Source organism: Castellaniella sp. (assembly GCF_041677825.1).
Classification (GTDB): Bacteria; Pseudomonadota; Gammaproteobacteria; order Burkholderiales; family Burkholderiaceae_B; genus Castellaniella.
Genome location: NZ_JBAYPG010000001.1, coordinates 1 through 57,671 on the forward strand (window position 1 = coordinate 1; position 57,671 = coordinate 57,671).

The following is a 57,671-nucleotide window of genomic DNA, read 5'->3' on the forward strand; positions in this document are numbered from 1 at the left end:
GGGTATCCGGAATTTCTGGTTGATAAAATGCCAAAGATGTAAAGAAGAAAATCTTTCTCAGCGGATTATCTGATTGATCCTCTTCAGCCTACTCTACTGCCAATTTTCTGTTTCCACCTTCGCCTGAGTCTTCATAGCGATGCTGACTAGGGAGGACAGCGAGAGCTGGGCAAGCGTCAAAGCGGTTCTGGTTCATGCGCAATCCGGACACCTGCACAACATTCCTCTTGTAAGAAACCGATCAAATTCTCTAGGTGCCCATACTCGGGTATACAGACAATCGTGCGGCTATGTTTCTCCTGCCGGATCAGCCCTACCTTGGCCATGCGCGCAAGGTGATGTGATAGCGTCGAAGCAGGAATACCCAGCCCCTTCTGGATATCTCCGACCGAAGCCCCATCATGGCCAGCTTTGACCAGAAAGCGGAACACGGACAGTCGGTGACTATTCCCTAGCTCAGCTAAGCTGGCTGCAACCTTTTCGTGATCCATAGCACGCCCCAATAATTCGATGTTTCTAGAATTATAGTTGACAGGTCGGATAAACGCAAGTAGACTGCGTACATCATTTCGATAAAACTAGAAATATAGGAGTAATATTGAATGTCACCTCAACTCCAAGACGCTCTAGGCATGTTCGCCTTTCTCGCTATCGAGCTATCGGTTTTATTCATTGGCATTAGCTTGCTGGTCGGAGTTCTTCAACGTCACATCCCACCATCCAAGGTGGAAGCGTTACTGACTTCCAGTGGGAAGCGAGGCTATTTTCTTGCTGCTGGTTTAGGAGCTATAACGCCCTTCTGTAGTTGCTCGACTGTCCCCATGTTGAAAGGGTTGATTCGGGCACGGGCCGGTTTTGGGCCGACGATGGTGTTTCTTTTCTCATCTCCGTTGCTGAATCCTATCGTCGTCAGCCTGCTGGTTGCCACGTTTGGATGGACACTTACTGCTATCTATGTGCTCGCCGCTTTGGTGGTCGCGGTAGGTGCCGGATGGCTGCTTCACACGCTTGGCTTCGAGCGTTATGTGCGCCGGACGGCGACACAAGAGAGCAGTGGATGTAGTTCATCAGCAAGCCCGTGCAGTGCTACATCGACCGCATCGAGTTGCGGCACCAACAGCTGCGACACCACTCCGAAGACGGCTTCTTGCGGGGCTGATAGGAAGACAACAGTCTCTACGTCTAGCGAATGCTGTGACAGTCAACCCACTGTCACGGTTAAGAAAGAAGGGAAGTACAGTGGTGTGTGGCGGGAAGCTTGGTCGGACTTTATCGATGTGTTGCCTTACCTGCTCATCGGTATTGCGATTGGCAGCGTGATCTATGGTTTCATGCCCACTGACTTATTGGCGCAGTATGCAGGCCCAGATAATCCCTTTGCCATTCCAGTTGCCGCTGTCATCGGCGTGCCGTTGTATATTCGCGCTGAAGCCGTCATACCTCTGGCAGCGGCTCTGATGGCCAAAGGCGTGGGTGCCGGGACGGTGCTAGCGTTGATCATCGGCAGTGCCGGAGCCAGCCTGACTGAGCTCATTCTGTTGCGCTCTTTGTTCACGCTGAAGCTTTTAGCGGCGTTTTTAGCAGTCATTTTTGCTATGGCGATGATTGCCGGTTACGCCACCTACCTGTTTTTCTGATCAAGGCGGGAGATGATTAATTCGTTAAGCCTTCCTGGGTACCAGTTGGTGGATTCTGATGAGCAGAATGAAGACATACATTTTCGGCTTGAAGCTCCTACACCAGTAGCCTGCGAGGGGTGCGGCGTGCAGGGTGAGTTCGTGCGGTTCGGCAAGCGTGATGTTCCCTATCGTGACCTGCCCATCCACGGCAAGCGGGTCACCCTCTGGGTAGTTCGTCGCCGGTACACCTGCCGGGCCTGCAAGACCACCTTCAGGCCCCAGCTACCGGAGATGGTGGACGGCTTCCGCATGACGCTGCGGTTGCATGAGTACGTGGAGAAGGAAGCCTTCAATCACCCCTACGCCTACGTGGCTGATACCACGGGCCTGGACGAGAAGACGGTACGCGACATTTTCAACGCCCGCGCCGAATTCCTGGGGCGCTGGCACCGCTTCGAGACGCCCCGCATTCTCGGCATTGACGAGTTGTACCTGAACAAGCGCTACCGCTGCATCCTGACCAACATCGAGGAGAGGACCCTGCTCGACCTGCTGGCCACCCGCCGTCAGGACGTGGTGACCAACTACCTGATGAAGATGAAAGACCGGCAGAAGGTCAAGATCGTCAGCATGGACATGTGGAATCCCTACCGAGCAGCGGTCAAGGCGGTGCTGCCACAGGCCCGCATCGTGGTCGATAAGTTCCATGTGGTGCGCATGGCCAACGATGCCCTGGAGAAGGTGCGCAAGGGCCTCAGGAAGGAGCTGATGCCCTCCCAGAGCCGAACCCTCAAGGGTGACCGGAAAATCCTGCTGAAACGCGCTCACGAAGTCTCAAACCGGGAACGCCTCATCATGGAGACCTGGACCGGCGCATTCCCACAACTGCTGGCCGCCTACGAGCACAAGGAACGTTTCTACGGCATCTGGGACGCTACCACACGGCCCCAGGCAGAAGCCGCCCTGGACGAGTGGATAGCCACCATCCCGAAGGGCCAGAAGGAAGTCTGGAGCGATCTGGTCAGGGCTGTAGGCAACTGGCGCGAAGAGATCATGACCTACTTCGAGACGGACATGCCCGTCACCAACGCTTACACGGAGTCCATCAACCGACTGGCCAAGGACAAGAACCGTGAAGGACGTGGTTACTCCTTCGAGGTGATGCGGGCACGAATGCTCTACACCACGAAGCACAAGAAGAAGGCCCCGACCGCGAAGGTCTCTCCGTTCTACAAGAAAACCATCGGTTACGGACTGCCGGACTTCGCAGAGGAACTCAACTACGGGGTCGATCTATCAACCATCTGATAATGGTATCAGGTTGGTGGGGTAAAGGTGCCCCATCAACCATTAAATCCGTATACCCCAAATTTTGTCGGCATGGGCCCGGGTCCTCTTGACATCCGCCCGTTCCTGGCACAGGCTATCCATCAGATACGCGACGCGCGCGCAAGGGGGTTGAACAAGGATCGGTTCCTTGCCCAGATGGACATGTTCGGACGCGAGCCGCTGGTGGATCGGTTCATTGATCTGCTGTGGACAAATATCCGGTCATTCAGGAAACTGGGCGAATCCCTGCGCGAGATGGCCGATTTCGTTCAGGTCGAGCAATCAAGAGCCAGTACGGCCGATATGTTCGGTGGCCCCAAAGCCACAATCGAAGATGTCATCGCGCGCGGTGAAAATTTGTTGAGGAATCGATATGGCGGAGAATCAACCCAAGAGGGCCTCTTCGGTGTGGAGCGACCCGAAGGCGGCGGACATGTTGCTGAAGGTCGGGCTGGCGGCGGGCAATCGGTTGCAGAACGACGAACCACCTCTGACGATGGCCAAGTACAAGAACCTGCTTCCGGATCAGAATCCGAAAGTGACCGAGTAGAGGAATCCAGTGGCACGCAAGACCTCTTCAATCAAGGGTTCGAGCTCGAACCTGGCGTATCTCACGCTGCCGGAAGGTCTGAACGTGCGCGCGCCCGGGGGGTTCTACCTGAATCCGGATCCGGTGCAGTACGGCTCCCAAGTCTTCGTTCCCGGGCAGCCGCCATCCTCGTCGAGCCAGAAGGTAGTGCCTTTGCGGTCCGCGTCGAAGCCAAGAAAATCCTGAATCTTCGAGTTCAGGACGGCGCGCTCACATCAGCCGCGGATGTGGCGAGTGCCATGGCAAGCATCCGCAAGCAGCCCCAGGAAAACCTGTTGGTGCTGCTCACCGACGAGAGCGACAAGCCGCTCAACATCCTGCGCCACAGCATCGGCAAGAAGGACGAAACGATCGTTGATCCAAGCATTGTGATCGGCCACGCGGCACGAGTACCGAAGGCCCGCAACATGTGGCTGGTACACAATCATCCGTCTGGCCTGTCCACGCTCTCCGGTGCCGACGTCAACATGTCGAAGACGATGGCCCGCCTGCTCGATGGGTCGGGCATCAGGTATCAAGGGCTCATGGCCGTTGGGCGCGACAGGTTCTCGCATGTGGATGCGCGTGGACACATCGTACAGGAGCGGGTTCGTCCCGTGCTGCGTTCCAGGCAGATCCCGGTGGTGGAGCGCGCCTTTGTGCGACGCGGCACCCTGGGCGCCGTCATCACGCCGCAGAATGTCGTCGATATCGCCGCCAAGGTGTCCGGCGGGAAGGATGGCGTGATGCTGCTCGATACGCAGTTGCAACCGACCGCGTTTCTGCCCATGACGGCAAATGAGATGGGCAAGCTGCGCGGCACGGGCGGCCTGGAGAAACTGCTGAGCGGTGTTGAAAAGTCCAATGCGAGCATGGCAATTACCGTGGTCCATGAGACCGAGAGTGCTGCGCAGGCGCGCAACCTGAATTCAGCGCTTGAGGCATCAGGCATCCGCGTACTGGATATTGTGGCCTCCGGCAAGCCGCTTACCCAGGTTGGACAAGCGCTTCGACGAACTGGCAACACGCCCTTCGAGTCCCGACAGCCCCGGCCCAGCGCCGGGGTTTCTGCTTCTGCCGCTGGCAAAGCAGCTGCGCAGTTCATGTCCAAGTTGCCTGGCGCAGCGCGCCTGAAAGTCATCGTCGTGCGGTCGCTAAAGGACATCCCTGAAGAATCGAAACCGTCAGACATGGCCGAGGGCGTCTACTACCCGGCCGGCGACGAAGGGCGAATTTATCTGGTGGCCGACAATCTGACAACGATGTTGCGCCTGCGCCAGGTGCTTGCCCATGAAGTGGTCGGACACTTTGGTGTGGAGGCCCTGCTGGGCCATCAGTTCGATGGCGTGCTTGCCGATGTGCGGCGCCTGGCGAGGGTCCCGCGTGGGCAACATGCCACCGGCGACGAGGAGCTGGGCGATGCAAACTATGCCACCATGGAAGCGGTGGGCATGCGTTACTCGGATTACGATGCCAAGGCCCGGGCCCGTGAAGTATTGGCCCGAATGGCTGAAGAGGGGCGGTTTCGCACGTTCCTTGCCACGGTCTACGCCAAGATCAGAAAGGCCTTGCGCGCGCTTGGGTTCGATCTGAAACTCACCACTGCCGATCTGCGCCAGATGGTGATTGACGCCGGCAAGTTCTTGCGCACAGCGCCTGCTGGGCAGGCATTTGCCAGGACACGCGCAGCTGCCGCATCAATGGCAGCGAGTGAAGGGGGTACCGAACCACGTACCGTCACGCAGCAGGCGCAGCGCGAAGAGAGGCAGACGGAACGGGCCTACGGTGGACGCCCCACCTATGACCGCGCCAGGGCCGCCGGGCGCACGAAGCTGAACTACCAGCAGTGGGTGCAAGTGAGGACGCCTGCCTTCAAGCAGTGGTTCGGCGACTGGGAGGCTGTGCGAGCGCAACAGCGGCTGGATGCAATGAAGCCCGTGACGGTGCGGGTACCGGATGAATGGCGCGGGCTGTCTCACAGCGAACTACGTCAGAGAATGGCCGAAAGCCTTGATCGGATGGTGCGAGATCGAACTGAAATTGAACATCCAGAGATCGGTCTCATTCGGGTTGGGCGCGCAGGAGCAAAGAAATCTACAGGCTCTGCCCGCGATCCAGCCAAGTCCCTTGTAGTCGCCGATATCGGGGCACTTATTCCAAAAACAATCTACGCACGTTCCGAGCATTCGTCTGGCGGAGACGGGCCCGATATTGCTGGCTATTCGACGCTGCTTGCGCGCGTCAGTGTTGATGAAGTACCGATGGTGGCTGCGTTCACCGTGCGGCATCAATCGGACGGGAAGTGGTACTACAACGCTGCGACGTTGCATGATGCCGACAAAAAAGCCCGGGATTCCTATGGGCGGCCTGACCACAGAAGCGGTTCAAGTTTCGCCCCTATCTCCGGGCTTGAGGACTTTATACGCCGCCCACTCGTCCGTGTCAACCCGACCGATGTGTCCGAAGCGGTGGATCCCGGTACCGGCGAGCCGCTGGTGGTGTATCACGGCACCTACGAAGATTTCACCACGTTCGAAACTGGCCACCCCGGAAGCGTTGGCGACTCGCCAAGCAATGCGTTCTACTTCACGCCGGATCCAACCGTAGCAAAGATGTACGTGCCCGGCGGCGATGTGATGCAGGTCTATCTGTCGGCAGAAAATCCGCTCGATTTGCGCACGCCAGAAGGGCTTGCTGCCTTGAATTCAGCCATAGAGGACGGCGAAGTGTCTGGCCCTCTGTACGGCCTAAAACCGAGTAAGGGATTCAAGAAAGGAAACCTGTGGGATCAGATCATGGAAATGGAGCCCAAGGAACCCAATGATCTGCTGAATGGCATTGCTGATTGGGCGCGCGACAACGGGTACGGTGGGCTTGTGTTCCGTGACGTGATCGAAGGAAACGAAGCTGATTCCTACGCGGTGTTCAGCCCAGAGCAGATCAAGAGCGCCACTGGAAACAGGGGCACGTTCAGTTCCGACAGCGCGAACATCACCGAGTCCCGCCGGGATGATGCGCCGGTGGACCTGCCTGATGCGATCGTCGGCCGCGCGCTGGGAGACGCCAGCAAGCATCCCGACTATGCGGCAGCAAAGGCTGGAGACACCGAGGCAGCGGCACGTCTGGTAAACGACCTGGTGACGCCGGAAATGATCACCAAGGTGCGAGATGCGCTGGGGGATAAGAAGCCGATTGTCGTTCCGGTTTTGGCTATTGAATCGACTGGTCAAAACAAAATTCCATTAGCGGTAGCTCACCGTGTGGCTGCGGCTTTTGGTCTTGATGTTGATTACGGCATTTTTCAATCTGTGAAAGCCGGGCGCACATCGCTCACCGGCCTGGATCGGATCTTCCAGCAGCCCGAGTTCGACGGCACAGTGCGGGCCGGCCAGCAATATTTGCTGGTGGATGACACACTGACGCAGGGCGGCACGATGGCGGCGCTCGCTTCTCACATTCGCCAGCATGGCGGCGATGTGGCAGGCGTTTTCGCGTTGACCGGGAAGCAATACAGTGCTACCTTGCGACTGTCACACGATACTTTGAAAACGTTGCGAGAACGCTATGGCGACATTGAAAACGAATTCCGCGCAGCAACCGGGCGAGGGTTCGACTCGCTCACAGAATCGGAAGGTCGATATCTTGCCACCCATGGAGCGCCTGACGTCATCCGAGCGAGAATCCTTGCTGAAGGACATGCGCGAAGCGGGGGCGTATTACAAAAAACTCTGGGGCCAGAAGATGATCGCCTGATCGCCCAGCAAAGTGACACCAAAGCCCCGCCAAGTGCGGGGCTTTCCAGTGATGGGCCACGAGAATCACGTGCGCGTGGCAACTCGACCGCACGCACCCAAAAGATGATGCGAGACAGGGCGCTGCATGAGTCTGGCATCTTTGCTGAAAAAGAGACGATCAAAGCGCGATTCAATCGCCTGACAGAGAATGCAAGGGCCAAGGCCATCCAGGGGCTATTCGATCACTTCTACTCGCTCAAATCGCTCGATGAGACCGCGTATATGCAAGCGCGCCTGTCGCGCGGCCATGAAGGTGCAGCCGAGTATCTGGTGCGCTTTGGGCCCGTAATCCTTCGTCAAGGGGCCATTGATGGTGTCAGGGGCAAGGGTCTTGCAGAGATCCTGGCTGATCTGGACGGGGAGCATGATCATTTCATGGCGTGGATCGCTGGCAATCGAGCTGAGCGGTTGATGTCAGAGGGGCGTGAAAACCTGTTCGATGTAGAAACCATTGCACGATTCAAAACGTTCAATACCGGCAAGATGTCCGATGGCCGCGACAGAGGACCCGTGTACGCACAAGCACTGAAGGAGCTGAATGTCCTGCAGAAATCCGTTCTTGATGTCGCAGAGAAGGCCGGACTCATCAATCGCGAATCCAGGATGCTCTGGGAGCACGAGTTCTACGTGCCGTTCTATCGGGCCATGGAGAGCGACAGCACCGGAATGATGGGCCCCGGACAGATAGGCGGCCTGGTGGGCCAGTACGCTTTCAAGCGGCTGAAGGGCGGAAAAGAGAAACTGAACGACCTGGTGGGCAATACGATTGCCAATTGGTCTCACCTGATATCGGCCAGTATGAAAAATCTGGCAGCGCAAAAGGCCATTGAGGCAGCCAGATCAATGGGGATAGCCACCCATGTGAATCATCCGACGAAAAATGGCGTGCGCATCATGTTCGATGGTCTGGATAGATACTTTGTTGTCGATGACCCGATGGTGCTCGAATCTCTGACGGCGTTGCATTGGAATGGCTTTGGCGGGCCTGCTTGGGAGGCCATGAAGAAAGCGCGTCACGCACTGACCATGGGCGTCACGCTTTCGCCAACATTCAGGATCAGGAATCTTCTGCGAGATACGCTGCAGGCCCTGGCCATTGAAAGCAACATCAGCGTAAATCCTGTGATGAATCTCGCAGTGGGCTGGGAAGCAACGAAATCCGGATCCGATACCATGCAACGGCTTTTGGCTGGAGGGGGAGCGATCAGATTTGGGTCCTTCAATGACGGCAATGCACGCAATGTCAAGCGCCTGGTGGACGAGCTTCAGATTGACAGGAATCAGGTGGTGACATCGCCACGGCAACTGATCAGGCTGCTCAAAGCATCATTCGATTGGTATCAGGAACTGGGTGATCGTGGAGAGACTGTAAACCGGGCGGCCATTTATGAGGCGGCAAGAAAAAATGGCAAGTCTCATCTTGAGGCCAGCTACCTGGCCCGAGATCTGATGGATTTCTCCAGCGTTGGGTCCTGGGCCAGTATCCGGATGCTTGCGCAGACCGTGTCGTTCATGAATGCCAGAATGCAGGGGATGTATCGCCTTGGTCGCAGTGCACATGAAAACTTCCCCAGATTCGCAGCGGTCACTGGGGTCATGGCGCTTGCTACCATCGGGCTGTACTTGGTCATGAGGGACGATAAGGACTACAAGGAATTGCCGGATTGGGCCAGGAACACATACTGGGCGTTCAAGATCCCGGGGATTGATCGGATGTTCTTTATACCAAAACCGTTCGAGGTTGGTGCGCTGGCCACCGTGCTCGAGCGTGGCGCTGAGCTTGCATTCTCCGGTGAAGACTACAGGCTTGGTGACTTCGCCCAGTCAACGCGGGGGGTCATAGAGGATCAATTGTCCATGAACCCGATACCATAATTGTTCAAGCCGGCGCTGGAGGCGTCGTTCAACTATGACCTGTTCAGGGAACGAGCCATAGATTCCCCGGCACAGCAACAGCTGCCGGCAGGTGAGCGACATACAGCCTCCACCAGCGCAGGAGCAATAGCTCTTGGGCGGGCAATCGATATATCGCCACAGCGCATCGAGTTTCTGATGTCTGGATACTTCGGATGGGTAGGCATCCAGGCCCTCAACGTAGCTGATTACCTTGCCCGTCCCATGCTCGATCTGCCCCAGAATCCACGCAAGGATCTGGGGCGCATGGACAACTGGTTCATCATGGGCGATTTCGTGAAAGATCCGAACGCGAGAACCAGCAAGTACATCCAGCGCTACTATGACATGCAGCGAGAGATCAATGAGGTCTATGCGGCCTACAATAACGCACGGAAGATGGGCGACTATGACCGGGCCCGCGAATTCGCGTCATCGGATCTGGCAAAGTATCATGGCATGGCCAAGGACGCCAACCGCACGATGGCCAAGATCACGGTCGAAATTCGCAGGCTGGAGAATGACCGCTCACTGAACATGGACGAAAAACGAGTGCGCCTGGATCGGCTGTATCTGGATAGGAACCGTTTGGCGGCGACGTTCGAAGAGAGCGTCAGTAGACAAGTGGGCCTGCAGGACACAAAAAGCCTGCACGAGGTGGGCCTGAAAACTACTGGATATAAGACAGTATCTAATATTTCGTCTAATACCGCAAAAAGCAAAGGGCTTCGGAATACTCCGAAACCCTTGTGTTTCCTGGCTCCCCGAACAGGGCTCGAACCTGTGACCTGCGGATTAACAGTCCGTCGCTCTACCGACTGAGCTATCGGGGATCGGTAAAGAAGCGAAACTATACCATGGAATTTTTGTGCTGTGCAATACAGCGACCGCGGCAGCTGCGTTCGAAGCGCCCGTATCCTACGAACCTGCCTGGCGGTGGATGTCGTGCGTGACAAAGCCTTCCGCGTTCTCCGGCATGTCGAGATAATGTGGTCGGGACAGCGTGCTGCGGATGTCCTGCAGGCCACTGTTCCAGTGTTCGCGCATGATGTTCGGCCCGAACTGGAAGTCGCGGAAATGCTGTTCGTAGGGCTTGTCGCGATAGATCAGGTGGATGATGTTGCTACGCTTGCTGCAGGCCAGTTTGGTGGCTTCCCGGCACAGCGGGTTGTTGTCGCGCTCTTCTTCGGGCAGTTGATCGAGCAATCGGCGCAGGACGCGCTGCACCTTGCGGTGGCGATGTACTTCGTCGGTCACCCAGCGTGTGCGGCTGGAATAGCGGATATCCTGGATGCGGTCGTTGACTTCGCCCAGATTGCGCGGCACCTGCCCCTGGGCAGACCAGAGGTCGACCTGAAAGACCAGCGTGTCCGCCTTCTGGTTCCGTTCAAGGATCCATGACAGGGGGGTATTGGATACCAGGCCGCCGTCCCAGTAGTATTCGCCTTCGATTTCGATGGCGGGAAACCCGGGGGGCAGGGCGCCCGAGGCCATGAAGTGCTCGGGCCGCAGCCGGGTGCTGCGGTTGTCGAAACAGACGAAGTTTCCGCTGCGCACGTTCACGGCGCCCACCGAGACGTGCAGACCGCTGTCGTTGATGCGGTCGAAATCACACAGGGATTCCAGCGTGGCCTTCAGCGGGCGGGTATCGTAATAGCCCACACTGGCCGGATCCTCGGCTTCGAATGGCAGTGGTACGGGCAGCCGGGGTTGAAAAAAGCCTTGCTGGCCAACCAGCAGGGCACTGCCGGCGTGCAGGGTACCCAGGAACTGCCGGGCGATGTCGTTGGTTTGGTACAGGCTGGCCAGCAGCACGGGGTTGCCCAGCGGGCCGATGTTGGGCTGGCAGATCGTATTCCAGAACTCGAGCAGGCGCTCGACCTGCCGCTCGGGCGGGTTGCCGGCAATCAGGGCGACATTGAGCGCGCCAATCGAAATGCCAGCCAGCGCAGTGAGCGTGATACCGGCTTCGGCCAGGCCCTGGTAGACCCCGGCCTGATAGGCGCCCAGGGCGCCCCCGCCCTGCAGCACCAGGGCACGCGTTTCGTAGGCCTCATGGCCGCGCGCAGCCTCTTTGGACAGGGTCGTGGCACGGGATTGTGCTGTTGTGTCCATCACCGAACTCGCCAGATCACCAGACGAACCAGGAGGCCGGGCTCTTCGTGAGTGCCACGCCCACGATGTAGGCGAAGACCGCGACCGCGACAAGGGCGGCGATCAGGCGGCTGCGTGGCGTGCGCCCGCGTTTGATGGCGATGGTACCCACCCCGATGTATACGATGAGCAGAACGATTTTCGTCAGGATCCAGGGTTGTTCGGGCCCGACCATGGCCGCCAGGATCACCCCGCAGACCAGCAGTATCGTGTCGATCACGTGGGGCAGGATGCGCACCACCCGGTTCTTCAGGTGCTCGGAGCCCACCACGGCCCAGTAGGCGCGCAGCGCGAACAGGAGGATGCTGAGCACCACGGCGGTGACGTGCAGGTGCTTGATCGGAAAATAATAGGCGGACATCGTATCAGTGCGGAACCATGCAGGCTCCAGTGTACTGCATGGTGCCCACCCGGCATGGCGCAGTGTCCACCTGGCAAGGCATCAGATCGCCTGCAATTGCCAGCCGCCCTGCTGGCCCGAAAGCACCAGTTCGAGGCCGTGGTGGCTGCGCAGCGTGCTGCGATGGCCCACGCTGATGACCCGGGTATCGGGCAGTTGCTGGCGCATCAGGCGGTACATCGCATGTTCCAGCCCTTCGTCCATGGCCGAGGTGGCCTCGTCCAGGAAGGCGGCCTGGGGCTGGGCGATGAGCAGGCGACCAAAGGCCAGGCGCTGTTGCTCGCCCAGAGAGAGAATGCGGCTCCAGTCGTCGACCACATCGAGCTTGGCACACAGGTGGCCCAGTTGCACCTGCTCGAGGATGGCTTCGTCCTGGCCGGCCGGGATGTCGTCGGCCGGCTGCGGGTAGTGCAGGGCCTGGCGCAGGGAGCCCAGAGGCAGGTAGGGCTTCTGGGCCAGGAACAGGCTGGCCCGGTCAGGCCGGATGATTTCGCCAGTGCTGTGTGGCCAGATCCCGGCGATGGTGCGCAGCAACGTGGTCTTGCCCGAGCCCGAGGGGCCGCGCACCAGCAAGGCTTCGCCCGATCCCACTTCGAGGTCCAGGTCCTTGATGAGCACGTGCCCGTCCGGACGGCACACGTTCACCTGCCTGAGCGCCAGGCGAGTGCCCTCTTCGCGCGTGTCGGGCAGGGGCAGCTGGCGCACCTGGTCGATCACGTCGTCAAAACCCGTCAGACGGTCCAGCGTGGCGCGATAGGTGGCAAAGCTGTCGTACACATTGCGAAAGAACGACAGGTTGTCCTGCAGGCGCCCGAATGCCTGGGCGGTCTGGATCAGGTCGCCCAGGCTGATCTGCTTGGAAAAGAAGCGTGCGGCCTGAATGATGAAAGGAAACACGACCGCGGTCTGGGTGACTACGAAATTGAAGCCCAGAAACTTCAAGGAACGGTAGATGATGTCCCACGCATTGCCGATGACTTCGGCAAACCAGTGCCGCAGGGTACGGCCTTCGACCTGCTCGCCGCGGTAGAAGGCGATGCTTTCGGCATATTCGCGGATGCGCACCAGGGCGTAGCGGTAGTCGGCGTTCAGTTTTTCATTGAGGAAATTCAGGCGGATCAGGGGCTTGCCGATCCAGATGGCCAGCAGGGTGGCCACGAACACGTAGATGAAGACCAGGAACACCATGGCCCGGGGGATTTCGTGGCCCAGCACGGTCATGGGCCCGGACAGGTTCCAGAGAATGACCGTGAAGGCAATGGTGGAGACCAGGGCGTTGATCAATCCGACGGCCAGGCTCATCGAGGTCTGCGCAAAACTGGTGATGTCCTGCTGGATGCGCTGATCCGGGTTGTCGGCCAGGTGGCTGAGCGCCTGCGAGCGATAGTAAGCCTGCTGCGCCATCCAGCGGGTGAGCAGGTGCTCGTTGAGCCATTCACGCCAGTGCACCACGAAGGCCTGCTGCACGTAGAAGTCGAACAGCGAACGGATCACGTGTATGGCGGCCAGGATCGCAAACAGCAGCATGGCTGCCCAGAAGCCGGCCGAATCCAGGTTCTGCAGGGCGCTGTACATGGTGTTGTACCAGTTCGAGAACAGCACATCGACGCGCACTGCGAACAAGGTCAGGAACAGGATCAGCGCAATCCCGGCCAATGGCTTCCAGCTGCGCCGCCAGGTGAAATAGGCCGCGCTGAGCTGCCAGAACTGCCGCCCCCAGCGAGTGTATCGCGTCAGGCCCACGCAGGCTGCGGCGCCCACCACGAGCGTCAAGGCGTAGGCCTTGGCGAGCCACAGGCTGCTTTCAATCAGGAGGTCTTGCCATTGCATGGGTCGAAGGGTCTGTTTGAGCTTGGATGTGGCCGCCATGGATGGCGTCCGGCGCAGGCATTTCAGGTTGGACGGGGGGACGCTGAAAAGGTTTCATCGTCGGGGCCGCGCGGCATCGCTGCAGCGCTGTGTGGCCGGATTGTGACTGTTTTTTGGAATCTTTGTCGGCGAGTTTGACGTATATCAGTGTTTACCCTAGTGAAACGCTCAACTTTTGCAGAAGCTTCGTGGATAATCCCGCCTGGCAAGTGGCATCGAGGCGATGCCGCGTCGGCAACCTCTGACGGCAATGGAAGGAGCGCTGTATGGGTGAGTATAGAAAACTATGGTGGACGCTGATTGGCGTTCTGGTGGTGGCTTTTGGCGTATTGGGCTGGATGGGCAAGGAAGTCTATCACCAGGCCCCACCCATCCCGGCACAGGTGGTCACGACGGACGGTCGCCTGCTGATGACGCACGACCGGATCCTGGACGGCCAGAGTGCCTGGCAGAGCGCTGGCGGCATGACGGTGGGTTCGATCTGGGGGCATGGTGCCTATCAGGCACCCGACTGGACGGCAGACTGGCTGCACCGTGAACTGACCGCGTGGCTGGACCTTGCTGCGCAAGAGCTGCATGGCGTCGATTTCGCACAGCTGGATGCGGATCAACAGGCCATGCTCGAGCGCAGGCTGAAGGACGAATATCGTCACAATACGCATGATACGGACACCGGGGTCGTGACGGTGTCCGGGCGCAGGGCGCAGGCCATGGCGCAGACCGCGGCTTATTACGACAAACTGTTTGGCGATGATGCGTCACTGCACGAAAGCCGCAAGAACTTTGCCATGAAAGAGGCGACCCTGCCGTCGCCCGAGGCGCGGGCGCGGCTGGCCGATTTCTTCTTCTGGACGGCCTGGGCGGCCGCCACCGAGCGTCCGGGCAGCGCGGCCACCTACACCAACAACTGGCCGCACGAGCCTTTGATCGACAACGTGCCCACGGCCGAGAACATGATCTGGTCCGTGGTCAGCATCATCTTGCTGATTGCCGGCGTGGGTCTGCTGGTGTGGGCCTGGGCCTTCATGCGCAAGGATCACGAGGACGATCCGGCACCGGCGCGCGATCCGATCCTGCAGTTGCCTCTGACCGCTTCGCAGCGGGCGCTGGGCAAGTACCTGTTCGTGGTGGTGGCGCTGTTCGTCACACAGATTTTCATCGGCGGCTTCACGGCGCACTATACGGTCGAAGGGCAGACGTTCTATGGGATCAATGTCTCCGAGTGGCTGCCGTATTCGCTCGTGCGCAGCTGGCACATCCAGGCGGCACTGTTCTGGATCGCCACCGGATTCCTGGCCGCGGGGCTGTTCCTGGTGCCCATCCTGAACGGGGGCAAGGATCCGAAGCACCAGAAGCTCGGCGTGGACGTGCTCTTCTGGGCCCTGATCGTGGTCGTGGTGGGGGCGTTCAGCGGCAATTTCGTCGCGCTGGCGCACCTGATTCCCGCCGAGTGGAATTTCTGGCTCGGGCATCAGGGCTATGAGTATGTCGAACTGGGGCGCCTGTGGCAGATCGGCAAGTTCCTGGGCATCGTGTTCTGGCTGTTCCTGATGCTGCGCGGCATAGTCCCGGCGCTGCGCCAGAAGGGCGACAAGAATCTGCTCGCGCTCTTCAGCGCCTCGGTCATCTGCATCGGGCTGTTCTACGGCGCCGGCCTGGCCTATGGTGAAAAGACGCACATCACCATCATGGAATACTGGCGCTGGTGGGTGGTGCACCTGTGGGTGGAGGGGTTCTTCGAAGTCTTTGCAACCACGGCGCTGGCCTTCATTTTTTCCACCATGGGCCTGGTCTCGAAAAAGGCGGCCACGACGGCCAGCCTGGCCGCCGCCGTGCTGTTCATGCTGGGGGGCACGCCGGGGACCATGCATCACCTGTATTTCTCCGGTACGACCACGCCCATCATGGCCATCGGTGCGGCCTTCAGTGCGCTGGAAGTGGTGCCACTGGTGGTGCTGGGCTATGAAGCCTGGGAAAACTGGCGCCTCAAGGCGCGCGCGCCCTGGATGGAAAACCTCCACTGGCCGCTCAAGTTCTTCATCGCGGTGGCCTTCTGGAACATGCTGGGTGCCGGGGTGTTCGGCTTCATGGTCAACCCGCCCATCGCGCTCTACTACATCCAGGGCCTGAATACCACGGCGGTGCATGCACATGCGGCACTTTTCGGGGTGTATGGTTTCCTGGCGCTGGGCTTTACCCTGTTCGTGCTGCGCTACATCCGTCCGAACATGCAGTTCAACAACGGCCTGATGAATACCGCATTCTGGTCCATGAACATCGGCCTGGTGATGATGATCGTGTTCAGCCTGCTGCCGATCGGGTTGATGCAGTTTCACGCGAGCTTCAGCGTGGGGACATGGTGGGCACGGGGTGAAACCTTCATGCAACAGGACATTCTGAAGACCCTGCGCTGGGCACGGACCTTCGGCGACGTGGTCTTCATCGTGGGCGGGCTGGGCGTGATGTGGCAGGTGGTCACGGCCTTGCTGGGTCGCCAGCCGGCTTCCGCCGATGCGCGTCTGGCCACGCAGCGCAGCTGAATCGAGGGTTTATAATCCGAGCCATTCCTGGGGCCTGTTCAAGGCCCCATTCTGATGGACGAAAACCCACATGTTTGCCATTCATGAGGCCTGGAAAGCAGGTTTGCTGGCGCCCCGCAACTGGGCCCGTAATATCGTTGCGGGGGTGATCGTAGGCGTGGTGGCGCTGCCGCTGGCCATGGCATTTGCCATCGCATCGGGGGTCAAGCCCGAACAGGGGCTGTACACGGCCATCGTGGCCGGTATCGTGGTGTCGCTCTTTGGCGGCAGCCGGGTGCAGATCGCCGGCCCTACGGGCGCCTTCATCGTCATCCTTTCGGGTGTGGTGGCGGATCACGGTGTAGCCGGGCTGCAACTGGCCACACTGATGGCCGGCGTGATGCTGCTGGCCTTCGGTCTGGTGCGCATGGGCGGTGTGATTCGCTACATCCCCCTGCCTGTCATTCTGGGTTTCACGGCGGGTATCGGGGTCATCATCTGGGTGGGGCAGTGGCAGGCGTTCTTCGGCTTGCCGCCGGTCGAAGGGCGGCATTTCCATGAAAAACTGATCTTCCTGATCGAAGCGTTCCCGCAGATCGACTGGGTCACCACCGCGATCGGGCTGGGTTCGCTGGCCCTGGTGCTGCTGCCCAAATGGGTGGCTGTGCTGCGCAATGTGCCCGGGCCGTTGCTGGCGCTGGTCGCTGCCACCGTGTTGCAGTCATTGGCACAGTTCAGCCATGTGGCCACCATCGGCTCCACATTCGGCGAACTGCCCACGGGCCTGCCCATGCCGCATGTGCCCGACTGGTCCTTCGATCAGGTCGTGGTCCTGATCGGCCCGGCCTTCACGATTGCCTTGCTGGGGGCCATCGAGTCCCTGCTCTCGGCGGTGGTGGCCGATGCCATGGCCGATACGCGGCATGACTCGAATACCGAGCTGGTGGGGCAGGGCCTGGCCAATATCCTGTGCCCGCTGATGGGCGGCATTGCGGCCACTGGCGCCATTGCCCGTACGGCCACCAATATCCGCAGTGGCGGCAATTCGCCACTGGCCGGAGTGGTGCATTCGCTGCTGCTGATCCTGGTGGTGCTGGTGCTCGCCCCGCTGGCGAGCAATATCCCCTTGGCAACGCTGGCATCCATCCTGTTTCTGGTGGCCTGGAACATGAGCGAACTGCACCGGATACGTGAAATCCTGCGCAAGGCGCCGCGTGCCGACATCGCCATCCTGGCCATCACTTTTTTCCTGACGGTGTTCGCCGATCTGGTGGTGGCGGTCAATATCGGCATCGTGCTGGCCATCCTGCAATTCCTGCGCCGCATGGCCGGCAGCTTCAGGATCGAGGTGCTGCACCCGCACCGGCATGGGGCCGGAGCGGACGCCCACCCCGAGCAACCCAATCCGCTGGTGTTCCGCATTCACGGGCCGCTGTTCTTTGCCGCAGTGGATCCTTTGCGGGCCGCCCTCAAGCCTGTGGGCACGCGCCCCTGGATCCTGTGCCTCGAACAGGTGCCTTTTGCCGATGTCACGGCGATGCAGGCGCTGGATGATGCCGTGGCCGAGGCGCGCAGCCACGGAGTGCGCGTGCTGATTGCGGGCGCCAATGACCGCATTCAGCGCAAATTGCAGCGCATGGGCACACTCGGCAGGCTCGAGTCAGGCGCGTTTCAGCCCAGCCTGGAACACGCGCTGCAGCGCCTTCAGCATCATGGTGCCGGGTCGGCCCAGGGCACCGGGCCGGGGGCGCTGGCGCCATCATAGCTGTGTACTGGCAAACGTATCCTCGTCCATGAAGACATAGCGCACGGCGTCGATCAGCCCGAGCAGGGCGCTCAGTGGCATGAAGATCCAGGCCAGAAACATGTACAGCAGGCCCCAGCCCACCTGGCCGAGGTAAAAGCGGTGGATGCCCAACCAGCCCAGCAAGACGGCCAGTACGATGGCAATGCGCCGCTGGGTGGCGGGCTGGCCCAGCGACTGGCCATGCGAACGCAGGATCCACAGGCTGATGGGGATGGTCAGTACCAGGGCCAGCAGCACTTTGCCGCCGTTGGTCTGCAGGTAGGCCAACAGCGCCCTGCGCAGTTCATCGACGTTGCGGATCAGCAGGCCGGTCAGGTCGGACAGCCAGGCGAGCAGCTGGGCAAAGACGGTCTCACCCAGGGTCAGGGCGATCAGGATGACGAAGAAGATCGCTGTGACGAGGATGATTTTCCTGGGCATTTCAGTCTGTGCAGGCCTGGCGTATGGCGTGGTCCCAGGCGGCCAGGCGTTCGGCCGCCTGGTCGCGTGGCATGAGAGGGTCGAACTGGCGTTCGATGCGCCAGAGGGATTCCAGCTCGTCGAGACCGCCGTAGATGCCCGATTGTAGCCCCGCCAGAAAGGCCGCGCCCAGTGCCGTGGTTTCAATCATGGTGGGCCTGAGCACGGGGATGCCGAGCAGATCGGCCTGGAACTGCATCAGCAGGTCGTTCACGCTGGCCCCGCCATCGACCCGCAGGGCCTGCATGGGTGCCGCATGGGCCGCCCGGGCATCGCGCTCCATGGCCTGCAGCAGCGCAGCGCTCTGGTAGGCGATGCTCTCGAGCGCCGCGCGCGCGATATGGGCCATGGTGCTGCCGCGGGTCAGGCCGGTGATGGTGCCCCGGGCGTCGGGGTTCCACCACGGCGCGCCCAGACCGGTGAAGGCGGGTACGAGCATTACCCCGCCGGCATCGGGGACGCTGCGTGCCAGCGCCTCGATGTCGCTGCTGTGCACAAAGGCGCGCAGGCCGTCACGCAGCCACTGCACGACCGCGCCGCCAACGAACACGCTGCCTTCGAGCGCAAAGGCCGGCGCGGTGTCGGGCTGGGCAGCGCGCGTGGTGACCAGGCCGTTGTCCGACAGGCGGAAGTGCTCACCGATGTTCATCAGCATGAAGCAGCCGGTGCCATAGGTGTTCTTGGCCGTGCCCGCCCGGAAGCAGGCCTGGCCGAAGAGGGCGCTTTGCTGGTCGCCAGCGACCCCGCAGATCGGGACGGCGCGTCCGAGCCACTGTGGATCGGCCTGGCCGAAATCGGCGGTGGATGGCAGGATCTCGGGCATCATGGCGGCCGGAATGTCGAGACAGGCGAGCAGGTCAGCGTCCCAGTGGCCGGTGTGGACGTTCATGAGCAGGGTACGGGCCGCGTTGCTGATGTCGGTCAGGTGGCAGCGGCCGGCCGTCAGTTGCCAGATCAGCCAGCTGTCCACGGTGCCGAACAGCAGTTCACCGGCCTGGGCCCGGGCGCGGGCGCCGGGCACATGATCGAGGATCCATTTCAGCTTGGTGGCCGAGAAATAGGCGTCGATGCGCAAGCCCGTCTTGTGCAGGATGTCGGCCTCCAGGCCCTGGGCCCGCAGCGCTGCGCAGGTGGGTTCGGCACGCCTGTCCTGCCAGACGATGGCGTTGTGGACGGGGGCGCCGGTGTTCCGGTCCCAGACCAGGGTGGTTTCGCGCTGGTTGGTGATGCCGATACCGGCCAGCTCGCTGGCCTGGATGCCGGCGCGCGCGACCGCTTCGCGCAGAGTTTCCTGCTGCGTGTGCCAGATGTCCATGGGGTCGTGCTCCACCCAGCCTGGTTGCGGGTAGTGCTGTGCGAACTCGCGCTGCGACAGGCCCACGATGCGCCCGCGCGTATCGAATACGATGCTGCGGGTGCTGGAGGTGCCCTGGTCCAGGGCCAGAAGATAGCTCATGTGGTGTACCTCGGGGTTGTTCGCCAGAAGGCTGGGTGCGTCGTGTGCATCGAACCGTGTATCGAACCGTGTGCACGCTGCGTCAGGCCGTGATCACGCAATCCACCCCGGCCGCCTGGAGCAGTTCGGGGAAAGGCGCCGGCGGTTCGGCATTGGTGAACAGGCGGTCGATGTCGGCCAGTTCGCCCAGCCGCACCATGGCGGGCCGATGGAACTTGCTGACATCGGCGGCCAGCCAGACTTCACGTGCCGACTGCATGATGGCCTGGGCCACCTTGATTTCGCGGTAGTCATAATCGCGCAATGTACCATCGCCCTCGATGCCGGAAATGCCGATCAGCGCGATGTCGACCCGGAACTGGCGGATGAATTCGACCGTGGCCTCGCCGACGATGCCGTAATCGCGCGCGCGCACGCTGCCGCCCGCGAGGATGACCTCGCAGCTGGCCTGGGGCGCCAGTGTATAGGCCACGTTCATGTTGTTGGTGACCACGCGCAGGCCCGTGTGGTGGGTGAGCGCCCGGGCAACGGCTTCGGCCGTGGTGCCGATATTGATGATGAGCGAGCAGTCATTGGGGATTTCGCGCGCGATGGCGCGGGCGATGTCTTCCTTGCTTTCGGCGTTCAACTGAGCGCGCTGCTGGTAGGCGATGTTCTCGGTGGTCGAGTTGGGCAGGCGCACCCCGCCGTGAAAGCGCACCAGCAAATGCGCCTCGGCCAGTCTTTGAACGTCGCGGCGTACGGTCTGCACGGTCACGTCCAGCTCGCTGGCCAGGGTTTCGAGGCTGCAGGAACCGGAGCCATGCAGGATTTTCAGCAGCTTCATCTGTCTTGGGTTGGGACTCATCGGGCCTCTCCGTGGACCAGTCGGTATGCTGGAGACATGGTACAACGAAAGAAAAAGAGCAAATGTCGGGGTTTATATCTACTGAAATATATGGGTAAACGAACAATAATGAACTAAATGGAAATTAACAGAAGGTTTCTGGATGGTTCTCGAACTGGTTGGCATCCGTAAATCCGTGGGGACCGAGCCTTGGCTCCATCCCATGGACCTGACTTTGCGCGAGTCGGATGTCACCGTATTGCTGGGGGCCACCCGGGCGGGCAAGACCAGTCTGATGCGCATCATGGCTGGTCTGGATGCGCCCAGCGCGGGCAGGGTGCTGGCAGACGGGAAAGACGTCACGGGCGTGCCGGTGCGCCAGCGCAATATTGCCATGGTGTATCAGCAGTTCATCAACTACCCTTCCATGACCGTGGCGCAGAACATTGCCTCGCCGCTGCGTCTGCGAGGCGAACGCGATGTGGCCGACAAGGTGGTGGCCATGGCACGCGCCTTGCACATCGAAGACTATCTGGATCGCCTGCCTGCCGAACTTTCGGGCGGCCAGCAGCAGCGTGTTGCACTGGCGCGCGCCCTGATCAAGGATGCGCCGCTGATGCTTCTGGATGAACCGCTGGTCAACCTCGACTACAAGCTGCGCGAAGAACTGCGTGAAGAATTGGGCACCATGTTCGCGCAGCAGCGCGCCACGGTGGTCTATGCCACCACCGAACCCGGTGAAGCCCTGATGCTCGGGGGGCATGTTGCGGTCATGGATCGTGGCGAACTGCTGCAATACGGCCCCACGCTGGAGGTCTTCGAACGTCCCGCATCCCTGCGGGTGGCGCGCGCATTCAGCGATCCGCCCATGAATCTCCTGAGCGCGCAGGTGCATGCAGGTTGCATCCAGGTCGGCGGTGTGGGTGAGCTGGCATTGCCGCTCGAAACAGTGCCGGCCGCAGCCATGCACGGCCCGGTCAGCCTGGGTCTGCGGGCCACCGATCTGGCGCTCGAACCCCAGGCACACGATTGTCACGTGGCGGGGGTGGTGCAGCTGGCCGAGATCTCGGGCTCGTTCACTTACGTGCACGTACAGACTGCGGCAGGGGATCTGATCGCGCAGGTCCCCGGCGTGCGCCATCATGCGCTTGGCCAGGCGATCACGGTGCATTTTTCCAGCCGGCGCGCGTTTGTGTTCGGCGCGGACGACGCCTTGCTGTGGGCGCCGCCGCGCCTGGGGGGCTGACATGGCACGGATCGAGCTGGACCTGGCCCACAGCTATCAGCGCCACCCGCACTCCGAGGCGGATTACGCGCTGCTGCCTTTGCAGATCACATTCGAAGATGGCGGTGCCTATGCTTTGCTCGGGCCATCGGGCTGCGGCAAGACCACCATGCTGAACATCATTTCCGGGCTGGTCACGCCGTCCCGGGGCCATGTGCGCTTCGATGGCCGGGATCGCACGCACGACTCGCCGCAGGCGCGCAATATCGCGCAAGTATTCCAGTTTCCTGTGATTTACGACACCATGACCGTGGGCGAGAATCTGGCCTTCCCGCTGCGCAACCGGCGCATGCCCAGCGACCAGATCCGGCAGCGTGTCCATCACATTGCCGGCTTGCTCGAACTGACAGGCCAGCTCAATCAGCGGGCGGCCAATCTGCCTGCGGATGCCAAACAGAAGATCTCGCTGGGTCGCGGCCTGGTGCGCCCGGATGTCTCGGCGGTGCTGTTCGATGAACCCCTCACCGTGATCGATCCACAGCTCAAATGGGAGTTGCGCCGCAAGCTCAAGCAGATTCACCAGGAATTGGGCCTGACCCTGATCTACGTCACCCATGATCAAATCGAGGCCATGACGTTCGCCGACAGCGTGCTGGTCATGGCCAGGGGCAGGGTGGTGCAGCAGGGCAGCCCTGCAGAACTGTTCGAACGCCCCCGGCACACTTTTGTGGGCCATTTCATCGGCTCGCCCGGTATGAACCTCGTGCCAGTGCACGTACACCCCGACGGGACGCTGCAGTTGCAGGGACAGGGCCACGGACAGGGCCACGGACAGGTGCAGGGCCCATCGTTGGCGCACACGGATGGCCGGCGCCTGCCCGAGGGGCCACTGACCCTGGGGCTGCGGCCCGAATACCTGCGGTTTGCGGCCGAACCCCAGCCCGGCAGCGTCGCGGCTGAAGTCACGCGTGTGCGCCATATGGGCATCAGCCAGTTGCTCAGCGCAGTGGCTGGCGGGCACGAATTCAAGGCCTACCTGCCTGCCGATGCCGCGGCGCCGGCCCCGGGTGCCCGTGTGCATCTGGTGCTGCTCGATGCGCACACCTGTTTTTACCAGAACGAGGAACTGATCTCATGAGTGTGGTGGTCAAGCCGGTAAACCAAAAGGCGTGGTGGCTGATCGTCCCGGTGATTCTGTGTGTGGCGTTCTCGGCCATCATTCCGCTGATGACCGTGGTGAATTATTCGGTGCAGGACATCATAGGGCCCGGGCGGGCCGTGTTCGTCGGTACCGAATGGTTTGCCGAGATCATGCGCAACGAAGACCTGCTATCGGCCCTGTTGCGTCAGCTGATGTTTTCGATGGCGGTGCTGCTGATCGAGATCCCGCTTGGCGTGCTGCTGGCACTGTCCATGCCCGAGCGCGGTTGGCGTGCGTCAGCGGTGCTGGTGATCGTGGCCCTGTCGCTGCTCATCCCCTGGAATGTGGTCGGTACGATCTGGCAGATTTTCGGTCGCACGGACATTGGCCTGCTGGGCAACCTGCTGGTCGGCCTGGGGCTGGATTACAGCTATTCGGGCAACCCGGTGCAGGCCTGGCTGACCGTGCTGCTCATGGACGTGTGGCACTGGACGCCCCTGGTGGCGTTGCTGGCGTATGCCGGCTTGCGCGCCATTCCCGAGGCCTACTATCAGGCGGCCAGCATCGACGGTGCCAGCAAATGGGCGGTATTCCGCTACATACAGCTGCCCAAGATGCGCGGTGTCCTGATGATTGCGGTCTTGCTGCGCTTCATGGACAGCTTCATGATCTACACCGAGCCGTTCGTGCTCACCGGTGGCGGGCCGGGCAGTTCCACGACATTCCTGAGCCAGTTCCTGACGCAGATGGCAGTGGGGCAGTTCGATGTGGGGCCAGCGGCGGCCTTTTCGCTGATCTATTTCCTGATCATTCTGCTGTTCTGCTTCCTGCTCTACAACTGGATGATGCGGGTGGGCACCCAGGACAAGGGGGGTGAGCGATGAGCGCGACACGCCGCTGGCCGCGCAAGCGTACGCTGTTTCTGGTGTGCTACCTGGTTTTTGCGCTCTTGCCCATCTACTGGATGGTCGGGATGAGCTTTCGGACCAACCAGGAAATCCTGTCGAACTTCACCCTGTTTCCGCATCATTTCACGCTGGACAGCTATCGCCTGATCCTGACGGATCCATCCTGGTACATGGGTTACGTGAACAGCCTGATCTATGTCTGCATCAACATGGTGATTTCCATCGCGGTCGCGCTGCCGGCCGCGTATGCGTTTTCGCGCTACTCATTTCTGGGCGACCGCCAGGTGTTCTTCTGGCTGCTCACCAACCGCATGACACCACCGGCGGTGTTTCTGCTGCCTTTCTTCCAGTTCTATACCACGCTGGGGCTCATGGACACCCATCTGGCCGTGGCACTGGCCCATCTGCTCTTCAACGTGCCGCTGGCAGTCTGGATACTCGAGGGCTTCATGAGCGGCATTCCCAGGGAAATCGATGAAACGGCCTATATCGATGGCTACAGTTTCCCGCGTTTTTTCCTGACGATCTTCCTGCCCCTGATCAAATCGGGCGTAGGTGTCGCGGCCTTTTTCTGCTTCATGTTCAGCTGGGTCGAGCTCCTGCTGGCGCGCACGCTCACCAGCGTGAATGCCAAGCCGATCGTGGCCGTCATGACGCGCACGGTGTCGGCGTCGGGCATGGACTGGGCCACGCTGGCTGCCGCGGGCACCCTCACCATCGTGCCGGGCGCAATCGTCATCTGGTTCGTGCGCCATTACATCGCCAAGGGCTTTGCGATGGGGCGGGTCTAGCCACAGGAGAACACAATGCTTGACTGGATGGTCTGGACGCTTCCCACCGCGGTGTTTTTCATCTGTATCGCCCTCATGCTGGCCGTGATGACGATCTGGGAAATCAGATCGCCCTGCGTCATGCGCAAGGGCTTCCTGCCCATCCCCACGACACGGGGTGATCGCCTGTTCATCGGCTTGCTGGTGGCGGCCTACATCAACCTGGCATTTCTGGGCCTGGGCGAGGTGATCATGGAATGGCTTGAACTGTCCGATGAGCCATCCCTGTGGATCAGCGTGGTGGTTTCGGCTGCGGTGCTGGTGCTCATCATGCGCAGGGGCTGATGTTCTTGCACAGGCGTGCGTCCGGCCAGGCAGGCAGAGATTCGGCATGGGCCCCCATTCCCGGGCGTGCCGAAGCGTAGGGCATGGGAATGATCATCAATCACGAGGAGATTCGACATGAAATTGCGTCACACAACCCTGGCCATCGCCCTGGCCTGTGCCCTGGGTGCCCAGGCGTCATGGGCGGGCATGGCCGAGGCCGAGAAATGGGTCGACAATGAATTCCAGCCCTCGACCCTGAGCAAGGATCAGCAGATGGCCGAGATGCAATGGTTCATCGACGCCGCGGCCAAGCTCAAGGCCAAGGGCATCGATGAAATCGCCGTGGTGTCCGAAACCCTGACCACGCATGAATACGAATCCAAGGTGCTCGCCAAGGCCTTCGAGGAAATCACGGGCATCAAGGTCAATCACGACATCATTCAGGAAGGCGACGTGGTCGAGAAGCTCCAGACCTCGATGCAGTCGGGCAAGTCCATTTACGATGGCTGGATCTCCGACTCCGATCTGATCGGCATGCATTACCGTTATGGCGAAGTGCTCAACCTGACGGACTACATGCAGGGCGATGGCAAAGAGTTCACCAACCCGGGCTTGGATGTCGAGGATTTCATCGGTACCTCGTTCACCACGGCACCCGATGGCAAGCTGTATCAATTGCCCGATCAGCAGTTCGCCAACCTGTACTGGTTCCGCTACGACCTGTTCAACGACGAGCAACTGAAGAAGCAGTTCAAGGACAAATACGGCTACGAACTGGGTGTGCCGGTCACCTGGACGGCCTACGAAGACATCGCCAAGTTCTTTTCGGAAGACGTCAAGACCATCGATGGCAAACCCATTTACGGGCACATGGATTATGGCAAGAAAGATCCGTCGCTGGGCTGGCGCTTCACGGACGCCTGGCTGTCCATGGCGGGTGCGGCCGACAAGGGCTACCCCAATGGCCTGCCGGTCGACGAATGGGGCATACGGGTGGCCGAAGATGGCTGTACGCCGGTGGGTGCCTCGGTGTCACGCGGCGGCGCAACCAATTCGCCGGCGGCGGTCTATGCCCTGATCAAATACATAGACTGGCTGAAGCAATATGCGCCCGAGAGCGCGCAGGGCATGACATTTTCCGAGGCCGGCCCGGTGCCGGCACAAGGCGAGATCGCCCAGCAGATCTTCTGGTATACCGCCTTCACGGCCGACATGACCAAAAAGGGTCTGCCCGTGGTCAATGACGACGGCACCCCGAAATGGCGCATGGCCCCCGCACCGCACGGCCCCTACTGGAAGGACGGCATGCAGAACGGCTATCAGGACGTGGGTTCCTGGACGTTCTTCAAGGATCATGACCCTGACAAGGTCGCCGCGGCATGGCTGTACGCACAGTTCGTGACGTCCAAGACGGCATCGCTGAAAAAATCCATCGAAGGCCTGACATTCATCCGCGACAGTGACATTCACAGCGATTACTTCACGGAAAATGCCGACAAATATGGCGGCCTGATCGAGTTCTACCGCAGCCCCGCACGGGTCGCCTGGACACCGACTGGCACCAATGTCCCCGACTATCCGAAGCTCGCCCAGCTGTGGTGGCGCAATGTCTCGCAAGCCATCGCCGGCGAGAAGACGCCGCAGAAGGCCATGGACAACCTGGCCGAGGAGATGGACAAGGTCATGGCCCGTCTGGAGCGTGCAGGCATGAAGTACTGCACGCCCAAGCTCAACCCCAAGAGCAATCCCGACAAGTGGCTGAGCGATGAGCACGCCCCCTGGAAGAAGCTGGCCAACGAGAACCCCAAGCCTGAAACCGTGCCATACGATTCCCTGCTGCAGGCCTGGAAAGAAGGCAAGGTGCGTTGAGCCGACGGACCATGATCGAGCCAAGTGATTCGTGCGGCCGCCTGCCGACCGGCAGGCCGGCGCTGCTGGCCCGCCTCGAGGCGCTCGCTGAGGTTGACCTGGTCGTCATCGGAGGCGGGGCCAGTGGTCTTGGGCTGGCGCTGGATGCCCGCCTGCGGGGCCTGTCGGTGTTGCTGCTCGAATCGCATGACTTCGCCGGCGGGACGTCGTCGCGCGCCACCAAGCTCGTACACGGTGGCGTGCGCTACCTGGCTCAGGGCAACATCGCCCTGGTCCGCGAGGCCCTGCATGAGCGTCGGGCCTTGCTGGCCAACGCGCCACACCTGGCCCAGCCCCTGGGTTTCGTCATGCCGGCCTATCACAAATGGCAGCTGCCCTTCTATGGGCTGGGGCTGAAGGTCTACGACGCGCTCGCGGGGGCTGCGAGCCTGGGTGGTACCCGGCGCCTGAGTCGGGAAGACACCTTGCGTGAGTTGCCCGGTGTGAACCCCGAGCACCTGGCCGGGGGGGTCAAGTACTGGGATGGGCAGTTCGACGATGCCCGCCTGGCGCTGGCGCTGGCCCGCACGGCTGCGGCGCAGGGCGCCTTGCTGCTCAATTACTGTCCGGTGGTCGCGATCCTGCACGAGCGGGATCAGGTGTGCGGGGTGCGTTGGCAGGATGCGCTCGACGCGGCCTCTTCGCGCTCGGGCGAGATCCGTGCGCGCTGTGTGGTCAATGCAACCGGCGTGTGGGCCGATGACGTACGGGCGCTGGATGACGCTGCTCGCGGCCGGGCGGCAGCCCCCATGGTAGCCCCCAGCCAGGGGGTCCATCTGGTGGTCGAACGCGGCTTCATGCCAGGCCACGAGGCCCTGCTGGTACCACGCACCCGCGATGGCCGGGTGCTCTTTGCCGTGCCCTGGCAGGGACACCTGATTCTGGGTACGACCGATACACCACGCGCGCAGGTGGTGCGCGAGCCGCAGGCACTGCCCGAAGAGGTGGCCTTCATTCTGTCCGAAGCGGCCAAGGTGCTGGTGCGGGCGCCTCAGGTGGCGGATGTGCTCAGCATCTGGGCGGGGCTGCGGCCTCTGGTGAGACCCGCCACGGGCCATCGTGATGAAACCCGGCGCCTGAGCCGTGAACATGATGTGCGCCTGAGTCCGAGCCGTCTGGTGACGGTGACGGGCGGCAAATGGACGACTTACCGGGCGATGGCCGAAGACGTGCTGCAATTCTGTGTGCAACATGGCCTGCTGGCCCACTTGCCGGCCTGCCGCACTGCCCATTTTCCCCTCGTCGGTGCGCCGGCACCCGGTGCGCCGGCCACACCCATGAGCGCCATGCCCGGCCTGCACATGTATGGCAGTGAAGCGCCGGTCGTAGGCGGCCTGCCGGGGCACGACGTGGATCTGGGCCTGGGCCTGACCGCGGCCATGGTGCGTTTTGCAGCGCGCTGCGAATATGCCTGCAAGGTGGAGGACGTGCTGGCACGGCGCCACCGGATGCTGTTCCTGGATGCCGCGCGTGCCCGGCAGGCCGCGCCCTGCGTGGCTGAAATTCTGCAAGAGGAAACCGGTCATCACGGCGCGCTGGATGCATTTCTGGCTCTGGCGACACGCTATGCAACCGTGCCGCAGTGAGCGCGCATGTGCTGCAGGAGGGCGAGGCAGCGTGATGTGGCGTGATGCTGCAAGGTACACGGCGACGCAGCGGGACGTAATGCGGCAGGGCGCCAATTTTTACGTCCTGCATTTATAATGTCAGGTTGGATTCACTTTCCGGCCCCCCGAATGAAAACGTCCGAGATCCGTCAGAAGTTCCTGTCTTTTTTTGAATCGAAAGGGCACCAGGTCGTTGCGTCGTCCCCATTGGTACCGGGCAACGACCCCACCCTGCTGTTCACCAACGCGGGCATGGTGCAGTTCAAGGATGTATTCACAGGCAAGGAAACCCGGCCCTATCAGCGCGCGACCACGGCGCAGCGCTGCGTGCGTGCCGGCGGCAAGCACAATGATCTCGAGAATGTGGGTTACACGGCGCGCCACCACACCTTCTTCGAGATGCTGGGCAATTTCAGCTTTGGTGACTACTTCAAGCACGATGCCATCGCCTACGCCTGGGAACTGCTCACCGGGGTCTACGGCCTGCCTGCCGAGCGCCTCTGGGTCACCGTCTACCACGAAGATGACGAGGCCTATCGCATCTGGGCCGAACAGATCGGGGTGCCACAGGAACGCATCATCCGCATTGGCGACAACAAGGGCGCACCCCATGCGTCCGACAATTTCTGGCAGATGGCCGATACCGGGCCATGCGGGCCGTGCTCCGAAATTTTCTACGATCATGGGCCCGAGGTCTGGGGCGGCCCGCCGGGCTCTGCCGAAGAAGATGGCGATCGCTATATCGAAATCTGGAATCTGGTGTTCATGCAGTTCGAGCGCGATGCGCAAGGCATCATGCACCCCTTGCCCAAGCCGTGCGTCGATACTGGCATGGGGCTCGAGCGCATAGCCGCCGTGCTGCAGCACGTGCACTCGAATTACGAGATCGACCTGTTCCAGGCCCTGATCCGGGCCGCCGCGCGCGAAACCGGCTGCACCCGGCTGGATGACAACTCGCTGAAGGTCATCGCCGATCACATCCGCGCCTGCAGCTTCCTGGTGGTCGATGGCGTGATCCCCGGCAATGAGGGGCGTGGCTACGTGCTGCGGCGCATCATCCGCAGGGCTTTGCGCCATGGGCACAAACTGGGCCAGAAAGGCCTGTTCTTCCATCGGCTGGTGGGCGACCTGGTCGGGCAGATGGGCGCGGCCTATCCAGAACTCGCAGCCCAGCAGCAGCGTGTCGAACAGGTGTTGCGCCAGGAAGAGGCGCGCTTTGGCGAAACCCTCGAAAATGGCATGCGCATTCTCGAGGCGGCGCTGGCCGACCTGCCGGCCGGCCAGGCCCTCGATGGCGACACCCTGTTCCTGCTCTACGATACCTTTGGCTTTCCGGTCGATCTGACGGCCGACATATGCCGCGAGCGCTCGATTCCGGTGGATCTCGAGGGCTTCGAGGCCGCCATGGCCCGGCAGCGCGAGCAGGCCCGGGCGGCGGGCCGCTTCAAGGCCGCCGTGGATCTGGCCTACGAAGGCGCCGATACCCGTTTCGATGGCTACGAGCGGCTCGAGGGCGAGGCCCGGGTTCTGGCGCTGTACGTGCAAGGCACCGCCGTGCAGGGCATTGCCCAGGGGCAGGATGCGGTGGTGGTGCTCGATGCCACACCTTTTTACGCCGAATCGGGGGGCCAGGTGGGCGATGCCGGCGTGCTGTGCAATCCGGCCGCCCGCTTTCAGGTTGACGATACGCAGAAGATTCATAGCCAGGTGTTTGGCCACCACGGCTGCCTGCTCGAAGGCACGCTGTCGGTGGGCGATGCCGTGCAGGCCCAGGTCGATGTTCGTCGCCGTCAGGACACGATGCGCAACCATTCGGCCACGCACCTGATGCACAAGGCCTTGCGCCAGGTGCTGGGCGAGCACGTGCAGCAGCGGGGTTCTCTGGTCGATGCCGACAAGACGCGCTTTGACTTCGCCCATGACGCGCCCCTGACGGCCGAGCAGATCGCTCGTACCGAAGCCATCGTCAATGAAGAAATCCTGGCCAATCAGGCGGTTCAGGCACGCCTGTTGCCCTACGATGAAGCGGTGGCCGGCGGCGCGATGGCGCTGTTTGGCGAAAAATACGGTGATGTCGTGCGGGTGCTCGATATCGGGTTTTCGCGCGAACTCTGCGGCGGCACGCACGTTGCGCGTACGGGTGATATCGGCTTGTTCAAGCTGGTGTCCGAGGGCGGGGTCGCGGCCGGCACCCGGCGCGTGGAAGCCATCACCGGGCATCGCGCGCTGGCCTGGGTGCAGGCCCTGCAAGACACCCTGCAGCAGGCCGCCGATCAGCTCAAGTCACGCCCCGAGGGGGTGCCCGAGCGCATCGGGCACCTGCAGCAACAGCTGCGCCACGATGAGCGCGAACTCGCACGCCTGCAAGACAGGCTGGCCTCGGCAATGGGGGCTGAACTCGCGGACCAGGCCGTGGATGTGGCGGGCGTGAAGCTGCTGGCCGTGCGGGTGGCCGGGGTCGAACCGAAGGCCTTGCGCGGCATGGTCGACCAGCTCAAGTCGCGCTTGCCCGCTGCGGTGATCCTGCTGGCTGCCGTGGCCGATGACAGGATCAGCCTGGTGGCTGGCGTGGGGCCAGATATCGTGGCCCGCGTCAAGGCTGGGGATCTGGTGGCCGCCGTCGCCTCTCAGGTGGGCGGCAAGGGCGGCGGGCGGCCCGATATGGCCATGGGCGGGGGCACGGATGTCGCGGCGCTCGACGGTGCACTGGCCCGGATCCCCAACTGGCTCGCCAGCCGTCTCGAGGCCGTCGCATGACCCAGTTGATTTCTGCGCCGGATCACTGTGTGGACGCGCGCGGCCTGAACTGCCCCTTGCCCATCCTGCGGGCCAAGAAGGCGCTGGCCACGCTGGTTTCGGGCCAGTTGCTCGAGGTCCTGACCACCGATGCCCATGCAGAGCGTGATTTTCAGGCCTTCTGCCAGCAGACGGGCAACCGGCTGCTGCGCCAGGAGACCCAGGGCGACGCGGTCATGGCACACTATATCGAACGCCGCTGAATCCGGGCCCCCTTGAATGCGCCATGGCCCGTTCTGCGCACCGCCTTGCGTCCGGCAACAAGCCGCAATGACAGGTTGCAATGACAGGTTGCAATGACAGGTTGCAATGACAGGTCGCAGTGGCAGGTCGCAATGATAGATCGCAGCGGCAATCGGCACTGGCAGGCCGCCCGGCCGTGGCACGGTGGCAACGTCTGCGGGCGCCATCGAGCCGGTGGGGCCGGAATGAATTGCTGATGCAGGCCTTGCAGTGCTAGAATCTTGTGTTTTTCATCGAATTTTCAAAGGATTATTCATGGTTGTGGTTCGTCTGGCGCGTGGTGGCTCAAAGAAGCGCCCCTTTTACAGTATTGTGGCGGCTGATTCACGCGATCGCCGTGATGGCCGCTTCATCGAGCGGCTGGGCTTTTACAACCCGGTGGCCTCTGAAGGCCAGGAGAACCTGCGCATTGCCCTCGATCGCATCCAGTATTGGGTCGAGCATGGCGCGCAGCTGTCCGACACCGTGGCGCGCCTGGTCAAACAGCACAGCGCCCAGGTGGCTGCTGCCGCCTGAGCGGCAGACACGCGGTCGTGGTCACACCCCCGGATACTCACGGGTCGGCCACACCGCCTGCTGACCTGATCGAGGTCGGCAGGATACTGTCTGCCCACGGTGTACGCGGCTGGTTCAGGGTGCAGGCGCATTCTTCTGCGGCGCTGGCCCTGCAGAAGGCCGAACGCTGGTGGCTGTCTGCACGGCAGGGTACCGGCGACCAGCCGCTGCCAATGCGCCCCCTTTCCATACAGGCCATTCGTCCGACAGCCTCCAGCCTGCTGGTTCAGGCGCACGGGATCACCGACCGGGATACCGCCGAGGTTCTGCGCGGCTGCAGGATCTGGGTCTCACGTGCCCGGTTTCCGGACCCCGAACCCGGTGAATACTATTGGGTGGACCTCATCGGCTGCCTGGTTTTCGGCCAGCGCGGTGACGATACGGTTCTGCTGGGCCAGGTCGACGATGTGTTCGATAACGGCGCCCATTCGGTGCTGCAGGTCACGGCCGGGCAGATCGATGCTGCGGGCCGTTTCACGCCTGATCTGGACGCGCGCGGGCGCGCGCGCCAGACCCTCGTGCCGTTTGTGGCAGCCCACATCCAGGATGTGGATCTGGCGGCGCGCCGTATCGACAGCAACTGGCCGGCCGATTTCTGATCCATTGCGCGGCACGGTTCGCCTGACGCACCCCGTCTGTCAGGGCGGGCAAGGATAGCACCATGCGTTTTGACGTCATCACGCTGTTTCCTGAGATGTTCGACGCCCTCACGGCGGCGGGGGTATGCGGGCGGGCCCATGGGCGCGGGCTCTGGAGCCTGAAAGCCTGGAACCCGCGTGCATACGCCGATGACGTGCATCGGACCGTCGATGACCGGCCTTATGGGGGGGGGCCGGGCATGGTCATGATGGCCGAACCGTTGGCGCGCGCCATCGAGGCCATACGGCAGGATCGCCTGCAGGCCACGGCGGACCCGACCGGTACCCCCCCACCCGTGATCCTGTTTTCACCTGCAGGGGCCCGCCATGCACAGGCCGCAGCGCGCAGGTGGGCCCAGGGCAGTGGGGCCATCATCGTCTGCGGCCGCTACGAAGGGGTCGACCAGCGCTTCATCGATGCCTGTGTGGACCATGAAGTGTCGGTGGGCGATTACGTGCTGTCGGGCGGTGAACTCGCCGCCATGGTCTGGCTCGACAGCATCGTGCGCCTGGTGCCCGGCGTGCTGCATGATGCGGCCTCGGCCGAGCAGGATTCGTTTGGCGATGCAGCCGGGGGTCTGCTCGATTGCCCGCACTATACGCGGCCCGAGCAGTGGCGTGGCGAGGACGTGCCGCCCGTGTTGATGTCGGGGCACCACGAGCGCATCCAGACCTGGCGCGGGGCGCAGGCGCTTGCCCTGACCCGGGCGCGGCGCCCCGACCTGCTGGGGCCCGGGGCGGATGAGCCTGACGACCCGGCCGGGGGATGACCCGGGCCGGAACCGGGGTCAGAGCCCGAGCACCTTGGATACGTAATCGGCATCCTTGTCGCCGCGGCCCGAAAGGTTGACCAGTATGTGCTGGCTGGCAGGCAGGGCAGGGGCCGCGCGCAGGGCCCAGGCAACAGCGTGCGCGCTTTCGAGGGCGGGGATGATGCCCTCGGTGCGCGACAGGGTCATGAAGGCATCCAGGCATTCCTGATCGGTGACGGCTTCGTACTGTACCCGGCCGATGTCCTTCAGGTAGCTGTGCTGCGGGCCGACCCCTGGATAATCGAGCCCGGACGCAATGCTGTGCACGGCAGCCGGCGTGCCGGGGGCGTCTTCGAGCACATAGCATTTCATGCCATGGATTTCGCCCGGGTGGCCCATGGTGAGCGTGGCGGCGTGCCGCCCCGCCTGGTCGGTGCCTTCGCCAGCGGGCTCGACGCCCACCAGCTTGACCTCACTGTCTTCGAGAAATGCGGTGAACAGCCCGATGGCGTTCGAGCCGCCACCAACGCAGGCGGCAGCGTAGTCGGGCAGGCGCCCGTGGCGGGCCAGGAACTGTTCACGCGCTTCGCGCCCCACGATGCTCTGGAAATCGCGCACCATCATCGGGAAAGGATGGGGGCCGACCACCGAGCCAATGGCGTAGAAGTAGTCGGTCGGATTGTCGAGATATTCTTCGAAGGCACTGTCGACCGCTTCCTTGAGGGTGGCGGCCCCACGCGTGACGGCTACCAGCCGGGTGCCCAGGATGCGCATCTTGGTGACGTTGGGATGCTCTTTTTCGATGTCGACCTGGCCCATGTGGATTTCGCAGGGGATGCCCACCAGCGCACAGGCGGTGGCCAGGGCCACGCCGTGCTGGCCGGCACCGGTTTCGGCAATGACTTTCTTCTTGCCCATGAAGCGGGCCAGCAAGGCCTCGCCCAGACAGTGATTGATCTTGTGCGCGCCGGTGTGGTTGAGGTCTTCGCGCTTGAGATGGATCTGTGCCCCACCCAGCTGGGTGGACAGGCGCGCGGCATGGAATATGGGGCTGGGCCGGCCGACGTAATCGGCATACAGGCTGGCCAGCTCTTGCTGGAACTCGGTTTGCCGGGTGATTTCGGCATAGGCCTGGGTGATGTCATCCATGGCCTGCTTGAGGTGGGGCGGCACCAACTGGCCCCCGTAGGGGCCAAAGAAACCGTGTTGATCGGGCATGGGGGCGAAAGGGCTGGCTGTACTCATGGTATCGGTCTGTCCGGAAAAGCAGGCATGAAGATGGGATATGGAAAGTGCTTACTGTACTACTGCTTGCAAATTGTTTCGAGTGGGTCTTGCCGCAATGCGGCCCACTGCAGCGTGTCTTGCCGCGCCGTGCCGCTGTGGCAGCGTGCCCTCTCGCGTCGTGCCGCCGTGAGCCTTGCGACCGCTGCATCGGCTCATTTGCGCCGCCATTCGATGAGGCCGATGGTCATGCCGCTGGCGCACACTACGAGGATGCCCACCCAGGTCACCATGTCGGGGATGTCGCCCCACACCAGCCACCCCAGGGTGGTGGCGCTGACGATCTGCAAATAGATGAAGGGTGACAGCAAGGAGGCGGGGGCATGCCAGTATGCCTGGATCTGCAGGTAATGCCCCAGGCAACCCCAGAAGCCCGTGCCCAGCAGAACCAGCCATTGCCAGGCCGAAAGCCTGGCGAGCGCCTGCACGGCCATGTCCCAGTAGAGCGGCAACCCGAGAAGCAGCAGCACGGTGCCTACCGTACCGCTCCAGATGAGCGTGGTGTAGGGGTCATCGGCAGCCACCTTGCGCGAAGTGATGTATTGCACGGCCATGATGCAGGCCGTCAGCAGGCCGTACAGGGTCCCTTCGGTGCTCAGGCCCGAGCCGGGACGGATCACGACCAGCACCCCGAGCAGGCCGATCGAGCAGGCCACCCAGCGTGACAGATAGATGCGTTCCTTGAGGATCCATGGCGCCACCGCAAGCACCAGCAGGGGCGCCAGGAAATTGATGGCCGTTGCCTGTGCCAGCGGCAGGTAGTGCAGCGTGGTGAAGAACGACATGGTGGCGGCCAGCATGGACAAGCCACGCAGCAGTTGCGCGCCGGGCCGTTTGCAGCGCACGGCGCGCCAGCCCTTGGCGGGAATCACCAGGGCAAGCGCCAGCAGCATGTGCACGCCATAGCGCACCAGACACAGTGTCAGCAGGGGCAGGGCAATATCCACACCCATGAGGTATTTGCCGCTGGCGTCCAGGCTGGAAAGCGCAAACTGGGCCCCAACCAGAAATAGCGCGCCCACCAGCACCTGGGAGCCGGTGATCCAGCTGACCTGAAAGTGTTTCATGAGAGGCGCGCTCGGTCAGGGTCGGCGTGGTCGGATGTTCGGGAAACATGCCTGCGTGGCATCATGACAGGGCGTGCCTTATCGTGGGGTGGGGATGGCTTTGAAGCGCAGCCTGTCGCCCTGGCGGGTGGTCAGGGCGAGCCAGGTATCGGCATCGTCTTGCTCGATGCGCAGATCCAAGTCACCCTGCAGATGCGCAGCCAGGGCATGGTCCCTCTGCATGAGCGCATCCGGACAGGCCATGAGGGTGGCGGCCAGATTCTTGATCTGCAGGGTGTGGGCGGTGATCCGGTAGGGGCCAAACTGGTTGTTGCAGCCCCCGTTTACGCTGAGCGCATCGTGATCGAAGCGCAGCACGACGGGGGCTTCGAGCCCCGCGGGCAGCTCGGCCAGTGCCTGGCCACTGGAATTCGTTGCGTGCTGCAGTTGCCAGCCATGCTGGATGAGTGTGTTCTGGATGGATGGGGGTGCCGTGGGCTGTGCACAGGCACTGAGCAGGACGGCCAGCGCAGCGCTGGTCAGCAAGGATTTGAAAGGCATGTTCGTCGTGGCTCGGGTCAGGAAGATGATTCGAGGGGTGTGTGAAGGGTTTGTGTGGTCCGGTTCGGCGAGCGTCACGCTCAGCACAGCGCGCGAGCATGCCAATCGGCGTGCTCGCCAAAGAATGTTGCAATGAAATAATAGCTGTGATCATACCCGGCGTGCAGGCGCAGCGTCAGCGGGTGGCCGACCGCATCGCAGGCGGCCTGCAGAAGCTCGGGCCGCAGTGCCGATTCGAGAAATTCATCGGCGCTGCCCTGATCGACCAGCAGCGGCAGGCGCTCGGCGGCATCCGCAATGAGCGCCACCGCATCCCACTGGCGCCATGCCTGGCGGTCTTCGCCCAGGTAGGCCGCCAGCGCCTTTTGCCCCCAGGGCACCTGCGATGGGGCTACGATGGGTGCAAATGCCGACACGCTGCGGTAGCGGCCCGGATGGCGCAGCGCGGTGACCAGGGCGCCGTGCCCCCCCATGGAATGGCCCGCAATGCCTTGCGCGCCTGTCGTGGGAAACTGGCGCGCAATGAGGGCGGGCAGTTCATCGGCAATGTAATCCTGCATCTGGTAGTGCGGTGCCCAGGGGGCCTGGGTGGCATTCAGGTAGAAGCCCGCGCCCTGACCCAGATCGTAGGCGGGGTCATCGGCCACGCCAGCGCCTCGCGGGCTGGTGTCGGGGGCGACCACGATCAACTGGTGGCGCGCCGCATGCTGCTGGGCGCCGGCCTTGGTGATGAAGTTCTGCTCGGTACAGGTCAGCCCCGAAAGCCAGTACAGCACCGGGCAGGCTTCGCCCGCGAGCGCCCGGGGCGGCAGGTAGGCGGCAAAGCGCATGCGGCAGCCCAGCGCGGTCGAATCGTGTTCCCAGACTTGCTGTTCGCCGCCAAAACAGGCGTGCGATTCAATTTTTTTCGGCATGGCAGGTGGTGTGGTCATCGGTGCTGTGGTCATTGGTGGTGTGGTCATCGGTGCTGTGGTCAACGCTGGCGTGGCCATCAGTGGCGTGGTCACGGGGTTTCTCAGTAGTGCACCACGGTGCGTATCGACTGGCCGCTGTGCATCAGTTCGAAAGCCTCGTTGATGCGCTCGAGCGCCATGGTGTGGGTCACGAACGGGGCGAGATCGATGTCGCCATGCATGGCTTCTTCTACCAGGCCGGGCAATTGGCTGCGCCCCTTGACCCCGCCGAAAGCCGTACCCCGCCAGGCGCGTCCGGTGACCAGCTGGAAAGGTCGTGTGGAGATTTCCTTGCCGGCACCGGCGACACCGATGATGATGGACTGCCCCCAGCCCCGATGGGCGCATTCGAGTGCCGCGCGCATGACGTTCACATTGCCGATGCATTCGAAGCTGTGGTCCACCCCCCAGCCCGTCAGGCCAATGATGACGTCCTGGATCGGCTGTTCATGATCACTGGGGTTGATGCAGTCGGTGGCGCCGAACACCCTGGCCAGCGCGAATTTGTCGGGGTTGGTGTCGATGGCAAAGATACGGCCCGCACCCGCCTTGCGCGCACCCTGTACCACGGCCAGGCCGATGCCGCCCAGGCCGAATACGGCGACCGTGTCGCCGGGCTGCACTTTGGCCGTATTGCGTACGGCGCCGATGCCCGTAGTGACCCCGCAACCCAGCAGGCAGACCTGCTCGGGATTGGCCTGGGGGTTGATCCTGGCCAGTGACACCTCGGCCACCACGGTGTATTCGCTGAAGGTGGAGCAGCCCATGTAGTGGTACAGGGCTTGCCCCTGATAGCTGAAACGGGTGGTGCCATCGGGCATCAGCCCTTTGCCCTGGGTGGCCCGCACGGCCACGCACAGGTTGGTCTTGCCCGAGCGGCAGAACAGGCACTCACCGCATTCGGCGGTATACAGCGGGATGACGTGATCGCCGGGCGCGACGCTGGTCACCCCTTCGCCCACCTCGACCACCACGCCAGCCCCTTCATGCCCGAGGACGGCAGGGAACACGCCTTCGGGATCATCGCCACTGAGCGTGAAGGCATCGGTGTGGCACACGCCGGTATGGCTGATGCGCACCAGGACTTCGCCCTTGCGCGGCGGCGCGACATCGATTTCAACGATTTCCAGGGGCTGGCCAGGTGCAAAGGCGACAGCAGCGCGCGATTTCATGGGAAGGCTCCTTGTGCGAATCTGTTGGCGGGAGGAATCAAGAGCAGCCCTCATCATAAGCCACACCGGGTATCGGCCAGAAGCCATACCCGGTATCGACCATGCCCCGGCGACGGCTGCCCGTATTCATCGACCGTCAGTACGCATCGATCGCCTCATGGCGGCGACAGATGGGGTACGATTCAGGCAAGGGCCACAACCGGTTCCTTTCCTGTCCTGCCGCCCATGAGTACCGCGTTGCCCATGCGTCATCAAACTGCGTCCCCCAACGAAAACCATCCGCGTTTCCTGCGGCTCAAGCGCCTGCGCAGCACGCAGAAGGCCTCATTCCGGATACTGCTGCTCGCCAGTCTGGTCGGGGCCCTGGCCGGGCTCATCGGGGCCCTGTTCGAGCGTCTCACGTCCTGGGTCGGCACCGTGCGCCTGGACGGCATCACGGGTACGTTGGGCAACAGCTGGCTGCTTGTGCCGGCATTGTTCGTGGCATCGGCCCTGCTGGCCATGTTCGCCTATTTTCTGGTGCGTCGCGTGGCACCCGAAACGGGGGGCTCGGGTGTTCCGGAAATCGAGGGCGCGCTGCAGGATCTGCGCCCTGTACGCTGGCGGCGGGTGCTGCCGGTCAAGTTCTTCGGCGGGTTGGGGTCGCTGGGTTCAGGCATGGTGCTGGGGCGTGAAGGGCCCACCATTCAAATGGGTGCCAATATCGGCCAGATGATTGCGGAGCGCTTCCGGGTGCTCGACAACGACATGCGCCACATGCTGCTGCTGGCAGGGGGGGCCGGCGGCCTCGCAGCCGCCTTCAATGCACCGCTGGCAGGCATTCTGTTTGTCATCGAGGAAATGCGCCCCGAGTTCAAGTACAGCCTGGTGTCGATCAAGGCGGTGGTGCTGGGGTCGGTCACGGCCACCATCATGCTCCGGCTCATCAACGGGCAGGCGGCCATCCTGCAGATCGGCAGCTTCACCACGGCGTCGCTGGGCAGCCTCTGGCTGTATCTCGTGCTTGGGCTCCTGCTCGGTGGGGTCGGGGTGATCTTCAATCGCAGCCTGTTTGCCCTGCAGACCCTGTTTCAGCGCCTCTGCGGCAGCAGCCTGCTGCGGTTCGTGCTCACGGGGGGCGTGCTGGGGGGCTGTTTCGGTGTCCTGGCCCTGTATGTGCCGCAGATCGTGGGCGAGGGGTATGACACCATCCATGAGATGATGGCCGGGCGCATCGCGCTGCCCATGCTGGCGCTGTTCTTTCTGCTGCGTTTTCTGACCACGACGCTGAGTTTCAGTTCGGGCGCCCCGGGCGGGATATTCTCGCCGTTGCTGGCGCTGGGCACGCTGTTTGGCGGTACGTATGGCTATCTGATGCTGATGGCTTTTCCCGATGCCGGGCTCGAAATGGGTGCGTTTGGCGTCGCCGGCATGGGGGCGCTGTTTGCAGCCACCGTGCGGGCGCCCCTGACGGGGATTCTGTTGGTACTCGAGATGACCAACAGCTATGCGCTGATCCTGCCCATGATCATCACCTGTCTGGGGGCCACCATCGTGGCTCAATGCCTGGGTGGCCAACCCCTGTACACGGCCTTGCTCGAGAGAACGCTGGCACGCGAGGGCCGGCCCGCAGGCTGATACGCCGGCTCACGCAATGGCCTGCCGCGCGAGCCTGCACGTCGGGCGCACGAGCGAAGGGCTCGGGCGCATGGGCGAAGCCCTGCCGCGGGCAGGCACCCGTTCCGGGCAAGCCCACATGTCATAATGGCCCATGGCAAGCATTCAATGACACGAAGGGTGCACAACATGTCTGGTCATCCCAAATTCCTGGTTCTCAATCCTGTCGATGACGTGATGGTGGCGCTGCAGGCGCTGCAATCGGGTGAACAGGTCAACGGCGTCGATCTGCTCGATCCGGTGCCGTTTGGCCACAAGGTGGCCCTGCGCGCCGTGGCCAGGGGGCAGCCGGTCAAACGCTATGGGCAGATCATCGGCTTTGCCACGCAGGACATCGCAGCAGGCCAGCACGTGCACATGCACAACCTCGAATTCCAGGAATTCGACAAGGATTTTCGGTTTTCTGCCGACTACCGGGCCACCACGATGGTGGACGAACCGGATACGTTCATGGGCATCGTGCGCCCCGACGGGCGGGTGGCCACGCGCAACTATATCGGTATCCTGACCTCGGTCAACTGCTCCGCGCGGGTGGCCCAGGCCGTGGCCGAATATTTTCGCCGCGACCTGCGCCCCGAGGCACTGGCCGATTACCCCAATGTCGATGGGGTGGTGGCGCTCACGCACGGGGCGGGTTGCGGCATCGACGCCACTGGCAAGGGGCTCGAGGTACTGCAGCGCACTATTGCCGGCTACGTGCGCCATGCCAATTTTGCGGGTCTGCTCATCGTCGGCCTGGGCTGCGAAACCAACCAGATCTCGGCCCTGATGCAGGCGCAGGCGCTCGAAGAAAGTGCGCAACTGCGCACGTTCAACATCCAGGATGTGGGGGGCACCCCCAAGAGCATCGCCAGGGGCATCGAACTGGTCAAGGGCATGCTGCCTGCGGCCAATCAGGTGCAGCGCAGCCGGGTACCGGTCAGCCATCTGAAGATTGGCCTGCAATGCGGGGGCTCGGACAGCTTCTCGGGCATCACGGCCAATCCCGTTCTGGGCGCTGCCGCTGACATCCTGGTGCGCAACGGCGGCACGGTCATTCTGGCCGAAACACCCGAAATCTATGGTGCCGAGCACTTGCTGACCTGCCGGGCGGTCACGCCCGAAGTAGGCCAGCAACTGGTCGATGTGTTCGCCTGGTGGGAAGACCTCTGCCAGCGCAACAATGCCTCGATGAACAACAACCCGTCGGCGGGGAACAAGAAAGGTGGCCTCACCACGGTTCTCGAAAAATCCCTGGGCGGGGTGTCCAAGGGGGGTACCACGGGGCTGATGGCAGTCTACGACTATGCCGAGCCCGTCGAAGCCCAGGGCCTGGTCTTCATGAATACACCAGGATACGATCCCATGTCGGCCACCGGCCAGCTGGCTGGCGGGGCCAACGTCATCTGTTTCACCACGGGCAGGGGGTCGGCGTTTGGCGCGGTGCCGGCACCGTCATTGAAGCTGGCTACCAACACAGCGCTCTGGAACCGCCAGCAGGACGACATGGATTTCAACTGCGGGCCCGTCGTCGATGAGGCCGCCGACATCCAGGTGCTCGGCCGGGCGTTCTACGACATGATCCTGCGCTGTGCCTCGGGTGAGCCTTCGAAGAGCGAACTCTACGGCTATGGCCAGAACGAGTTCGTGCCCTGGCAACCCGGCGTCATCTGCTGATCGGGCCCGCACAGGCCGGGCCTGCAGAGATCGGATCCGTGCAGGCCGGGCCCGCACAGATCAGGCCTGTACCGTGGTCTGCTGTTGCTCGCCCAGCCCTTCGATGCCCAGGCGCATGGTCTGCCCGGCGCGCAGGTACCTGGGGGGCTTCTGGCCCATGCCCACCCCCGGGGGCGTGCCCGTCGAGATGATGTCGCCGGGCTGCAGGCTCATGAACTGGCTCAGATAGCTGATCAGGTGCGGGATGTCGAAGACCATGGTTCTGGTTGAGCCATCCTGGAAGCGATGGCCATCGACCTCGAGCCACATGTGCAGATTGCCCGGGTCTGCGATTTCGTCGCGGGTCACCAGCCAGGGGCCGATGGGGCCGAAGGTGTCGTTGCCCTTGCCTTTGGCCCATGAACCGCCGCGTTCGATCTGGAATTCGCGCTCGGACACGTCGTTGACCACGCAATAACCGGCAACGTGCTCCATGGCCCGGGCCTGGTCGATGTAGCGCCCCCCCTGGCCGATCACCACGCCCAGCTCGACTTCCCAGTCTGTCTTGCTGGAATTGCGCGGGATTTCCACGTTGTCGTTCGGGCCGCAGATCGCGCTGGTCCATTTGGCAAACAGAATCGGCTCCTTCGGAATGTCGGCACCGGTTTCGGCCGCGTGGTCGGCGTAGTTCAGGCCGATGCAGACGAACTTGCCAACCTGCCCGACACAGGGCCCGATGCGTGGCGAGCCTTCGATCAGGGGCAGGGTATCGGGGTTCAGTGCCCGCAGCCTGTCGAGCCCGGCTGGCGTCAGGACTTCACCCGCAACGTCGCTGATCACAGCGGACAGGTCGCGCATGCGCCCCTGCGCATCGAGCATGGCGGGTTTTTCCTGGCCCTTGGGGCCGACTCTGAGCAGTTTCATGTGGCGGTTCCTTCTTCTATGGATGGGGTCTGCACAGGCCCATGTCAGCCCACGCATCGACGGTTGGCCCACTGGATTGCGGGCATAGCGAGTTCATCGCCTTATGATACACGCTCGCATCTGCCTTGATGGCGGACTCATGATTGCGTGCCGGCGCTGGGGTCGCCGGGGTTCGCAGGGTAGTGATTTGTACCGCGGGCTCGTGCGCCGCACTCAGAACGGGACGTCGTCGTCATCATCCGCCGCCGCGCCATCCTGCGGGGCGCCTTCCTGGGGGGCGCCATGCTGCGCGGCGGCCGAGGTGCCCGGTGTGTCGGGCAAATCCGGATCTTCAAGGGCTTTTTCGAGGGCTTTTTCCACGGCCTCGATACGTGCCTTGCAGATCTTGTAGGCCTGCACGGATTCGTTGACGATGTCGAGCAGTTCGTCGATGTTCGGTTCTTCCTGCCTGCGCAGGGCGTCGGCATGGCGTTGCAGGATCTCGTAGGCTGTCCTGAAGCTGTCTGGGGTATCGTCCATGGGTATCAAACAGGTTTGACGGGCAGGGTGCCGTCTTTGAATTGAAGATTCAGCGCGGGCTCGTGGCGTGCATCGCTCAGGCGCATAACGGGCGTACCGCGCGCCGAACGCACGATGGCAAAGCCGCGTGTGAGCGTCTTCTCGGGGCCCTGGCCGAGAATCTCGCGCAGCAGCCCCTGGCTGCGTACGTGGGCCAGACGCAGCAGCGCCTGCACCCGTTCCTGACTGTGCAGCAGCAGCACCGGGGTGCTCTGACGGGCCAGGGCCAGGTGGCGCTGGGCATCATGCCCGGTTTCCCCCAGCAGGCTTTGTGTGCGAATGCGGGCCGATTGCACTGTCTTGGCTGCTTCGTGATTCACGCGCAATGACAGATGATTGCAGCGACTGGCGGCCTGGTGCACCTGGCGGTGGGCGTCTGCGCGGATCTGCACCATGTTCTGCACAAGCCGGGCACCCAGCCGGTGGGCAAGGGCGTTGGCGAGCTGGAAAACACCGGCCATGGCTGCCATGATTTCATCGGTGCGCTGGCGGATCCGCTGCTCGATGCCGGCGATGACCTTGCTTGGGGTGTCGAAGCGGGTGTGGGCCACCTCATCGAGCAGGACCCGGTCGCGCTCGTGGCCGATACCCGTGAGTACCGGGATCGGCAGCATGCAGACGCTGCGCACCAGCGCGTAATCGTCCAGCCAGGCCAGGTCGCCCGCGGCACCACCGCCGCGAATGATGACCACCGCATCCGGCGGCGTATCGAGGCGCTGCAGCGTTTCTTCGAGGGCCTTCACGATACCGACAGCAGCCCCTTCCCCCTGGAAACGGCTGGTGGCATAGACGAAGCGGCAGATGCCAAAAGCCTCGAGCCGCTGGGCTTCGGCGCGAAAATCCCCCAGCCCCGCGCCCTGTTCCGGCGCCACGACCAGCACCAGGCGGTAGTCCCAGGGCGCCTGTAGCTGGCGATTGCGTTCAAACAGGCCCTCGCGTTGCAGCCGCGCGCGGATCTCGCGTCGGCGGGCTTCGAGCTGGCCCAGCGTATATTGGGCATCGATGGCCTCGACCAGCAGGCTGAAGCCGTACTGCATGTGGAATTCGGGCCGCACCCGGACCAGCAGCTTGATCCCCGCCTGTACCTTCACGCCCGAAAGGCGCTCGAATTCCGGCAGGATCCGGCCAGCCGCGGATTGCCACAGGATGGCGCGTGCGCTGGCGATGGGCTGGCCCGTGTCGTCGCGCTCGGACACCTCGAGATAGACGTGGCCGCGTACCTTGATGTCCACTACTTCGACGAGGGTCCAGACCCCTTGCGGGTCGCAGGCCTGGGCGATGGCCATGGACACGCTGCGCAACAGCTGGGATAGCGGGATGCCCGGCGCAGAGGGATCGCCGGGGTTTGTGGACACCGGATCCGCCCCAGCCGGTGCATCAGGCACTCGCGTCGCCAGCATGTCATCGGCCGGCAGCCAGGCCGCGAAAATTGTCAGATCGCTGTCGCCCTGGACATACCAGCGTTTCTGTTCCCAATCGAAGCGGGCGCCCAGCCGCTTGGCCTGGTCTTTTTCCTTGAAGGGGACATTCAGATAGTGACGTGACATGACGGATTCGAGAGCGGATCGGCAGCGCAAGAGTGCGGCTTGCATCTGGCACGAAGTTCGGCGAAGCTTTATCTTTTTAGCACATGCGGCCCGGCACCCGGGCCCGAGCCAGGAGCAAACCGTTCATGAGCAGCCAATTGTTTTCGCCTTTGACGTTGGGTCGACAGACCTTGTCCAACCGGATCGTGGTGTCACCCATGTGCCAGTACTCGGCCCATGATGGCTGCGCGAGCCAATGGCAGCTCAAGCATCTCGCCACTTTGGCGGGCTCGGGGGCCGGGCTGGTGCTCATCGAGGCCACTGGCGTACTTCGTTCGGGCCGTATCACGCATGGCTGCCTGGGGCTGTATTCGGATGACAATGAACTGGCGCTGGGGCAGGTGCTGGCCTTTTGCCGCCAGGCGGGCGCGGCTCATTTTGGCATACAGCTCAACTATGCCGGGCGCAAGGGGTCCTCGCAAGTACCGTGGCTGGGCGGCAAGCCGCTTACCGCCGCCGAGGATGCCTGGCCGACGCTGTCCTCGTCGGATACCCCCGATGGCCGCTCGCGGGCCTGCACGCATGAAGATCTGGCGCATATCAAGCAGGCTTTCGTGGCGGCCGCGCAGCGCGCCGTGCGGCTGGGCATCGACGTCATCGAACTGCACGGCGCACATGGCTATCTGCTGCACCAGTTCCTCTCGCCGCTGGCGAACCGGCGCACCGACGACTATGGCGGCTCGCTCGACAGGCGCATGCGTTATCCGCTCGAAGTGTTCGAGGCGGTGCGCAAGGCGATCCCCGCATCGGTCACGCTCGGGCTGCGCCTCTCGGCGACAGACTGGCTGCCCGACGGCCTGACACTGGAAGAATCCACGGTCTTCGTGCAGGCGCTCGAGGCCCTGGGCTGCGATTTCGTGGATATCTCCAGCGGCGGCATCGCACCGGCCGAGATACCGCTGGAGCCCGGCTATCAGGTGCATCTGGCCAGCCATATCAAGGCCGCGGTCAGCATGCCGGTGATTGCCGTGGGCCTGATCCTCACGGCCGAACAGGCCGAAGCGATCGTGGCGCGCGGGCAGGCGGACGCCGTGGCCCTGGGCCGGGCCTTTCTGCACAATCCGCACTGGGCCTACCAGGCGGCGCTCGATCTGGGCGCAGTGGCGCAGCATCCCGTACAGTATGAGCGTGTCAATCCGGCCAAGTGGGCCGGTGGTCTCGTGCCAGCCGTCTCGCCTGCGGCCCGATAGACCGGCCTCCGGCGCGCCAGGCAACGGCACGCCGATCAGCAGGTCGCTCAGCAGCAGATCAGCAGCAGATCAGCAGCAGGTCAGGCAGCAGGTCAGGCAGCAGGCTGCTCGTCAGATCGTCTTCCGGAAGGCAGGTGCGAGTTCGGGGTTCTGCTGCGTCTGCGCAACACCGCTGGGGTTTCGCGCAGAGCCGTCATTGCGGATGCGGATTATTTTCATTGCGCAGGCTGTTCGAGAATGGTTATCATTCTCGAAGTTTGGTCCGGGTATGCCGATATCGACCCGGACCGTCCCCTGAATCATGTCCTGCCCGGAGTCGATACGCATGTCCCTCAAAATATTCGCGGCGTGTGCCGCTCTGGCCCTGGTCAGCCCGGCCTGGGCCGCTGAATACCCGATCGGTGAGCCGGTACAGATCCATGGCCTGGAGGTGGCCGCCGTGTATCTGCAGCCGGTCGAAATGGAGCCCGACAACATGATGCGCGCGGCGCAGGATTCGGACATTCACCTCGAGGCCGATATCCACGCCACGGCCGACAACCCGAACGGCCTGCCGGAAGGCAGCTGGGCCCCGTATCTGAACGTCCAGTACCGTCTGCAGAAGCAGGGCAGTGACCGGATCGTCGAAGGCGACCTGATGCCGATGGTGGCCAACGATGGCCCGCACTATGGCGATAACGTGAAACTTGAAGGGCCGGGAAAATACCACCTCACGCTGATGATCGGTTCGCCGGATACCATGGATGGTCATGCATTTGGGCGGCACGTCGACAAAGAGACCGGTGTGGCACCGTGGTTCGAAGCCTTCGAGGTCGAACGCGATTTTGTCTTTGCCGGCACCGGCAAGAAGGGCGGCTACTGAAGGCGCAGTTACCGAAGGTACGCTGACTGGCATCGGGTTCCCGGTATCGTTCAGGCCGCGGCTCGCGAGATCATGGTGGCAGCATCCGCATTTCGTGCACGCGTCGCCCGGGCGGGCGACTTCCTGCGCGACCATCAGCAGGCCATTCGCCGCCTGCAGTGGACCATCGTGGGCGTTTACCTGGCGCTGCTGCTGATCCCCGTGTTCCTGCCTCTGCCAGGGCGTACGGCCACTGTTTTCAGCCATTTCACGGTGCTGGCCCAGTTTGCGTTCTGGGGGCTCTGGTGGCCGTTCGTGCTCATCTCCATTCCGCTGTTCGGCCGGGCCTGGTGCGGTCTGTTCTGCCCTGAAGGTACGCTCACCGAATGGGCCAGCCGCCATGGCCGGGGCGGGGCAATCCCGCGCTGGATGCGCTGGGGCGGCTGGCCGTTCGTGGCCTTCAGCCTGACCACGATCTATGGGCAGTTGATCAGCGTGTATCAGTATCCATGGGCGGTGGCGGCCATCCTGGGCGGGTCCACCGTAGCGGCCATGGGGGTGGGCTGGCTCTATGGCAAGAACAAGCGCGTCTGGTGCCGGTATCTATGCCCTGTGAGCGGGGTGTTCAGCCTGCTGGCCAAGCTGTCGCCGTGGTATTACCGGGTGGATGCGGCCGCGTGGCGTGCGCCGCAGAGGCGCACCGAGTCCATCAATTGCGCGCCGCTGTTGCCGCTGCGGACCATGCAGGGCGCCGCCGATTGCCACATGTGCGGGCGCTGCAGCGACTATCGGGGGGCGATCACATTGACACCGCGTTCACCCGAAGCCGAAATCGTGCATGTATCGGGTGGCAATGCCTGGCAGAGCGCCCTGATCGTGCTGGGCTTGATGGGCCTGGCACCGGGGGCCTTCCTGTGGAGCGCGAGCCCGTGGTATGTGACGCTCAAGCAGGCCCTGGCCACATGGCTGGTCGAGGCGGATGTGTACTGGCCGCTGGCCGACAGCGCGCCCTGGTTCATCCTCACGCATTATCCACAGGTGAACGACAGTTTCAGCTGGCTGGATGGTGCCGTCATTCTGCTGTTCATCCTGGCCACTGCGGTCGTGGTCGGCGGCAGCGTGTTTGCAGGGCTATGGCTGGCCGATCGCAGCCTGCCCCATCTGCAGCGGCCCGGGGTGCGCGATTCTTCAGGCGCGTTGTTGCGCAGTTCGCTGGCCGGTGTTCACATGCTCGCGCAAGGACTGATACCGGCCGCGGGTATCGGTGTATTCCTGGGTCTGTCAGCGACGACGCTCAGCCTGCTGCAACATGAGGGCCTGGCCACGGGCTGGGCCAACCCCTTGCGTTTCTCGCTGCTGGCACTGGCCCTGCTGTGGAGCCTGCGCTTTCAGTGGCGGCTGGCCGGCCTGCGCACGCCGAGTCACAGGCGGCGGGCAGCGGCCGTAGCCGCCGTTGCCCTGGGGTTGTTGCCTTTTGCCTGGGTCTGGCTGCTGCTGTTCCTGCATTGAGCCCGGGTGAGGGGCGCGGGGGCACGATGATGTCCGAGGTGATGCGCAGGGCAGCGGACTGGCCTGTTGCCGCATCGATTGCCCTGCGGCAGGGCCACACGGTCGGTCAGCCGTGCGCCAGCGCCGCATCCGCGGCAGCCAGGGCATGCAGTTCGGTCGTGTCGAACAGGGGAACACTGGCGTCTTCGGCCTTCACCAGCAAGGAAATTTCAGTGCACCCCAGGATGATGCCCTGGGCACCCCGTTTGATCAGATTGTGCATGATGCGCCGGTACGCTTCGCGTGAGGCCTTGTGGATCTGGCCCAGGCACAGTTCATCGTAGATGATGCGATGCACCACAGCCCGTTCGCCGGCGTCCGGCACGAGCACTTCGATGCCATGCCGGGACGCCAGCCGATCACGGTAGAAGGCCTGTTCCATGGTGAAGGCTGTGCCCAGCAGGCCCACCCGTGCCACGCCAGCCTGGCGGATGGCATGGGCCGTAGGGTCGGCAATGTGCAGCAGCGGCCGGGTGATGGCCGCCTCGATGGTGGATGCCACCTTGTGCATGGTGTTGGTGCACAGGACCAGCAGATCTGCACCAGCGCGCTCGAGATTGCAGGCCGCCCCGGCCAGGATCTGGCCCGCGGCCGACCAGTCGCCGCGGTGCTGGAGCACCTCGATGTCGGCAAAATCCACGCTCCAGAGCAGGATGCGGGCCGAATGCAAGCCACCCAGACGGTCGTTCACGGCCCTGTTGATGATCTGGTAATACGGCACGGTGGATTCCCAACTCATCCCGCCCAGCAAACCAATCGTTTTCATGGTGTGATCCATATTGGCTGGTGCGCGCCGACCGTACCGCTGAACCTGGCCAATGCAGCACACCAGAATTGTAAGCATGATAGCGTTATTTTCGGGCGACTGTCGGGCCTGTTCCTTTGACATGAGTCAACCCCGACCGAAGTGACGTGGGGCCCGGCATTGACCGGACGCGCTGCAGATTTCTAAAATCTTCAAGTATTCCCTGGCATTCAAGGTCGATGTGCCGGCCAAGGGCCCAAACTGACCAGAAGAAGGGTGTCGTGTTGATTGTGCGTTACGCTGCCAGGCGCATTGCCGAGCGAGGGCTGCGCGTGTCTCGGCTGCTGGGCCGGGTTGCGATCCTCTGGGCTGTGGCCGGTCTGTACGTGGCGCATGGCACGACAACGCTGCGGGTCGGGGTATTGAACACACCGCCTGCACTTTTCATGTCGCCGACCGGCCAGATCAGTGGCCTGCTGGGTGAACTGCTCCAGGACATCGCCAGGCGTGAAGGCTGGATGCTGCAGCCACAGGCCTGCCAGTGGCGTGTGTGCCTGCAGAAGCTGCGCGCCGGCGGGCTCGATCTGCTGCCCAACGTGGCCTACAGCCCGAGTCGGACCCACACGCTCAATCTCAACAAGGTGACGGCCTACGAACGCTGGACGAGGCTGTTTGTGCGGATCGGCGAGCCACTCGATGTCATGTCGGCTGTGGCCGGCAAGCGGGTGGCCGTGCTCGACGGCTCGATCCAGGCCAGTCGCCTGGGCGCTCTGCTCGACGAGATGGGGCTGTCCGCCGTATTGGTGCCGGTGGCCGATCTGGAGGCGGGTTTTGCCCTGGTTCAGGCCGGTCAGGCCGATGCCGTGCTGGCCAATGATCTTTTTGGCGCCCCGGCTGCCAGGACGTATGGTCTCGAGGCATCCCCGATGGTCATCCTGCCCGTGCAGATTCATTATGCCGCGGCGAAAGGCGAGCACGCGGACATTCTGGCGCGCATCGATCATTATCTGTCAGCCTGGCAGGCCGATCCACGGTCGCCGTATTTCGAGCTGCTCGCACGTTGGGGCGTGAGCCTCGAGGGTCCGCGGACGCCGGATCGGCACGATCACTGGCCTGTGGACCTGGCGCTTTCGGGGCTGTTGCTGGCATTGCTTGCGGGGCTGTTCCTGTACCGCTATCGCGCGCGCAGGCTGATTCGTTCGCTGGCGTTGAATGCAGCGAAACTCGATGCGGCACGCAACGAAATCGACAAGCAGGCCCGGCTTCAAGTGCAGATGCAGCAGGACGCATTTCAGGATCACCTGACCGAACTGCCGCGCCGCCCGGTGTTGATCAGCCGGGTGGAGCAGGCTATTGCGCTGGCATCCAGCGGCGAGGCGCTGGCGGCCGTGCTGGTGTTTGATGTGTTCGGCTTTGGCAAGATCAACGACACCTATGGCCAGGACGCTGCCGATGCGGTGTTGCGTGAAATCAGCCAACGCCTGCTCGCCGGGACGCGGCCGCGCGATACTGTGTCACGTACGGCCGGCGATGAATTCACCGTTCTGCTGACGACGCTCGGCGGCGCGCGGGACACCGCCGAGCGCGATGCATTCAACGTGGCGCATGCCCTGTATCAGGCCCTCAGAAATGAGCCCGTCAGCGTGGATTGCGAAAAAATCAGCCTGCACATGTGCGTGGGGTTCACGATGATAGCGGCGCAGGCCGATGCCGGCATGATCCTGCAAGAGGCGGGCATCGCCGTGCGTGCGGCCGAGGCGGCGGGCGGCGATCAGATCGTACTGTTCAGCCCGGCCCTGCAGGCGGACATCACCGAGCGCCTGGCGCTGGAACGCGACCTGACGCTGGCCATTGAACAGGGCGGCCTGAGCATGCATGTTCAGCCGCAGTTCGATCGCAGCGGCCAGGCCGGCAGTGCAGAATTGCTGGCGCGCTGGGAGCACCCGAGACGCGGCACGGTGTCACCCGCACGGTTCATCCCCATTCTGGCCAACATCGGGCTCATTCTGCCGTTCACCCTCTGGACGCTCGAAGTGGCCTGCAAGGCATTGCACTCATTGTCAGGCACGTACACCCTGTCGGTGAACATCAGCCCGCATTGCCTGTTGCGCCCGGATTTTGTCGATTCCGTGCGCGCCGTGATCCGCGAGACGGACGCCCCCGCCCACCGTCTCATCTTCGAGATCACCGAAGAAGCCTGGCTTGGCGATCTCGATCTCGCGGCGCGCAAGATCTTTGAACTCAGCTGTCTGGGCATCCGGTTTTCACTGGATGATTTCGGCTCGGGCTACACCAATCTCAGCTATCTGCGCCGTCTGGCCATTTACGAGCTGAAGATCGATCGCAGCCAGATTGCGGGCTTGCCGGACGAAAGGGACAGTCGGGCCATCGTGCACATGATCCTGGGCATGGCCGGGCAGCTGGGCCTGCGCGTGGTGGCCGAAGGCGTGGAAACCGAAGCACAGGCCGATTACCTGTTTCAGCATGGCTGTGATGCCTTGCAGGGGTATCTGTATGCCCGCCCCGTGCCGCTGGATGCCTGGCTGGCCGAACGCCATGCGGCCATCGAGATGTCCGCGCCATGACGCGCGCGCCCAGGCCCCTGCGCATCCGCCTGAGCCACGCGCTCATGCTCCTGGTGATGCTGGCGATCATCCTGACCCAGCTGGTGGGCCTGCTGGGCACCCGCAATGCCCAGCGCGACCTGCTCATCGAGGCCTCGCTCGACACGAATGAGTCCTTTGCCCTGAAGATTGCACAATCGGCATCCGAACTGCTGCAACGGGCCCAGGGCGATCTGGCAGACGTGGGCGAACTCATGACAGGCAGCCAGATGAACCATTTCGTGCTCGAGTCCGAGGTGGCCCGCTTGCTGAAACTGCGCCTGGGGTTTTCCATCGTGGCGGTGCATGATGTACAGGACCACTTGCTGGCCATCGCGCTCAAGGATCCCGCACAGCGACCCTACCATCATCTCCAGTCTCCGGACATGAGGCGCTTGCATGAACTGCGGGAGGCTGGCGTGAGCCCCGCCTTCACGACGCCCGATGGCCGGTTGGCCATCATGCTGGTGCAGCCTCTGATGGATCGAACCGACCAGTATGTGGGCTATCTGGCGGCAGCCGTCTATCTGGATGACGATGGGGGTTTGCAGCGCCTGGTGGGCAGCACCGCATTCAGGGACGATACCCAGCTGCTGGTGATCGGCCGGGCGGGCCGCCTGCTCTACGATTCTCACCCGGGGCATGTCGGTGAAGGCGGCCTGGACGATCCGGCCATCGCGCAGGTGTACCAGACGCGGCAATCGGGCCGGCTGATCCATGTGGATCACGATGGGGTCGAGCGTGTGGCGGGCTATGCCTATGTGCCTGAAGCGCAGTGGCTGGTGCTGGTGCAGCGCCCATTGCGTTCGGTCCTGCAGGGGCTGAATGACCGCATTCTGGGTGTGTTGCTCGACCTGCTGCTGCCCACTGCGTTGCTGGTGCTGCTCGCGTGGTGGTCCGCGCGCTGGATCGTGCGCCCCATCGGGCATCTGGCGCTCCTGGTGGAAGGCGGCATGTCTGGTGATCTGTCGCAGTCCATCGGGCGGGTGCGGTGCTGGTATACCGAGGCGCAGTCCTTGCAGAGGGCCCTGTTGGCCGGGATCGGACGCGCGCGCCGGACGATCAGGCAATTGCGCGAGGCGGCCCAGGTCGATCCAATGACCGGCCTGGGCAATCGTCGTGGGCTGGAACAGATGCTGGCAGCCCTGGTCGCGCAGCAGCAGGCGTTCGCCCTCGTCGCGCTGGATATCGACCATTTCAAGGTGGTCAATGACACCTACGGCCACGCGGTGGGGGATCAGGTGCTGATTGCGTTTGCCCGTCTGGTCATCGAAGTGGTGCGTGCCGATGACACGACGTTTCGCGTGGGTGGTGAAGAGTTTCTGGTCCTCATGCCCGATGCCGATATGCAAGATGCCGTGCAGCTGGCCGAGCGCCTGAAGAGCCGCCTGGCGGCGCAGCCGCTGCTGCCTGATGGCAAGGTGCTCACCGTGTCCGCGGGCGTGGCGGACTGGCGACTCGGCCTCAGCGTGCTGGCTGCCCTGGAGAGCGCGGATCAGGCGCTCTACCGCGCCAAGCGGGCAGGACGCAACCGGGTCGAAGCGGCGGGCTCTTCAGGAAAAAGTGGGAAACCGGAAATCTGACCGCGGCCGTGATCCGCTGCTTTGTTCTCGGCCGATGGGGATCGGCTGCAAACGGGCCCAGGAGGAAGACGGGGCGACAGGCCTCAGTGCGGCGCGGAAGGCCACACCCCGGTCATGACCGCCTGCGCCAGCGAAGCCGGTGTCAGCTCTGCCGTGGCGCCACGGGCTGCCACACGCCCGGCTTTCAGAATCACGACCTGATCGGCCACCTGGATCACGTCTTCCATGCTGTGGCTGATCAGCAGTACGGCCACGCCCTGGGCCTTCAGGTGCTGAATCAGGGCCAGCACCTCGGCGGTTTCGGCCACGCCCAGCGCTGCGGTGGGTTCGTCCATGATGACCAGCCGGGCCTCCCAGCGCAACGCGCGGGCAATGGCGATCGCCTGACGCTGCCCGCCCGAAAAACCTTCGACAGGGCGATCGACGTCGGTGATCCGTTGATGCAGGCGCTGCAGGTACTCCAGCGCCTGGGCGCGCATCGCGGCCTTGTCGAGGATATGGCAACCCGGCAGGATGCTGCGCCGGATCTCCGAGCCGATGAAGATGTTCTGCCAGACGCTCAGTTTCGGGGCCAGCGCGAGATCCTGGTAAATGGTGGTGACACCATTGACCAGGGCATCGTGGGGCGAGCTCCAGTGTACCTCGCGCCCGTTCAGGCGCATGCGGCCCGATGTGGGAGGATGGGCGCCGGAGACCACTTTGATGAGCGTGCTCTTGCCCGCCCCGTTCTCGCCGCAGATGGCCAGAACCTGCGCGGGCTGGACGTCCAGGTCGACACCCATCAGGGCCTGGACGCCACCGTAGCGCTTGACGAGCTGTTGCAGTTCCAGGATGGGCGCCATGCCGTATGGGTTACTTCAGATGTTGCGAGACGTTGTTCGCATCGATCAGTTCGGCATCCATGTACAGGTAGGGCCCTTGCTGGCCCATGTCGGGCAGGGGCTCGCCGGTCTGGGCCCGGGCGATGGCATCGAATGCGGTAGTGCCCATTTTCTCGAACGGAATGGCCACGGTGGCCATGAGCAGGGACTGCGGATCGGCAATGCGACGGTAGGTTTCGGCGCCACCATCGATACTGACCAGAACCGGGTGCCCCTTTTTGGCGCCTTGCTGCTGCAGCAGGTCATCGATGATGTAGGCCTGGCCATCGAACGAGGCCCAGATCCCGTCTACTTTGCCCTGGTTCTGCAGCAGCAGGGCGCTCATGCCCGCCTTGACGTCGTTGCGCCACGAGGAGGGGCGCGCCATGGTGTTGGCGCCCAGTTCTTTGACCGCAGGGTTCTCGCTCAGGACCACGTCGAGGATCTTGCCGCGGATCCGTGTGCCGGCGTTGCCTTCGTAGCGTTCGGTGAGGATGTTGCCGCGATAGTTGAGGTGGTCCATCAGGTACAGCGCGGCCGTGGCCCCTGCGGCGTATTCGTTCACGGCGATATCGAACAGCACGTAGGGGCTGGTGCCGCTCATGACGGTGACCACCGGGATGCCGGCTTGCTGGGCGGCCTTGAATTGTTCTTCGGCCTGCAAGGGCTTGCCCATGGCGACGATGATGCCGGCAGGTTTGGACAGGATCGCGGTCTGCAACTGCTGGATGTGGGTGGGCATGTCGCCCTTGCTGTTCAGGATCTGGACTTCCCACCCTTGGGCGCGCGCCGCGTCGGCCGCCGCATTGACGACGCGCGCGTGGGTTTCGGAGGACATCTGGAAGCCGATGATGTCCACCGTGGGCTCAGCCGAGGCAACGCCGGACAGGCCGGTGATCAGCAGCAAAATACCGGTAAAGCGTGACAGAAAAGCAATCATGGGAGTGTCCTCGAGTGAGTGCATGCAATGAATCAGAGGGAAAAGGCCGCCTTCTTGAGCACCGAGGCCGAAGACGCCACCGACAGCACGATGATCAGGCCCAGTAGAATATCCTGGACATAATACTGGATCCCCATCAGTACCAGCCCGTTGCCGAGCATGCCGATCATCAGGGCGCCGACCAGGGTGCCGGGGATGTTGGGGCGGCCAGGTTCGAACATGGTCATGCCCAGCAGGACCGCCGCGATGGAGGTCAGCATCAGGTCGCTGGCAGAATCGGGGGCCGCCGAAGCCAGGTTCGAAGTCATGAGCACGGCCGTGATGCCGGCTGCCAGGCCCGACAGGGCCAGGCCGATGATCTTGATGCGCCGCACATTGACACCCGCCAACCGGGTGGCCTCACCGGCCTCGCCCGTGGCCAGCATGCGAAACCCGAGACGGGTCTGCTTCAGGAGGAACAGGGCAACGAGGCTGGCCACCCCCAGCCAGAAGATCAGTGCCGGAATGCCCAGCAGGGTGCCCCGGCCAATCCAGAGGAAGCGGGGGTCCCATTGGCCGACGAAGGCAACCCCTTCGGTGATCATGAAGGAGAATCCCGTCGCCACCGACGCCGTGGCCAGCGTGGCGATCAGCGAGGGGATGCGCAGGAATGTGACCAGCAGGCCGTTGAGCATGCCGGCCCCCGCGCCGACGGCCAGGCCGGCCAGCACTGCGGTTTCAGGGGAATGCCCCGACTGGATCAGGCCGCCGACGACCACGGCGGCCAGGCTGCAGATGTTGGCAAAGGACAGGTCCAGTTCGGCCACCAGCAATGCGAGGGCAAACCCCATCCCCAGCAGCGCCATGAAAGTACTGCGCTGGACAATATTGCTGAGATTCTGCAAAAGGAGAAAATTGGGCGCCAGCAATGCAAAGGCCAGAAACAGCACGACCCCTGCCAGGCAGGTTCCGTAGCGGGCCAGCCAGGTGTGCCAATCGAGGTCAGCAACGGCCATGGCGGCGGTCGAATGCGGATTGAACCCGCTGGTAGAAGACAGTTGTCATGCGGACAGGGTCTTGTGCAGAAGAGAAGAAAACCCGGCCAGCCGACCTTCGAGATAGCGCGAACGCGCTGGATCAGGAAGAATCGACCGGCTGCGTTGCCGGACTGCGTGTTGTGCGGCGGTCAGAGTGGGATGATAACCAAGTGCCACGGTTGCCGCCAATGCGGCGCCGGCAAGGGCCGATTCGGGGTTCTCGTCCACCAGGATGGGTCGTGCGAAGGCATCCGCTCGCATCTGGCACCAGTCGGGCAGGCTGCAGCCCCCGCCGCCCATGTGAATGGTGGCATCGGACGTGCGCAGGCCGATTTCATCCAGGGCCAGCCGGTGCGCCAGGGCCAGCCCTTCGACCACGGCACGTGCAAAGTCGCACCGGGTGTGCGATTCACGCACGCCATGGAAGCTCGCCGACAGGCTGGCATCCCACCAGGGCATGCGTTCGCCTGAAATGTATGGCAGGCACAGTGGGGGCTCTGACGCGGTCGACTGGCGCGCGGCGGCCAGGGTGGCGGCCGGATCGTCCGTATCCAGGAAACCGCGCGCGAACCAGGCCAGCGTGCCCAGCCCGGTCTGACACGGGCCGCCGATGTGCCACAGATCGCGTGTCCAGCGCAGGCACACCGCACCGCGTGGGTGCCTGGGTTGTGCGTGGAATGCGCCCATGGCCTCTGATGTACCGGAAATGTCATACAGGCCACCTTCGTGGATGGCGCCCATGCCCAGCGTCGCGCACCAGGTGTCGAAGCTGCTGACCGTCACGGGCACACCCGTCAGGGCAGCCAACCCGGCAGCTGGTGCAGCGCGCACCTGGCCCAGCAGCGTATCGGCCGCTCGCGGGCTGGGGATCACGGTGGCAGCCATGCCCAGACGTTCCAGGATTTGCGGCACGGCGACGGTATCGGACCACAGCCGGCCGTACACCACGGCATCTGTGGCCAACTCGCCTGTCAGGCGAAAGTTCAGCCAGTCCTTGAGCTCCAGCATGGCCCGGGGTGCGTGCGCCTGGTCCTGCGTCCATTGCAGCAGGCGGGCCAGTGGATGAAATGCCCCGAAACGCAGCGTATCCGATACACCGTACGCCGCGGCCACTTGTGCGGCGCAGGATTCGCCGTAGGGATCGTCCCAAAGCACCAGTTGATCCGCTGCCTGTCCGTTGCGATCCAGGAATACGTGAGTGCGCGTCAGGCCGGTGAGCGAAAGCGCCAGGATCGACGACGGCGCTTCGGGATGCTGCAGCAAGCGAAACAGCAGGTGGCATACGGCTTGCCAGACCCCTTCGGGCGTCTGCCGGGGAATACGCACGGGCGAGTCTGTCGCCAGGACCTGCCCCATGCGTCCGTCGGCCTGGACCCAGGCGCCTTTCAGCCTTGTGGAGCCCAGGTC

44 protein-coding genes, 1 tRNA gene and 1 pseudogene (1 of these 46 running past the window's edge) are annotated in these 57,671 nt (G+C 62.9%); 24 read left to right on the forward strand and 22 right to left on the reverse strand.

The genetic code is table 11. The features are described from left to right. Positions 1–176: 176 nt before the first annotated feature. On the reverse strand, positions 177–491 hold the full coding sequence (locus WCY17_RS00005; protein ID WP_000349485.1) for a helix-turn-helix transcriptional regulator: 315 nt from the start codon (positions 489–491) through the stop codon (positions 177–179). Between the two features lie 111 nt (positions 492–602). Here WCY17_RS00005 and WCY17_RS00010 point away from each other — a divergent pair, with 111 nt between their 5' ends. The 3 genes and pseudogenes from WCY17_RS00010 to WCY17_RS00020 all read left to right on the forward strand — a co-directional run. Continuing rightward, positions 603–1,637 (forward strand): permease, encoded by a 1,035-nt coding sequence (locus WCY17_RS00010; protein WP_372700111.1) that lies wholly within the window; start codon positions 603–605, stop codon positions 1,635–1,637. A 12-nt stretch (positions 1,638–1,649) separates the two neighbouring features. Beyond that, positions 1,650–2,927 (forward strand): ISL3 family transposase, encoded by a 1,278-nt coding sequence (locus WCY17_RS00015; RefSeq protein ID WP_011872831.1) that lies wholly within the window; start codon positions 1,650–1,652, stop codon positions 2,925–2,927. Between the two features lie 324 nt (positions 2,928–3,251). Beyond that, a pseudogene (locus tag WCY17_RS00020) lies at positions 3,252–9,422 on the forward strand (LPD38 domain-containing protein); the annotation flags it as partial. A gap of 538 nt (positions 9,423–9,960) precedes the next feature. Here the strand turns inward: WCY17_RS00020 and WCY17_RS00025 are convergent. The 4 genes from WCY17_RS00025 to WCY17_RS00040 all read right to left on the reverse strand — a co-directional run bounded on the left by WCY17_RS00025 (position 9,961) and on the right by WCY17_RS00040 (position 13,587). Continuing rightward, positions 9,961–10,036 (reverse strand) — tRNA-Asn (locus WCY17_RS00025). A gap of 85 nt (positions 10,037–10,121) precedes the next feature. Next, entirely contained in the window at positions 10,122–11,318 is a 1,197-nt protein-coding gene (locus tag WCY17_RS00030; protein WP_372700302.1) for a DUF3734 domain-containing protein, read from the reverse strand. A 16-nt stretch (positions 11,319–11,334) separates the two neighbouring features. Continuing rightward, the gene (locus tag WCY17_RS00035) at positions 11,335–11,718 is read right to left on the reverse strand and encodes a SirB2 family protein (RefSeq protein WP_372700112.1); all 384 of its coding nucleotides are present in this window, start codon (positions 11,716–11,718) and stop codon (positions 11,335–11,337) included. An 81-nt stretch (positions 11,719–11,799) separates the two neighbouring features. Then, positions 11,800–13,587, reverse strand: a complete 1,788-nt coding sequence (locus WCY17_RS00040) for an ABC transporter ATP-binding protein/permease (RefSeq protein ID WP_372700113.1) — start codon at positions 13,585–13,587, stop codon at positions 11,800–11,802. Between the two features lie 305 nt (positions 13,588–13,892). On the opposite strand from WCY17_RS00040, the gene WCY17_RS00045 reads away from it, so the two are divergent. Together WCY17_RS00045 and WCY17_RS00050 are read left to right on the forward strand one after the other, a co-directional pair. Beyond that, positions 13,893–16,166 carry a nitric-oxide reductase large subunit gene (locus WCY17_RS00045; RefSeq protein ID WP_372700114.1) on the forward strand — a complete coding sequence of 758 codons (2,274 nt, stop codon included), beginning with the start codon at positions 13,893–13,895 and terminating at the stop codon, positions 16,164–16,166. 70 nt (positions 16,167–16,236) lie between these two features. Next, on the forward strand, positions 16,237–17,910 hold the full coding sequence (locus tag WCY17_RS00050; RefSeq protein WP_372700115.1) for a SulP family inorganic anion transporter: 1,674 nt from the start codon (positions 16,237–16,239) through the stop codon (positions 17,908–17,910). Here WCY17_RS00050 and WCY17_RS00055 read toward each other — a convergent pair. From WCY17_RS00055 to WCY17_RS00065, 3 genes are all read right to left on the reverse strand, one after another. Next, positions 17,905–18,372, reverse strand: a complete 468-nt coding sequence (locus tag WCY17_RS00055; protein ID WP_372700116.1) for a TM2 domain-containing protein — start codon at positions 18,370–18,372, stop codon at positions 17,905–17,907. The two genes, WCY17_RS00050 and WCY17_RS00055, sit on opposite strands and share 6 nt — an antisense overlap. 1 nt (position 18,373) lies before the next feature. Beyond that, complete coding sequence (gene glpK / locus WCY17_RS00060; RefSeq protein WP_372700117.1) at positions 18,374–19,867, reverse strand: glycerol kinase GlpK; 1,494 nt, start codon at positions 19,865–19,867, stop codon at positions 18,374–18,376. Positions 19,868–19,949: 82 nt separating this feature from the next. Beyond that, positions 19,950–20,714 (reverse strand): DeoR/GlpR family DNA-binding transcription regulator, encoded by a 765-nt coding sequence (locus WCY17_RS00065; RefSeq protein ID WP_372700118.1) that lies wholly within the window; start codon positions 20,712–20,714, stop codon positions 19,950–19,952. 142 nt (positions 20,715–20,856) lie between these two features. On the opposite strand from WCY17_RS00065, the gene WCY17_RS00070 reads away from it, so the two are divergent. The 12 genes from WCY17_RS00070 to trmD all read left to right on the forward strand — a co-directional run bounded on the left by WCY17_RS00070 (position 20,857) and on the right by trmD (position 33,581). Next, the gene (locus WCY17_RS00070) at positions 20,857–21,939 is read left to right on the forward strand and encodes an ABC transporter ATP-binding protein (RefSeq protein WP_372700119.1); all 1,083 of its coding nucleotides are present in this window, start codon (positions 20,857–20,859) and stop codon (positions 21,937–21,939) included. A gap of 1 nt (position 21,940) precedes the next feature. Beyond that, on the forward strand, positions 21,941–23,056 hold the full coding sequence (locus WCY17_RS00075) for an ABC transporter ATP-binding protein (RefSeq protein ID WP_372700120.1): 1,116 nt from the start codon (positions 21,941–21,943) through the stop codon (positions 23,054–23,056). Then, positions 23,053–23,943, forward strand: coding sequence for a carbohydrate ABC transporter permease (locus tag WCY17_RS00080; protein WP_372700121.1), 891 nt, complete (start codon positions 23,053–23,055; stop codon positions 23,941–23,943). The genes WCY17_RS00075 and WCY17_RS00080 overlap by 4 nt, the downstream gene beginning before the upstream one ends. After that, on the forward strand, positions 23,940–24,758 hold the full coding sequence (locus WCY17_RS00085) for a carbohydrate ABC transporter permease (RefSeq protein WP_372700122.1): 819 nt from the start codon (positions 23,940–23,942) through the stop codon (positions 24,756–24,758). Before WCY17_RS00080 ends, WCY17_RS00085 begins: the two co-directional genes overlap by 4 nt. Positions 24,759–24,773: 15 nt before the next feature. Further along, positions 24,774–25,082, forward strand: a complete 309-nt coding sequence (locus tag WCY17_RS00090) for a DUF2160 domain-containing protein (RefSeq protein ID WP_372700123.1) — start codon at positions 24,774–24,776, stop codon at positions 25,080–25,082. A 117-nt stretch (positions 25,083–25,199) separates the two neighbouring features. Further along, the gene (locus WCY17_RS00095; RefSeq protein WP_372700124.1) at positions 25,200–26,933 is read left to right on the forward strand and encodes an extracellular solute-binding protein; all 1,734 of its coding nucleotides are present in this window, start codon (positions 25,200–25,202) and stop codon (positions 26,931–26,933) included. Positions 26,934–26,944: 11 nt separating this feature from the next. Then, positions 26,945–28,558, forward strand: a complete 1,614-nt coding sequence (locus WCY17_RS00100) for a glycerol-3-phosphate dehydrogenase/oxidase (protein ID WP_372700125.1) — start codon at positions 26,945–26,947, stop codon at positions 28,556–28,558. A gap of 150 nt (positions 28,559–28,708) precedes the next feature. Next, complete coding sequence (gene alaS, locus WCY17_RS00105; RefSeq protein ID WP_372700126.1) at positions 28,709–31,336, forward strand: alanine--tRNA ligase; 2,628 nt, start codon at positions 28,709–28,711, stop codon at positions 31,334–31,336. Further along, positions 31,333–31,578, forward strand: coding sequence for a sulfurtransferase TusA family protein (locus tag WCY17_RS00110; RefSeq protein WP_372700127.1), 246 nt, complete (start codon positions 31,333–31,335; stop codon positions 31,576–31,578). The genes alaS and WCY17_RS00110 overlap by 4 nt, the downstream gene beginning before the upstream one ends. A 295-nt stretch (positions 31,579–31,873) precedes the next feature. Beyond that, entirely contained in the window at positions 31,874–32,134 is a 261-nt protein-coding gene (rpsP, locus tag WCY17_RS00115; RefSeq protein ID WP_372700128.1) for a 30S ribosomal protein S16, read from the forward strand. A 17-nt stretch (positions 32,135–32,151) separates the two neighbouring features. Then, positions 32,152–32,772 carry a ribosome maturation factor RimM gene (rimM, locus tag WCY17_RS00120; protein ID WP_372700129.1) on the forward strand — a complete coding sequence of 207 codons (621 nt, stop codon included), beginning with the start codon at positions 32,152–32,154 and terminating at the stop codon, positions 32,770–32,772. A 62-nt stretch (positions 32,773–32,834) separates the two neighbouring features. Continuing rightward, positions 32,835–33,581, forward strand: coding sequence for a tRNA (guanosine(37)-N1)-methyltransferase TrmD (trmD, locus tag WCY17_RS00125; protein ID WP_372700130.1), 747 nt, complete (start codon positions 32,835–32,837; stop codon positions 33,579–33,581). A gap of 18 nt (positions 33,582–33,599) precedes the next feature. Here the strand turns inward: trmD and trpB are convergent, their stop codons facing one another. From trpB to WCY17_RS00150, 5 genes are all read right to left on the reverse strand, one after another. After that, positions 33,600–34,808, reverse strand: coding sequence for a tryptophan synthase subunit beta (trpB, locus tag WCY17_RS00130; protein WP_372700131.1), 1,209 nt, complete (start codon positions 34,806–34,808; stop codon positions 33,600–33,602). Positions 34,809–35,002: 194 nt separating this feature from the next. Further along, complete coding sequence (locus tag WCY17_RS00135) at positions 35,003–35,914, reverse strand: DMT family transporter (RefSeq protein WP_372700132.1); 912 nt, start codon at positions 35,912–35,914, stop codon at positions 35,003–35,005. 78 nt (positions 35,915–35,992) lie between these two features. Further along, positions 35,993–36,454 carry an META domain-containing protein gene (locus tag WCY17_RS00140; RefSeq protein ID WP_372700133.1) on the reverse strand — a complete coding sequence of 154 codons (462 nt, stop codon included), beginning with the start codon at positions 36,452–36,454 and terminating at the stop codon, positions 35,993–35,995. An 80-nt stretch (positions 36,455–36,534) separates the two neighbouring features. After that, a complete protein-coding gene (gene fghA, locus WCY17_RS00145; protein WP_372700134.1) occupies positions 36,535–37,368 on the reverse strand; it encodes an S-formylglutathione hydrolase in 834 nt (277 codons plus the stop codon). Between the two features lie 101 nt (positions 37,369–37,469). Continuing rightward, positions 37,470–38,579, reverse strand: a complete 1,110-nt coding sequence (locus WCY17_RS00150) for an S-(hydroxymethyl)glutathione dehydrogenase/class III alcohol dehydrogenase (protein ID WP_372700135.1) — start codon at positions 38,577–38,579, stop codon at positions 37,470–37,472. 243 nt (positions 38,580–38,822) lie between these two features. On the opposite strand from WCY17_RS00150, the gene clcA reads away from it, so the two are divergent. Together clcA and WCY17_RS00160 are read left to right on the forward strand one after the other, a co-directional pair. Beyond that, entirely contained in the window at positions 38,823–40,196 is a 1,374-nt protein-coding gene (clcA, locus tag WCY17_RS00155; protein ID WP_372700136.1) for a H(+)/Cl(-) exchange transporter ClcA, read from the forward strand. A 168-nt stretch (positions 40,197–40,364) separates the two neighbouring features. Beyond that, positions 40,365–41,891 (forward strand): UxaA family hydrolase, encoded by a 1,527-nt coding sequence (locus WCY17_RS00160; RefSeq protein WP_372700137.1) that lies wholly within the window; start codon positions 40,365–40,367, stop codon positions 41,889–41,891. Positions 41,892–41,951: 60 nt separating this feature from the next. On the opposite strand, the gene WCY17_RS00165 is transcribed toward WCY17_RS00160, so the two are convergent. The 3 genes from WCY17_RS00165 to xseA all read right to left on the reverse strand — a co-directional run bounded on the left by WCY17_RS00165 (position 41,952) and on the right by xseA (position 44,899). After that, positions 41,952–42,794: a fumarylacetoacetate hydrolase family protein gene (locus WCY17_RS00165; protein ID WP_372700138.1), complete on the reverse strand. Its 843-nt coding sequence runs from the start codon at positions 42,792–42,794 to the stop codon at positions 41,952–41,954. 213 nt (positions 42,795–43,007) lie between these two features. Further along, positions 43,008–43,313, reverse strand: a complete 306-nt coding sequence (xseB, locus tag WCY17_RS00170) for an exodeoxyribonuclease VII small subunit (RefSeq protein WP_372700139.1) — start codon at positions 43,311–43,313, stop codon at positions 43,008–43,010. A 5-nt stretch (positions 43,314–43,318) separates the two neighbouring features. Continuing rightward, on the reverse strand, positions 43,319–44,899 hold the full coding sequence (gene xseA, locus WCY17_RS00175; RefSeq protein ID WP_372700140.1) for an exodeoxyribonuclease VII large subunit: 1,581 nt from the start codon (positions 44,897–44,899) through the stop codon (positions 43,319–43,321). Between the two features lie 125 nt (positions 44,900–45,024). Between xseA and WCY17_RS00180 the strand changes: the two genes are divergently transcribed. Next, the gene (locus tag WCY17_RS00180) at positions 45,025–46,128 is read left to right on the forward strand and encodes an NADH:flavin oxidoreductase/NADH oxidase (protein ID WP_372700141.1); all 1,104 of its coding nucleotides are present in this window, start codon (positions 45,025–45,027) and stop codon (positions 46,126–46,128) included. Between the two features lie 111 nt (positions 46,129–46,239). On the opposite strand, the gene WCY17_RS00185 is transcribed toward WCY17_RS00180, so the two are convergent. Then, positions 46,240–46,455 carry a hypothetical protein gene (locus tag WCY17_RS00185; protein WP_372700142.1) on the reverse strand — a complete coding sequence of 72 codons (216 nt, stop codon included), beginning with the start codon at positions 46,453–46,455 and terminating at the stop codon, positions 46,240–46,242. On the opposite strand from WCY17_RS00185, the gene WCY17_RS00190 reads away from it, so the two are divergent. Next, the gene (locus WCY17_RS00190) at positions 46,454–46,990 is read left to right on the forward strand and encodes an iron transporter (RefSeq protein ID WP_372700143.1); all 537 of its coding nucleotides are present in this window, start codon (positions 46,454–46,456) and stop codon (positions 46,988–46,990) included. The two genes, WCY17_RS00185 and WCY17_RS00190, sit on opposite strands and share 2 nt — an antisense overlap. A gap of 72 nt (positions 46,991–47,062) precedes the next feature. Next, positions 47,063–48,478 (forward strand): 4Fe-4S binding protein, encoded by a 1,416-nt coding sequence (locus WCY17_RS00195; protein ID WP_372700144.1) that lies wholly within the window; start codon positions 47,063–47,065, stop codon positions 48,476–48,478. Between the two features lie 106 nt (positions 48,479–48,584). Here WCY17_RS00195 and WCY17_RS00200 read toward each other — a convergent pair whose 3' ends face one another. After that, complete coding sequence (locus tag WCY17_RS00200) at positions 48,585–49,283, reverse strand: aspartate/glutamate racemase family protein (RefSeq protein WP_372700145.1); 699 nt, start codon at positions 49,281–49,283, stop codon at positions 48,585–48,587. A gap of 260 nt (positions 49,284–49,543) precedes the next feature. Here WCY17_RS00200 and WCY17_RS00205 point away from each other — a divergent pair, with 260 nt between their 5' ends. Together WCY17_RS00205 and WCY17_RS00210 are read left to right on the forward strand one after the other, a co-directional pair. Continuing rightward, complete coding sequence (locus WCY17_RS00205; protein WP_372700146.1) at positions 49,544–51,847, forward strand: putative bifunctional diguanylate cyclase/phosphodiesterase; 2,304 nt, start codon at positions 49,544–49,546, stop codon at positions 51,845–51,847. Then, positions 51,844–53,448 (forward strand): diguanylate cyclase, encoded by a 1,605-nt coding sequence (locus WCY17_RS00210; RefSeq protein ID WP_372700147.1) that lies wholly within the window; start codon positions 51,844–51,846, stop codon positions 53,446–53,448. Before WCY17_RS00205 ends, WCY17_RS00210 begins: the two co-directional genes overlap by 4 nt. Positions 53,449–53,531: 83 nt before the next feature. On the opposite strand, the gene WCY17_RS00215 is transcribed toward WCY17_RS00210, so the two are convergent. The 4 genes in view from WCY17_RS00215 to WCY17_RS00230 are tightly spaced (at most 45 nt apart) and all read right to left on the reverse strand, a layout consistent with a single transcriptional unit that may run on beyond the window. Next, complete coding sequence (locus WCY17_RS00215) at positions 53,532–54,290, reverse strand: ATP-binding cassette domain-containing protein (protein WP_372700148.1); 759 nt, start codon at positions 54,288–54,290, stop codon at positions 53,532–53,534. Between the two features lie 10 nt (positions 54,291–54,300). Further along, positions 54,301–55,248 carry a sugar ABC transporter substrate-binding protein gene (locus tag WCY17_RS00220; protein ID WP_372700149.1) on the reverse strand — a complete coding sequence of 316 codons (948 nt, stop codon included), beginning with the start codon at positions 55,246–55,248 and terminating at the stop codon, positions 54,301–54,303. A 32-nt stretch (positions 55,249–55,280) separates the two neighbouring features. Further along, positions 55,281–56,243, reverse strand: a complete 963-nt coding sequence (locus tag WCY17_RS00225; RefSeq protein ID WP_372700150.1) for an ABC transporter permease — start codon at positions 56,241–56,243, stop codon at positions 55,281–55,283. A gap of 45 nt (positions 56,244–56,288) precedes the next feature. Then, a protein-coding gene (locus tag WCY17_RS00230; RefSeq protein WP_372700151.1) for an FGGY-family carbohydrate kinase crosses the window boundary here: on the reverse strand, positions 56,289–57,671 show its 3' portion. 12 nt of this gene lie beyond the right edge of the window; the window shows 1,383 of its 1,395 coding nt (coding positions 13–1,395); the start codon falls outside the window, past its right edge — the gene reads right to left on this strand; the stop codon is at positions 56,289–56,291.

Coding starts and splice junctions, on each gene's coding strand:
- WCY17_RS00140 (WP_372700133.1), bottom strand. CDS start 36,454: ATGCCTTTCAAATCCTTGCTGACCAGCGCTGCGCTGGCCGTCCTGCTC.
- xseA (WP_372700140.1), bottom strand. CDS start 44,899: ATGTCACGTCACTATCTGAATGTCCCCTTCAAGGAAAAAGACCAGGCC.
- WCY17_RS00150 (WP_372700135.1), bottom strand. CDS start 38,579: ATGAAATCGCGCGCTGCTGTCGCCTTTGCACCTGGCCAGCCCCTGGAA.
- WCY17_RS00110 (WP_372700127.1), top strand. CDS start 31,333: ATGACCCAGTTGATTTCTGCGCCGGATCACTGTGTGGACGCGCGCGGC.
- WCY17_RS00200 (WP_372700145.1), bottom strand. CDS start 49,283: ATGAAAACGATTGGTTTGCTGGGCGGGATGAGTTGGGAATCCACCGTG.
- WCY17_RS00095 (WP_372700124.1), top strand. CDS start 25,200: ATGAAATTGCGTCACACAACCCTGGCCATCGCCCTGGCCTGTGCCCTG.
- WCY17_RS00185 (WP_372700142.1), bottom strand. CDS start 46,455: ATGCGTATCGACTCCGGGCAGGACATGATTCAGGGGACGGTCCGGGTC.
- clcA (WP_372700136.1), top strand. CDS start 38,823: ATGCGTCATCAAACTGCGTCCCCCAACGAAAACCATCCGCGTTTCCTG.
- WCY17_RS00190 (WP_372700143.1), top strand. CDS start 46,454: ATGTCCCTCAAAATATTCGCGGCGTGTGCCGCTCTGGCCCTGGTCAGC.
- WCY17_RS00195 (WP_372700144.1), top strand. CDS start 47,063: ATGGTGGCAGCATCCGCATTTCGTGCACGCGTCGCCCGGGCGGGCGAC.
- WCY17_RS00220 (WP_372700149.1), bottom strand. CDS start 55,248: ATGATTGCTTTTCTGTCACGCTTTACCGGTATTTTGCTGCTGATCACC.
- WCY17_RS00180 (WP_372700141.1), top strand. CDS start 45,025: ATGAGCAGCCAATTGTTTTCGCCTTTGACGTTGGGTCGACAGACCTTG.
- WCY17_RS00050 (WP_372700115.1), top strand. CDS start 16,237: ATGTTTGCCATTCATGAGGCCTGGAAAGCAGGTTTGCTGGCGCCCCGC.
- fghA (WP_372700134.1), bottom strand. CDS start 37,368: ATGCCGAAAAAAATTGAATCGCACGCCTGTTTTGGCGGCGAACAGCAA.
- WCY17_RS00165 (WP_372700138.1), bottom strand. CDS start 42,794: ATGAAACTGCTCAGAGTCGGCCCCAAGGGCCAGGAAAAACCCGCCATG.
- WCY17_RS00075 (WP_372700120.1), top strand. CDS start 21,941: ATGGCACGGATCGAGCTGGACCTGGCCCACAGCTATCAGCGCCACCCG.
- WCY17_RS00100 (WP_372700125.1), top strand. CDS start 26,945: ATGATCGAGCCAAGTGATTCGTGCGGCCGCCTGCCGACCGGCAGGCCG.
- WCY17_RS00005 (WP_000349485.1), bottom strand. CDS start 491: ATGGATCACGAAAAGGTTGCAGCCAGCTTAGCTGAGCTAGGGAATAGT.
- WCY17_RS00210 (WP_372700147.1), top strand. CDS start 51,844: ATGACGCGCGCGCCCAGGCCCCTGCGCATCCGCCTGAGCCACGCGCTC.
- WCY17_RS00035 (WP_372700112.1), bottom strand. CDS start 11,718: ATGTCCGCCTATTATTTTCCGATCAAGCACCTGCACGTCACCGCCGTG.
- WCY17_RS00215 (WP_372700148.1), bottom strand. CDS start 54,290: ATGGCGCCCATCCTGGAACTGCAACAGCTCGTCAAGCGCTACGGTGGC.
- trmD (WP_372700130.1), top strand. CDS start 32,835: ATGCGTTTTGACGTCATCACGCTGTTTCCTGAGATGTTCGACGCCCTC.
- WCY17_RS00015 (WP_011872831.1), top strand. CDS start 1,650: ATGATTAATTCGTTAAGCCTTCCTGGGTACCAGTTGGTGGATTCTGAT.
- WCY17_RS00085 (WP_372700122.1), top strand. CDS start 23,940: ATGAGCGCGACACGCCGCTGGCCGCGCAAGCGTACGCTGTTTCTGGTG.
- WCY17_RS00070 (WP_372700119.1), top strand. CDS start 20,857: ATGGTTCTCGAACTGGTTGGCATCCGTAAATCCGTGGGGACCGAGCCT.
- WCY17_RS00135 (WP_372700132.1), bottom strand. CDS start 35,914: ATGAAACACTTTCAGGTCAGCTGGATCACCGGCTCCCAGGTGCTGGTG.
- WCY17_RS00040 (WP_372700113.1), bottom strand. CDS start 13,587: ATGCAATGGCAAGACCTCCTGATTGAAAGCAGCCTGTGGCTCGCCAAG.
- WCY17_RS00065 (WP_372700118.1), bottom strand. CDS start 20,714: ATGAGTCCCAACCCAAGACAGATGAAGCTGCTGAAAATCCTGCATGGC.
- WCY17_RS00080 (WP_372700121.1), top strand. CDS start 23,053: ATGAGTGTGGTGGTCAAGCCGGTAAACCAAAAGGCGTGGTGGCTGATC.
- WCY17_RS00010 (WP_372700111.1), top strand. CDS start 603: ATGTCACCTCAACTCCAAGACGCTCTAGGCATGTTCGCCTTTCTCGCT.
- WCY17_RS00160 (WP_372700137.1), top strand. CDS start 40,365: ATGTCTGGTCATCCCAAATTCCTGGTTCTCAATCCTGTCGATGACGTG.
- rpsP (WP_372700128.1), top strand. CDS start 31,874: ATGGTTGTGGTTCGTCTGGCGCGTGGTGGCTCAAAGAAGCGCCCCTTT.
- WCY17_RS00225 (WP_372700150.1), bottom strand. CDS start 56,243: ATGGCCGTTGCTGACCTCGATTGGCACACCTGGCTGGCCCGCTACGGA.
- trpB (WP_372700131.1), bottom strand. CDS start 34,808: ATGAGTACAGCCAGCCCTTTCGCCCCCATGCCCGATCAACACGGTTTC.
- xseB (WP_372700139.1), bottom strand. CDS start 43,313: ATGGACGATACCCCAGACAGCTTCAGGACAGCCTACGAGATCCTGCAA.
- WCY17_RS00030 (WP_372700302.1), bottom strand. CDS start 11,318: ATGGACACAACAGCACAATCCCGTGCCACGACCCTGTCCAAAGAGGCT.
- glpK (WP_372700117.1), bottom strand. CDS start 19,867: ATGAGCTATCTTCTGGCCCTGGACCAGGGCACCTCCAGCACCCGCAGC.
- WCY17_RS00090 (WP_372700123.1), top strand. CDS start 24,774: ATGCTTGACTGGATGGTCTGGACGCTTCCCACCGCGGTGTTTTTCATC.
- alaS (WP_372700126.1), top strand. CDS start 28,709: ATGAAAACGTCCGAGATCCGTCAGAAGTTCCTGTCTTTTTTTGAATCG.
- WCY17_RS00045 (WP_372700114.1), top strand. CDS start 13,893: ATGGGTGAGTATAGAAAACTATGGTGGACGCTGATTGGCGTTCTGGTG.
- WCY17_RS00055 (WP_372700116.1), bottom strand. CDS start 18,372: ATGCCCAGGAAAATCATCCTCGTCACAGCGATCTTCTTCGTCATCCTG.